The following is a 53,789-nucleotide window of genomic DNA, read 5'->3' as shown; positions in this document are numbered from 1 at the left end:
ACACAGCCCAGGACATCCGCTCAGAGATGCTTCTGCTGATGGGGCAACTGGGTATCCCCACCGAGAAGCACCACCACGAAGTTGCCGGCGCAGGCCAGCACGAGCTCGGCATGAAATTCGCTGAGCTAATCCAGGCAGCCGACAACGTCATGACGTACAAGTACGTCGTGCGCAACGTGGCCAAGAAGTACGGCAAGACAGCCACCTTCATGCCCAAGCCGGTGTTCAACGACAACGGCACAGGTATGCATGTGCACCAGAGCCTCTGGAAAGGTGGTCAGCCACTGTTTTTCGGCGAAGGCACCTACGCGAACCTGTCGCAGACCGCCCGCTGGTACATCGGCGGCATCCTCAAGCACGCTCCGGCCTTCCTGGCCTTCACCAACCCCACCACCAACAGCTACAAGCGTCTGGTGCCCGGCTTCGAAGCTCCAGTGAACCTGGTGTACTCGGAGGGCAACCGTTCCGCCGCTGTGCGAATTCCTCTCACCGGCCCAAGCCCCAAGGCCAAGCGCCTCGAATTCCGTTCCGGTGATGCCCTGGCCAATCCATATCTGGCCTTCAGCGCCATGATGATGGCTGGCCTGGATGGCATCAAGAACCAGATCGATCCCGGCGACGGCGAAGACCGCGATTTGTTCGAGCTTCCGGCTGAAGAGCTTTCGAAGATCGCAACGGTCCCGGCTTCCCTCAATGGTGCCTTGGAAGCTCTGAATGCCGATCGTGGCTTCCTCACCGCTGGCGGAGTGTTCAGCGACGACTTCATCGACAACTGGATTGACCTCAAATACGAAGAGGTTCAGCAGCTGCGTCAGCGTCCTCACCCCCACGAATTCACCATGTACTACGACGCCTGATCAACACTCGTTGAGACCCACGACCCGCCTCGCAGGAGGCGGGTTTTTTTGTGGACTGCTTGGCACGCGGTTGCGCGTCACATCCGCTGGAATAGAGCTGTTGTCTGAATCCGCGATGGCGTCAACGCCCCTGAGCAAGCTTGCGTACCAAACGCTTCAGCAAGGCAAAAGCATCGCGGGCCTGGCTCACAAAGAGCTGAGCACCAAGCTGATGGAATGGGTGGCTCCCGATGCCGTTCCCAAAACGGAAGCAGTATCCACCGAGGTGCTCGGGGAACTGCGCCTGGATATGAACAAACTCCAGGAACAGGATTGGCAGGAGGCTCAATGGGGGATCTATCCGGAGCAACTGCTCTTTGATGCGCCCTGGCTCGACTGGGTCAGCCGTTATCCACAGGTGTGGATGGATCTCCCCTCCACCTGGGATCGACGCCGTGAGCGCAACGTTCGCGATCTGCCACGGGACACCGAAACAGCGCTTTACCCCGACTACTACCTTCAAAATTTTCACCATCAAACCGATGGATATCTGAGTGATCACTCCGCTGGTCTCTACGACTTACAGGTTGAGATCCTTTTCAACGGCACAGCCGATGCCATGCGTCGACGGGTCCTGGCTCCGCTCAAACGCGGCTTGAAGCATTTCGCTGACCGGGCTCCGGGCTCCCTGAAGATCCTTGATGTGGCCACCGGCACCGGTCGGACGCTGCACCAAATCCGAGCTGCTGTTCCTCACGCGCAACTCATCGGGACCGATCTCTCCGAGTCGTACCTCCGTCAGGCCAATCGCTGGTTGAATGCCGGGGACGCCTCGCTGGTTCAGCTGATCCGTGCCAATGGGGAATCACTCCCCTTGGCGAATGACTCGGTTCAAGCCGTGACCTGTGTGTTCCTGCTGCATGAACTGCCAGCAGAAGCTCGCCAAAACGTTCTCAACGAGGCTTGGAGGGTGCTCGAGCCAGGCGGCGTTTTGGTTCTTGCCGACTCTGTACAGATGGCAGATTCAGCCAAATTTGCCGCAGTGATGGAGAACTTCCGGCGTGTCTTCCATGAGCCTTACTACCGGGATTACATCGGTGATGACATCGACAAACGCTTAACAGCTGCAGGCTTCGAGGGAATCACAGCTGAATCCCATTTCATGACGCGGGTCTGGTCAGCACGCAAACCCACCAATGAAGAAACCTGATAAGCGGATTCCCTGACAGCGTCCCTTGCACGAACGCTTGCGAGCCATAGGGTAAAGGCGATTACGAAGGGAACTTCATGACCAATCCCTTCCGGCTGCGTTGGCTTCAGGGCTGGACGTTTCAAGTCGTGCTGATGGAAGGTCACGTGCAAGTCGAAGCCCTTGGTTTCGGCATATGCCTGCGCACAGCCTTGCTGCCTGGGGAGAGCCCCCAAGCAGCGGCAGATCGTCTTGTTCTCTCTGAGGATCGCCGGCGGCGGGCCCTGCACAATGCATGGCTTCGAGGTCAGCACATGCCAAAACCTTCGGGGGTTCCTTCCACCGAGGATGAAGCTCCCGCATCCAATTCTCTGGTTGTGGTTGCATAGGCCCATCGCCAACGGGTGGGCTGATCGGTTTAGAGCTGGGCCAGCAGCCAGGCCAGAGTGAAGCCCGCTCCAGCAAAGCGAAGTGCCTTCCAGAAACGCTGACCCGATTCCGTTGGTACATCCCACCCCGCAAGCGGCTGGCTAATCAGGTTTGTCGCAAGTTTGCGGCGCTGGATCCAGCGTCGAGCGGCAACACCCGACCCAACATGGGACTGCCTTTGCCCTTGCAGCAGCAAGCGTGAACCATGGTGCAACCACCGCAGTTCACTGCGAAGTCGTTTGCCTTTGCGCTCTTCCAAGGCATTGAACCCACGTGCTCCGAAACTAGAGCGATCTGCTGATCAAGGGATGACACCGCCCACCGCCCCATGGCCCGACTCCGCCAAAGGAAAGGCAGAGGAGCTCCATCAGCTGCTCCGCATTAGCGATCGCGATTGGCATCAACTGAAAAGCAATCGCAAGCGCCGTGGTGCCGAGTTATTGGCTGCAGCGTTGGTGCAATTGCTCCGCCAGGGAGACCACACGGATGTCGAGCAACTTACCCAGCAAGCGCTTGGCTGGATTAAGGGAGAACTGAAGGATCCGGGCTGTCCCCGTCACTGACCGGGCGCCGGCAGGCCAGTTGCAGTCGGTTTCCCCTCCGACTCCAGCGGACATCGTCAAAACATTGATGAATGAGGAACAGTCCGCGGCCACTGGCAGCATCAAGCGCCGTCGGGAGGGTCGCTGTGCGGGACTGCTGCGGCAAGCCGCAGCCTTCATCCTGAACCTGCCAGACCAACCAGTTGGGCGTCAGGATCCGACGAACGCGAAGCTTCTTGGCTGGATTTTCATCATTGCCGTGGCGGACGGCATTCACCAGAGCCTCATGTAAACCCAACTCGATGCGCTGACTGGTGAACACACAGCCCACCGGCTCGGTGAGCAGCTCCAGCAGAGGGGCCAGCTGCAACGTGGACGGCAGTGTGAACTCAGCCCAGCGAAACCTCTTGGACGGCACAGTGGAGCACGTTGACGTCGGTCTTTTGAACTTACCGTTGTTAGATCTCCCCGTCAGGGTCTGCGGGCCACAAGCGCTGGATGATTCAGAACTGAATCCATCAACCGAACGCCCCTCAGCTGATTGATCAACGGCATGTGGCCCTCGGGAGCCTCGATCGACCAAGTGAATGCACCTGGATACCGGGTCCAGACCCCATCGCGTTTCCAGCCAATTCGGGGCCACAGGCGTTCGTAACGACCATCGAGGGCGTCCAGTAGCTGGGACTGGACCGTAAAGCCAAAGCGGCCTTGGGAATAAACCGTCCAGAGCCGATCGAGACTGACCAGATCAATGCCCGACATCGGAGCCACTTCAGTGAAGTAGACGTAGCCCCGCTTCACAGCAGCATCCCCGGCCAAATCGCGCAGACACTGGCTTGTGATTCGATCCGCTTCCTCAAAGTTTTGGTTGAGCAGCTCCTGCTGCAGCGGGCCGTAATTCAGGCCAACTGCGGATTCCGCTGCCAGCCAGCCGGCATCTGGGGATTTGATCAGGGCGGCAATGGACTCAGGCTGGTGGCGCTGCAGCACCTGCAGAATCCAGCCTGCAGCCCAGTCATCACCGGCAGGATCGAAGCCAGAAAGAAGATCTGGCCCGACAGCAGCCAGGCCCTCAGATCGTGCTTCGACCTGCTTGATCAGAGGGCGTCGTTGGCGAGGTGTTCCCTTCGCGAAACGATCCAGCAGCTGGTCAACGCTGAGTTTGGTGACGGGTGTGGAACCGGAGAGCATGAGTCGCAACCGGCCCCAACTGGCTCGGTGTTGGCCACTATGTCAGGCATGGGCGAGACAAGTTCAATCGAGATCCAGCAGCTTCGCGAGCTGAAAGGTCCGCTGGTGGATGTGCGCAGCCCCAGCGAATTTGCGAAGGGGCACTGGCCCGGGGCCATCAACCTGCCCTTGTTCAACGATGAGGAGCGGGCCGAAGTCGGCATCGCGTACAAGCAGCAAGGACGAAGACCAGCGATTCATCTGGGTCTTGAACTCACCGGACCCAAGCTCAGCAGCTTGGCCCGTGATCTGGAGACCCTTCGCGAGCTGGGCAATCCACGGATCTACTGCTGGCGGGGAGGAATGCGCTCGGCCAGCATGGCCTGGCTCGCGCAGCAGATCGAACTCAGGCCAACACTTCTGCAAGGGGGGTACAAGAGCTACCGGCGCTGGGCCCAGAGCCGATTTGAACAGAGATGGCCCTTGCGCGTCATGGGGGGGCGAACGGGAACTGGAAAAACTGATTTGCTGTTGGCCATGGCGGCCTGCGGAGTAGCCGTTGTTGATCTGGAAGGGCTGGCCCACCACCGCGGCAGCAGTTTCGGCGGCCTGGGCCTGCCGGATCAACCCAGTACAGAGCACTACGAGAACAAATTGGCTGAAGCGTTGGATCAGCACCAACGCCAGCAGGCAACGGTGATTTGGTTGGAAGCCGAAAGCATCCAAGTAGGGAGCTGCCGCATTCCCAAACCTCTCTTCGATCAGATGCAGCAGGCCCCTGTGCTGGAGATTCAGCGCGACCTGAACGAACGGGTCGAACAGCTGGTGCAGGTGTACGGCCATCAAAGGGCGTCGGCTCTCGCTGAGGCGACCCAGCGAATCAGTCGACGACTCGGCCCGCAGCGCACCAAGGAAGCCCTCGAGGCGATTGCAAGGGAAGACTGGGCCAGCGCCTGCCGCGCCACACTCGACTATTACGACCGTTGTTACGACCACGAACTGGCGCGATCCCCCAAACGGGACAACATCGACCTATCGGGCCTGAGTGCTGATCAAGCCGCGCAGACGCTGATTAAGCACGGGTTTGTTGAAATCCCCGATTAAGATCGCTTCTACCGATAGTTCCAGAACGACGTGAGCGAAGCAGCGATTCAGTTCTTTCGGGGAATCAACGAGCCGGTGGTTCCCGATATTCGTCTGACGCGCAGCCGCGACGGTCGTACTGGTCAAGCAACCTTCCGTTTCGAGAAGCCTGCTGCGATTGCTCCAGAAACGATGGGCGACATCACTGGGATGTGGATGGTCGATGAAGAAGGTGAGATGGTCACCCGAGAAGTGAACGGCAAGTTTGTGAACGGCACAGCGAGTGCTCTTGAAGCCGTTTACTCCTGGAAATCCGAAGAGGATTTCGAGCGGTTCATGCGCTTTGCCCAGCGATATGCCGAGGCCAACGGCTTGGGTTATTCACAAAATCAGGATTCCGATCAGACTGACTCTGCCGACGATCAACAAGCTTGAGACTGCCCCACTGGCTGTCGTTAACAGCCTTGATCGCAGCGATGACCTTGCTGTGGTCCCTGCGTGAGCTTGTTCTGCTGCTCTTTGCTGCAGTCGTTCTGGCCATGGCTCTTTGCACACTTGTGGGCATCCTTCGAGAGCGCAGGCCGATGCAACGGCCTCTGGCCTTGATTCTCTGCATCGCCGGGTTGCTCTTGCTCGTGGCAGGGGCTGCAGGTGTTGTAGTGCCGCCATTCCTCGAGGAATTTTCTCTGCTGTTGCAGAAGCTGCCCGAAGCGGGTCAGACCCTCATTCGGATGGGTGTCGACTGGATCGACTCCATCAGCGAAGCCATCTATGGCGCGGATGCATTCCCCGACATCGATGAACTGGAATTGAATGGTCCGCGACAGCTTGTGCCCGATGGTTCATCACTGGCAGCAGGCGTGGGCAGCGGATTGCTAGGCCTGCTCGGTGTTGCGGGAAACCTCGGCAACGGGTTGCTGCGTCTGTTGTTCGTGCTGGCAGTCGCTTTGATGGTCAGCATTCAACCCCAGGCCTATCGGAGTGTGGGGCTTCAGCTGATTCCCTCCTTTTATCGACGCCGTGGACGGCGAATCCTTGATCAGTGCGGAGCCGCTTTGAGTAGCTGGATGGTCGGCGTGCTGATCAGCTCACTGGCGGTGTTTGTGCTGTGCAGCATCGCTCTCACATTGTTGGGCGTGAAACTCGTTCTGGCCAATGCACTGCTGGCAGGACTGTTGAACGTGATCCCCAATGTGGGACCAACGATGAGCACCATCTTCCCGATGGCAGTCGCCCTGCTGGATGCCCCCTGGAAAGCAGCGGCGGTATTAGGGGTCTATGTGGTGATCCAAAACATCGAGAGTTACGTGATCACGCCTTCGGTGATGCACCACCAAGTGAAGCTGCTGCCCGGGTTGACTCTGGCCGCGCAGTTTTTGTTCACGCTGCTGTTCGGACCTCTTGGCCTGCTGATGGCTCTGCCTCTAGCGGTGGTGCTGCAGGTGATCATCCGTGAGGTCCTGATCCACGATGTTTTGGATCGCTGGAAACGTCTGGAGCCCGCACGATGACAGCCGGCACGTTTCTTGTTGCTCTCACCCTGGTGGTGCTGGTGCTGCTGCTCTGGCACCTGCGCTGGGTGCTCCTGGTGCTGTTCGGCGCCGTGGTGGTTGCGGTGGCACTGGATGTGCTGATTGTTCAGGTTCAGAAGCGAACACGGCTGAAACGACCACAAGCCCTGGCTGCCGTGCTTGGGATTTTGCTGTTCGCAGGGGGGCTATTGGGACAACTGCTGGTACCGGAACTCATCAGCCAGTTCCAGCAATTGGGTCGTGATCTGCCGCAGTTATTCAGCAAGGTGTCTGATCTGCTGAGCAGCGAGCCACGCCTGGGACAGCTGAATGAAGCGCTGGGTGAGGGTCTCAACTTGAAAGGGCTTCAACCATTGCTGGGCTTTGCAGGCGGTGCGGCGAATTCGCTGATTCAGCTGTTCCTGATGTCCCTGCTCGCGATCTTGTTGGCCCTGGATCCAAGTTCCCATCGGCGCATGGTCGTCGCCGTGACGCCCCGCCCCGCCCGCCAGCAGATGGAACTGTTGCTGGATGAATGCCGTCAGGCGCTGGGGGGTTGGCTCAGCGGCATGACGCTTTCCGCCACCAGCGTTTTTTTGCTCACCTGGGGTGGACTGTTGCTGCTCAAGGCACCCCTTGCTCTGTTGAGCGCTCTGGTCTGCGGCCTGCTCACCTTCGTACCCACCATCGGCCCCACGGCGGCAACCCTTCTACCGACGGGCTTAGCACTGCTGCAATCGCCGCAATTGATGGTCTCGGTGCTCGTTTTCCGGCTGGTGCTGCAGAACCTCGAGGCATTTCTCCTCACGCCATTGCTGCTGCGCAAAACCGTGAATCTGCTTCCCACCGTGGCCCTGACAGCCCAGCTCAGCCTTGGCGCACTGCTGGGGCTTCCAGGCGTGCTACTCGCCCTTCCTCTGGTGGTGGTGATTCAGGTGCTGATGCAGCGCGTGGTGGTACAGCAGATCATGGATCGCTGGGCCTAAGACCAGAGGCCAGCCATGTATCGGGATGAACACCTTGTAGCAAGGGTCACACCTGAGACCAGTGCTGACTAAGTACTTTTACCGTGTCGTGAGAACGACGCGTCGAGCATTGGGGCTCTTGGGAGAGGGTCCCAATTTTTTTGAACATGCACCAAGGGCAAGCGCTTCAGGTCGAGCTTTCAATCCCCTAGAGCAGCTGACGTTTCTTCTTCTCACTTGAATCACGTTCCCGTTCTACCGCTTGCCAATAGGCCGCAGACACCGCAACCTCTTGGCCGCGTTCAATTTTGTTCAGCCGTGATTTCAGAGCCTCAACCTCGGCGCGCAACCCGAACACCTCTTCATTGAGACCAGGATTCAATTCCATGAGACCTGAGCAACCATTTGAGTCGTAGCTCAGGCGCAACACGCAATGACGTTCAGATTGATACCAACACCACCCCTTCAAGGCCAACGATCCAATAGCGTGTCCAACAGGTCTTGAGACGAATGGGATTGGACGTCATCTTCAATTTCTCTCGTTATGAGGAACTGAGGCAGGCCGTGAAGCAGCTGGTTCGAGAGAACCTCGATCCGGAATTACTGCACGAAGAAGCTCACGACCTGTTCGAATCGTGGTGGTCCTCGACCCACAGCCAGGGGCGTTGGAACACTGATGTGAAGCAACGCACCTGGGACTCAATCTGGCGAGAATTCGGCAGTGGCTCCAGCTAGCCGAAACGACGCCACAGGGACGGTGAACCCAACAGCACCACCACAGCCAACTGGTGATGTCGAATCGCGTAGCCCAAGCCTGTGAGTGTGAACTGATCACTCAGGAGCTGCACTTCGGTGCGCAGATCGCACAAGGCCAAGAGGATCAGAAGAATCGGAAACCACCGAGCAGGATGGCGTCGCCGTTGAGATTCGCCACTGCGATCAGTCACGGGAACGGTCCCAGAGCGTGAGCAGCGAGGGCGCCAGGGCGATGCTCGACCAGGAGCCCACCACAACCCCCAAAGCCAGAGCGATCGCAAACCAATAGAGCGTTGCTCCACCAAAGAACACCAGGGCCAACAGAGGAAGCAGGGTGGTTCCGCTTGTGTAGAGGGTGCGGGTCAATGTGGCCGACACCGCTTGATCCACCTGTAAAGAGAGAGGCAGATCAGCTGCATCCTTGCTTCGTTCACGGATGCGATCAAACACAACCACCGTGTCGTTCACCGAATATCCAGCAATCGTGAGCAGCGAGACAGCGAAGAGGCTGTCGACCTCCAGTTGCAGCACAACGCCAAGCCAAGCGAACACACCACAAACGATGGCGACGTCATGGGCAAGGGCCACCAGGGCCAGGAAGGCGTAGCGGCGGTCGTAGCGGAAGCTGATGTAGGCCGCGATGCCACTGAAGGCGACCAGCAGTGAAATCAGGCTGCTGCGCAACAGTTGCCGACCCAAGCTGGGACCAATGGTGTCGACCGATTGACCACCGGAGAGGAACGGACCCGCGACCGGTTCAACCGCCTGGATCACCGCTTGGCCCTGGGCAGCCGACAGGGTTGGCAGCCGCAACAACAATGACTGACCGCCATCCAACAGCTGAACCCGGGGCGCCCCCAGGTTGGGGAGAGGCTGCCCCTCCTCCACTGGCAGGTCCAGGCTGCGAATCACATCGGAGACCGCAATCGCCTTGAGCTCACCGCAGGAGTCATCACAACGGCGCTCCAACTGAATCTGCGTGCCGCCAGTGAAGTCCAGGCCCGGACGCAGGGGGGCCCGAATGGCGGGATCCAGCCAGCTGAGCAGCAACCCCAGCAGGCTCACAAACACCACAAGGCTAGAGATCAGCCAAACCCTGCGCCGCATGCTGCTGAGAGACCAGCGCAGATTGCGGAGCTCCCCCGCTGTTGCCGATGACGAAGGTTCAGTCATGGTTCAGGCGGTAGGAAAAGGAAGCTGCCGGGCGGGCAGGAAATTACTGGCACGACGAAGACCGGCGTAACCCATCAGGAAACGCAACAAGGTGCGGGTGCAGGTGAGGGCTGTGAACAGGCTCAGCAACACGCCGATGCCCAAAGTCGCCGCGAAGCCCTTGACCAGTCCCGTGCCAAGGAAAAAGAGAGCTGCACAGCTGATCAACGTGGTCAGGTGACCATCAACGATTGATGAAAAGGCCTCCGAGAAACCGGTATCAATCGAGCGAATCAGGGTGTTGCCCCGCCGCAGTTCATCTTTGATGCGCTCAAAGATCAGAACATTGGCGTCCACAGCCATACCAATCGAAAGGATGAATCCAGCGATTCCCGGCAGGGTGAGCGTGACTGGAATCAAGGCATACACCGCCAAGTTGAACAGGGCATACAGGCTGAGAGCCATCACAGCCACAGCCCCAGGCAGGCGATAAGCCACCACCATGAACACTGCCACCAGAGCAAGGCCCGAGAGGGCGGCCACCAGGCTGCGGCGGATGTTCTCAGCCCCCAAAGTGGGGCCGATGGTGCGGACCTCGATCACCTCAACGGGAAGGGGCAAAGAGCCGCCCCGCAGCTTCACCTCGAGTTCGCGCGCCGTTTCCGCACTGAAATTGCCACTGATGGTGGCTGCACCACCTGAGATTCCAGCGCTCTTGAACTGGGGACCAACACTGGCGGCACTGATCAGCTGATCATCCAAGATGATCGCCAGCAATCGGTCGGTGCCCGCAATCGACTTGGTGAGATCAGCGAAAGCCTCAGCGCCCTCCCCATCGAAGTTGAGGGTCACTTCCCAGCTGTTTGGGTTGTTCTGTAGCGGTTGACGACCGGCCGTCACAAGCTGCTTACCCGTCAGTGCGGCCGGCTCAAGCATTGTGAGCAAATCGGCGTCGACCTTCTCGAGCAAGTCCCGAAGCTGCTCTTCCTCCGAGGTGGCCTCGCCGTCGAGCCCCAGAGTCTTCTGGGTTGTCTTGAGCTGATCCAGATCCAGCGGGGCCGGCGTTTCACCGCGGCGGATCTGATCCTCACGGAGCTTAAGAATGGCTTCCACCTGGGAGCGGAGCTGCCTCAGGCCACGGAATTCAGCTTCGGTATCGGGCTTCTGAGCACGAAACTCGAGCAGAGCCGTGTCGCCGAGAACCCTCGCAGCAGCAGTGGGGTCCTGTTCGCCAGGGAGCTGCAACACCAGCTGCGACTCACCCACCGTCTGGAGAGTCGACTCGGCCACACCGAGACCGTTGACCCGGCGATCGAGCACGGCTTTCACCGCTTCCATTTCCTCGGAGCCCACACGGGTGATCTCTCCGGCCGGCTTCACCTCAACAGTGAGCTGACTGCCGCCCCGCAGATCGAGGCCCAGTTCCAGCGGAGTACGAACTAAAAACATCCCGGCTGCGATCGCCAGGGCAAGAACAAGGGCAAACCAACCCTGAAAACGCGCCATCAACGTCAGATGTCCTTGTTGACCAACGCCTGAGCCGCCTCAACAATCTGATGCGGCTGAATGATCGTGAGATTTTCCAAGGATCCGTTGTAGGGGGTTGGAATGTCCTGACTGGACAGACGCATCGGACGGGCATCCAGATCGTCGAAGCACTGCTCGGTGATCAAAGCGATCAGCTCGGCACCGATGCCGCCGGTCTTCATGCATTCCTCCACCACAATCACCTTGTGGGTCTTGCGAATGGAGCGGCTAATCGTCTCCATATCAAAGGGCTTGAGACTGATCAGATCGATCAGCTCAACGCTGACGCCGTCCGCTTCCAATTGCTCCACCGCTTTGAGGCAGTGGTGACGCATCCGGGAATAGGTCAGGATCGTGACGTCCTTACCTTCTTGCACCAGATCAGCCTGATCAAGGGCACAGGTGTAGTCGCCTTCGGGGAGCTCCTCGGTGAGGTTGTAGAGCAGAACATGCTCGAAGAAGAGCACGGGATTGTTGTCCCGAATCGCGGCCTTCATCAGGCCTTTGGCATTGGTGGGCGTGCTACAGGCAACGATCTTGATGCCGGGCACGGCATGGAAATAGGCCTCAAGCCGTTGGCTGTGCTCAGCCCCAAGCTGACGACCCACGCCACCAGGCCCGCGCACCACCGTGGGGATGGTGAAGTTGCCGCCACTGGTGTAGCGGAGCATCCCCATGTTGTTGGAAATCTGGTTGAAAGCCAGGAGCAGGAAGCCCATGTTCATCCCTTCAACGATCGGGCGAAGACCGGTCATCGCCGCACCCACCGCCATACCGGTGAATCCGTTCTCGGCAATCGGCGTGTCCAGCACCCTGAGATCGCCGTATTTCTCCGCCAGATCCTTGGTGACCTTGTAACTGCCGCCGTAATGGCCGACGTCTTCACCCATCACACAGACGTGGGGGTCTCTGCCCATCTCCTCGTCGATGGCTTCCCGGAGGGCGTTGAAGAGAAGTGTTCCTGCCACGGCGTCCCTGTGATCCCGGCCAATCCGGGTGGTGACGCCAAGCTATCTCAGTCAGCGCAGGGTCAACCGCCGGCAGCAAAGGTGAACAGCAACAAAACCGAGAGAAGCATGGCTGGAGACAGCAGCAGCACCAGCTGACCGAGGTCGTGGGGCGTCATCCAAACCCTGGCAATGCGCGGACGCTAGGCAGGGTTCTGATCGCGAGCCGTAAAGAGACTGCGAAGAAACACAAGGGTCAGACCGAGAGCCACAAACCCGGTGCTGAACGTGGCCAGAAAGGACAAGCCCACCAGCAAGGTCTTCAGGGTGACGGCAATGTTTTGGGCAATCGGCGAGCTGTAGTGAGGTGGGTGAACAGCGAAATACACCACCATCCGCCGGCTCCAGCCCAGGGCAAGCCAAGCCAAGAATCCAGCTGTGAGCGCCCCAGAAAGAAAACTCAGCGGACCTTTGCGGGGATCCCGTGGCTCGGGGCTCTCTGTGGTCTTGGCATCAGTCATGACTCGATCCTCACGCCATCGCGGCGAAAGGCGCAAGACCACGCCCTTAATCCGGCACGTTCCAGCTGGGGAGCGAGATCGCCCTGGACCTGTTGACATGACTCCAGATCACGGAACAGCGCAAAGCAACTGGGACCTGATCCGCTCATCGCCACCGCCAGGCTGTGGGGAACGCTCTTCAACAGTTGAAGCGCCGAGCGCACAGCAGCTGTTTCGGGCGCCACCACCTCCTGCAGATCGTTGCGCAAAGACGGTGGACGATCGCTGCGCAAGGGGTTCAGCCAATCGTCCTGACGGAGGGCCTGCCGGCGTCGTTCAAACGCAGCCTCATCAGCGAGGTAGCGGGATTGGTTCAGCTCGCGGCAGCGTTTGTAGGCCCATGGCGTTGAAACACTCGCCATGGGGTCTTTGACCAACAACACTGCAAGGGGTTCGTTGGTCGGCGGCACCGCCTCCAGCTGCTCCCCTCGGCCGAAACAGAGCTGACACCCTCCGGCGACACAGAAGGGCATATCAGAGCCGAGCTCAGCCGCCATCCGCTCCAAATCAGCGGGGCTATGGCCCAATCCCCAAAGGGCATTCAGACCCACCAGCGCCGCAGCGCCGTCGCTGGAACCTCCAGCTAGGCCAGCACCAATGGGGATGCGTTTCTGCAGATGAATCGACGCCCCCAATTCACTGAAGCCGGAACGATCCCGCAGCAGGTGAGCCGCACGGAGGATCAGGTTGTCGTCGCCAACACTGAGGCTGGCGTCATCGCAACTGAGGCTGACCCGCGCATCGGCGGTGTTCTCAAAGCTGAGACGATCCGCCAATTCGATGCTCTGCATCACCATGGCCAGCTCATGGAAACCGTCCGACCGCAGCCCCAGGACCTCCAGGTGCAGATTGACTTTGGCCGGGGCCGTCACCGTAATCATGGTGGTCGTTCAGTCGCCCCGATTCAAACCCCTGGCCAGGGCAACCCAGATGTCCGGAGCTAGTTCCTGGGGGCGCTGCTGAAGGCTGAAGCCAGCGGAGGCAGCCAAAGCCTGCAAGCGGTCGGGATCGGCCACGCCCGCCAGGGTGTTGCGCAGCATCTTGCGCCGCGCCAGAAATGCCTGCTTTAGCAGGGATTCCACCTGAGCAGCCAAGGCCGGCTCCACCCGCTCGGACGGCGGCAAAGGCTCCAGGCAGATCACTTCCGACTGCACCTTCGGAGGGGGCTGAAAACAGCGCGGCGGCACTGGACACACCGAACCACAGCGGGCAAGCAACTGCATTCGCACACTTAGGGCGCTAAAACTGCTGTGGCCTGGACGGGCACGGATCCGCTCCGCCACTTCCTTCTGCACCAGCAACACAAGCCGTTGGTACGGCGGATCCACAGGGCGATCCAACCGCCCCACCAACCGCTCAAGCAGAGGCCCTGTGATGTTGTAAGGGATGTTGGCCACCACTTTGTCGGCGATGTGACCGTCACTCAATTCGAGGGGCGCTTCGAGAACATCCCCCTGATGGAGGCTGAACCCAGGGTGATCAGCGAAACGATCCTGCAGACCGGCCACCAGATCGCGATCAAGCTCGATCGCATGCACTGCCCCCACATCCGCAGCCAGCAGACGCTCGGTTAAAGCCCCCCGACCAGGCCCCACCTCCAGCACACGATCGTTCGGCTGAAGATCGGCAGCCTCAACAATCCGCTGCAGAACGGAGTCGTCTCGCAACCAGTGCTGGCCGAAGCGCTTGCGGGCGTGATGTCCGGAGAAACCCATGGATCAACTGTGCATCAGCACAGCCGCTCCACATCCATCCAGCAAATCGTTTCTTGGGAGGGCATCAACGGCACAAGGGCCAGCTTGATCCTGAGCAGCTTCTCGGCGCAGGTTGGATGCGCAGCTCTCCAGCAACTGATCGCACGCGCCATGCGGCGCCTTTTGGAGGAATGAAACGCATCCAGGCCGCGGCGGTCCCAATGGCCGATGCGACGCCCTTTTACCTCCACCACCAACAGCTGTTGCTGCTTCTCCAGCACCAGATCCAGTTCACCCCAGCGGCAGCGCCAGTTGCGATCGAGCAACCGCCATCCCTTCGCTTCAAGCTGTTGCAAGGCCTGCTGTTCCGCCCAGCGACCGCTGCATTGAGACTCCACCGGCATGAACCATCACTTTCTTGTTCAAACCATTCCCCCCAGGAACGGTTCTAGGGTTCAGCGGTGATTGTTCCGCTCATGCGCAGACGCTTCGCGGCCCTTCTGGTCTCTTTTTTGGTCTTAACCGCTCAGTGGCTGGTGGTCGCTCCAGCCCATGCGGCCATGGATGTCGCCAAACAGGTCTTGATCGGTGCCGATTACTCCGACAAAGATCTGCGTGGGGCCACCTTCAACCTCAGCAACCTGCGCGAAGCCAATCTCTCTGGATCGGATCTACGCGGGGCAAGCCTGTACGGCGCGAAGCTGCAGGACGCCGACCTCAGCGGCACCGATCTGCGCGAAGCCACGCTGGATTCCGCCGTGATGACGGGAACCAACCTCTCGGATGCCGTACTGGAAGGTTCCTTCGCCTTCAACACTCGCTTCAAGGATGTGGTGATCACAGGAGCTGACTTCACCGATGTCCCCATGCGCGGTGACCAACTCAAAAGCCTTTGTGCAGTGGCCGACGGCGTTAATTCAGTCACTGGCCGAAGCACCCGCGAAAGTCTCGGTTGCGCTTAAACCATGAGCTTTGATCCCCGCAGTCTGGAGCGCCTGCGTGAGTTGGGGCGCCAGCTCCCCGAACGTTTACCAGAACCCAAGCCCCCGGCGGCAGCCAAAGCACGCCAGGCGCGCCACCGCGTCGAAACGGAAAAGGATCCCGAGGAACTTTTCCGGGAACTGATGAAGGCCAGCCAGGACGGCACGGTTCCTGAGCACCTCATGGCCCGCCTCAAACAGTTGGAAGCCCAACGCAAGCCGTCGGGGCAGTCTTCGTCCTTGAACAGCAGCAACGAGGTTCCAGGCCTGGCCGCCCCGACGCGCAGCCAGGCTGGACCGGGAAAAAACACCAAACCAAAACGGCCGAAGGTTGACCCGGGAAGCGAAGAGGAGAGCCTCTATGTGGCCTTCGGTCAGCTGCTTCTCGAGGACGAAGGAGATGACGTTTGAACCCGGCTCGTTGCCGGATTCTTGCGGTGGGCAAAGTGCGTCGCGGTTGGATTCAGGAGGGCATTGAGCTTTACCTCAAACGCCTGCCGGGATTGACCATCAACGAGCTTCGGGACAGCACCCCGGACAAAGAGGCCGATGCGATCCGAGCGGCCCTAAGGCCAGACGAAACCCTGATCGCTCTCATGGAGCAGGGCGAGACCCTGGCGTCAGTTCCCTTTGCGCGACGACTCGAACAGTTCGGTTACGAGCGGCTCGTCTTTGTGATTGGTGGAGCCGATGGTCTGACCCCTGAGCTCAAGGCACAGGCCCACTGGCGCTTGAGCCTCTCTCCGATGACGTTCCCCCACGAACTAGCGCGGCTGATGCTTGTGGAACAACTGTTCCGGGCCCAGACGATTGTTCAAGGCAGCCCCTATCACCGCGCCTAAGATTTTGCTGTCGCTGCAGCTCTTTCTCTCTCCACCATGCGTCTGGCTCTGCTCTCCCCGATCCATGGCCAGTCAATTGATCACATTGCCCAACAACTGGAGAACTACAGGGTGTTTCTTGCACCCTTTGAGTTGCGTCATTACTTCCACGTTTCTTTGGAGAGTCATCCAGACCTCCAATCCGACCTCACCGCCCTCGCCGAACGGGAGGGTCACAGCATCCACTTCACAAAACAAAGGCAGCCCACCTGGCGGCCGTGCACCGTTTATGCCCTGTGTGAACTAATCAAGACCGTCCTCTCCGACCACCACAGTCACGACAAGGTCCTCATTCACACCGATACGGACCTGCTCGTGTCAAGCCAGGCGAAGAATCAACTTTCCAACCACCGTATCGGCTGCGGTAACAAGCCATTCCGGATTGACAGAAAGACCAAGTGGAGATGGAGATTAAAAGCTAAATCTGATCCTCACCTCAAAAAATTCGTCAGGGAAATGTTGGACGACGACCCATCAATGCTTCGGATTGGCCGGGTTTGTGGTACCTACATGCCCTGGTCGACCTTCAAAACTTTCGGGGTGCTCTTTAACAACTATTTCAACAACAACTACTTCAAGAGACGGCCCAAACGCCACTGGCCCGTGACTGAAATCGCTATACCCACCATTCTTCATCTTTTAGAGGGCCCAAAAGTCAACTTTCAACCTCCTTTGATCCAAGTACCAAAGGGCAAAAAAGTGTCCTGCAAAAATATCGATCAGTTGCTCCAAAGCGATCACAGTTTTGGACTCAAAAAAATTGCCAGGGATACAGACAGCAAAGCGTTCCAGTACCTGATGCGCCTGCAAAAGCAAGCCTCGCAACACGCCTAACCATGCTGCACGTGGTCGACAACCTGCTGCAGCCCGAGGAGCTGCAACACCTGCGGGATCTTTGCGACATTCATGGCCGGCTCAGGGAGCAGCATTCCGGCGATGCTCAGTTCAGCTGGCGACCCAAGAGCGGTCCCCCCCGCACCATCCACGCGCCCGCCCAGCAAGCCATCGTCGATCGCTATCTCGACGAGGTTCTTCTCCCCCTAGCAACACCGTTCGCACCCCAGCGGGCCGGGATCGAGTGGTGGTGCAATACCAACAACGACCTCGATTGGCACATCGACAAGGACGAACTGGAAGGCCAATACAGCGGCCGCTATGTACTGCCGTTGCTGTCCACAGTGTTCTATCCCCACGTGAGCTGTGCCGGAGGTGAACTTCTGGTCGCCGACAACCCCCCGATCAGCAACGGCTATCAGGGTGCCCTGCCAACGTTCCGGTCTGTGATCTCGATCCCGCCTGTGGTGAACCGTTTGGTGCTCTTCTCACCCGGAATCCTGCATCGCATCAACCCATTCGAAGGCGAGCGCTACTCCGTGGCCGTGAACATCTGGGCTCAACCGCCCCTCACCACAACGGCTGCAGAGCCACCGGCTTGAATTTCTCGATCGATACGGTCCAGGCCCGGGGCGAAAAGGTCTGTAGCGCCGCTTTGAATGCAGCCGTATCACCCGTGTTCAGCCAGGCCGCCTTAAGCCTGGGCACATCCTCCGGCAGCCGCTCCATCGGCAGCTCCACCAGCAGCAGACTGTCTGCTCCAGCAGCACGCTGCAGAGAACCCTGATCGCTGCGCTGGAAGACCCGCAGCAGCAGCTCCAGCACCAAGACATGGCCCAACGCTTCCGGAGCCTCACCCTGCGGAGCCACCTCTTTCTGAGACCGTCCCCCCAGAGGCAACGCCCGCTGCCCCTGCTGATCGATCAACGCCATGGCCACGAGATAAGGAGAGTCAGCCAATACCAGAACCCGAAGACCACCATCCTCACCGGACCCTCCCCATAGCAATCAGTACATATGTACCATTTAGCCAACTGTTGCTGTTGCCGTGGAGCTCCAACACAGTCCGCTGCCCCTGCAACCAAGGCGAACCCCGCTCACCCTGCCCCTAGCCAATGAATGCGTTGCCGCTGGGTTCCCATCCCCCGCCGATGACTACGTCGATGTGGGGATCGACCTCAATGAACAACTCATCCGGCATCCCACCAGCACCTTTTTCCTGCATGTCAGCGGCAACTCCATGACCGACGCCGGCATCCACGACGGTGATCTCCTGGTGGTCGATCGCAGCCTCGAACCGCGACCGGGGAAGGTGGTCGTGGCTGTGCTTGACGGTGCCTTCACCCTCAAGCGCCTGGTGCGCCATCGCGGCAGGTTGCGCCTGGAAGCCGCCCATCCGGACTACCCCCCGCTGGAGCTTCACCGCTGCGGCGAGGTTCAGATCTGGGGCGTCGCCATTCATGTAATCCATCCGCTCTGAGGCGACATCGCCATGTCTCAGGCCACGGCCCTGATCGATGGAAACAATTTCTATGCCTCCTGCGAGCAGAGCCTGGACCCGGCCCTGATCGGCCAGCCCGTGGTGGTGCTGTCCAACAACGACGGCTGCATCGTGGCGCGCAGCGCCGAAGCCCGTGCCCTGGGGATCCGCATGGGGACGCCGTACTTCAAGGCGCGTCGAGAGCTTGAACGGCACAACGTGGTGGTGCGCAGTTCGAACTACGCCCTTTATGCCGATATGAGCCAGCGGATGATGAGCCTGCTGGAGGCCCACTGTGAAGAGCTGGAGGTGTATTCGATCGACGAAGCCTTCGGTCGGATTCGTCGTCCCAGCAATGGTGATCTACAAGGTTGGGCCCGGCAGCTGCGGGCACGGGCCCGACAGAACCTCGGCATCCCAATCGCCATCGGCCTGGGGGCCAGCAAAGGACAGGCCAAGCTGGCCAATCGCCTGGCCAAACAGACCCCGAACCGTGCCGGGACGTTCGACCTCGGCCAGTGCGATAACCCTGATCACTGGCTGGAAACGATTGCGATCGAGGATGTCTGGGGGATCGGTCGTCAATTGGCCCATTGGTGTCGACTGCGGGGCATCAGCAACGCACGACGCCTGCGGGACATGCCGAGCGGTGAGCTACGCGCCAAATGCGGCGTGGTGGGTCTGCGTCTGCAACGCGAACTGCGCGGCCATGCCTGCCTACCGCTGGAGCTTGCACCGGCACCGAAGCAGGAAACCTGCGTGAGCCGCAGTTTCAGCCGACCCATCACCAGCGAGGTTGAGCTGCACCAGGCGATCACGACCTATGTGGTGCGCGCCGCCGAGAAATTGCGCAAGCAACGGCAGCGGGCGGCAGCCCTCACCATCTACACCCGCACAAGCCCGTTCGCTCCCGGCTTTTACAGCCAAGCGGCCAGCACGCAACTGGATCTACCGAGCAATGACACGGCCGTGCTGCTGCAAGCAGCACGGCCCTTGGTGGCACGAATCTTTCGCCCCCACCGTCAACTGGCCAAGGCCGGCGTGCTGATGCAGCACCTGCAGAGCCATGAGATCCTCCAGACCCATCTGATGGTCCCGATGAGTGAAGAGCAGCAGCAGAAACGGGAATGCCTGATGCAGACCATCGACCAGATCAATCGGCGTTACGGGCGTGGAACCCTGCAATGGGCAGGCTGCGGACTGCAGCCGAGCTGGTTGATGCGACGGGAGCAACTCAGCCGCGCCGCCACCACCCGTCTGGAGGATCTACCCGTGGTGAGGGCCTGAGCCCATCGATCACGGCTCACCCAGAAAACGGCAGGCAGGGAGGCTGATCGCCACCTGATCCACACCGTCGAGGAAAGCTTCAGCGTCGACCGCCCGCGTGCGCACAAAACTGGTTCGAATCTCTTCCAGCTGGGCCATGGCGTCGTCATGACTCAGGCCTGTGGAGGTGTGAGCAAGACTGCAAAGGGATGTCGCGACACCACGACCGAAGCCGCGTGAACTGGCCTGGCGCCGCACCGCCGACAGCAGCATGGGCACCACGAGACCACCCAGCACGAGAACAAACACAATCACGCCCCAGAGGCGACCGCCACGCACCCAGTAAGGAACCAGATAAAGACCGCTATCGGCAGGAGATGGGGGGGCAGAGGGTGGCTCAGAGGGAGGAGGGTTCATCACTCAGGCCTCCTGCAGCAACTGAATGACCTGTTCACGTGTGCTGAGCAGCAACACCATCCGCTCACCATGGGCATTAAGGCCAGTCTGCTCCCGCACCAGATCGGTGCTAGCCAGCGCCAATCCTCCGGTTTCGGTGAACAACACCGGCAACGTGCCGTGGTGTCCCCGCATGCCCTGTAGATCCAACGCCTGACGCACGGCCCGCTGCGCTTTGTCAGAGCCCAAGCGCTCCACGAAGGCCGGCCAGAGGTGGTTCACCGGAGCGAGAGCCGCGAAATCAAGCTGCGTATCAGACATCAAGACGGCAACAACGCGAGGGCTTCACTGATCATCTGCGGGGTGACAGCGATGCGCTCAAGCGGATCGGCATTGTCGAGGTAGGCGTCAAACGAAGCGAACCGCTCGATCACCGGATCAGCTCCCTCGGCGGCGCAAGCTTCGACCCAATCGCCCTCCTCCGGCTTCACCGCGATGTAGGCCTGCAGCGCTTCCTCGAGATCACCGCCGTCGCCGACGCCATCGCCATGCCAGATCGCTTCGAAGAATTCAGACATCTCAACGCGAAGGACAGGTCTTGATGCAGTTTGCCGAGAACATGGGCAACCTCAACACACATCGAATCCAAGAACCATGGCCCATGGCTCAGGCGGCGGGAGGAACCGCATCCCCTGAGGTCTCCGCAGCAGGGGAATCGACCGCAACGGTGTAGCTCGCGCAACGCTGCTGATCCAGATGGCCGATGTGCTTTCTCTCGGTGTAATAAAGCTCCTGGTAACGCAGCGCATCACGGTTGAGGTCATCGAACAAGGCCTGAATCCGTAGCTCCATGTCCACGTTGCTCTGGTCTGACGAGAAGTCCTGATCAATCAGTACGGCGATACAGGCCTCCAGGGTCTGCAGGCGCTGACCACCCCAGGCCTCCAGCAGATGCCGGCAGCGCTTCAGGCTTTTCTGGCGCTCCAGCAAAGCAGCGATGCCCCGCAACTGCTCCAACGGCTCCGCCAAAGCAACAAGCTGCAATTCGCCGGGCTCAAGGAGAGGCGTCAGGCGGGAGACCAGCGCACTGCTCTCCAGTAACAGCTGATCGGTGAGCAGGCGTGGCAGATCCATGACATCAAGACCCTCGCCGTCGTCGTCGCATCGGCTGATCGCCTCCAACCGCCCCTCACCCAGGTTGGTCTCCTCTAGATCCGTAATGGCCGCCCAGAGATGGCGGTGATGGGGGATGGCGAAATCCTCCAGTTCCCGCGTGCGCAGTTCCTGGCGAATCGTGGCCCGATGCCGAGGGCAATGCAGATACAAACGCAGTAGGTCTGCCTCGCAACGCTCCCGCTGACCGGATTCACCCGGCTGCTCATGGCGGCTGGAGCGCCCATGCCAACGCTGGCCCTTCACCTGCTGGCGCAGATCGTCCTCGAGCTGAAGCGCCAGCCGTCCCTGCCCACCACTGAGCCGCTCCGCTACCCGTTGGAGGTAATGGGTGCGGACAGCGGACTGGGGCAGTTTGCCCAGCAGCCCCACCAGGGCCGTCACCGCCTGCTGAAACTGGTCAGCCCGGCTGAGGTCTCTCGCCTCAAGAACCTGCTCGATCTGCCAGTCGAGCCAGAGGGGGGCCTGATCCAGCAGAGCGCGGTAATCGCCGGCCCCGTTCTGTTTGAGGTATTCATCAGGGTCCTTGCCGGACGGGAGGTGCAGAACCCGAAGCTCCAGCTGGCCCTGCATGGCCAGCTGCTCCACCTCGCCAATAGCCCGATTGGCCGCACGGACACCGGCGCCATCGGCATCAAAATTCAGAACGATCCGCTTGCTGTCGCTGACGCGGCACAACTGGGTGATCTGCTGACTGCTCAGAGCCGTGCCAAGGGAAGCCACTGCGTTGGTAATGCCAGCGGCATGCAGTGCAATCACATCGAAGTAGCCCTCCACCACCACAGCCCTGTCGTCCTTGCGGATGGCATTGGAGGCTTTGTCGAGGCCAAACAGATGCTTTCCCTTCTCAAACACCTCGGTCTCGGGAGAGTTGAGGTACTTCGGTTCGCTGCCATCAAGACTGCGCCCCCCGAAGCCGATCACCCGACCCTGACGGTCATGGATCGGAACCATGACCCGATGGCGGAAGCGGTCATAAAAGCCATTGCCGCCCTTGCGGGGCACCACCAGACCAGCGGCTTCCAGGAGCTCGGGAGCCAGCCCCTCCACCTGTTGAAGATGCTTCAGAAGGCCATCCCACTCATCCGGCGCATAGCCGAGCTGAAATGACTCCTGGGTGGCGGGGCTGAGACCTCTGGCGTCGCTGAGGTATTTGAGGGCCTCTGCGCCCGTGGGAGCCAGCAACTGGCTGCGAAACCAGCCGGCGGCCAGAGCCAAGGCCCGTTGCAGCTTGTCCCTACGGGAAAGCTGCTGCCGCAGCCGCTCCTGCTGCGGACCATCCACCGTCTCGATCGGGAGCTGGTAACGCCGCGCCAGATCCAGCACAACATCACTGAAGCTCTGGCGTTGAAACTCCATCAGGAACTTGATGGAGTTGCCCCCGGCACCGCATGAGAAGCAGTAGTAGAACTGCTTTGCGGGAGACACCGTCATCGACGGTTTGCTGTCGTCATGGAACGGACAGATCCCGACGAATTCCCGTCCCTTCTTCTTGAGCACCACGTACTCGCCCACCACATCAACGATGTCGGCCCGTTCCTTGACGGCCTCGATCGTTCTTGGGTGCAGGCGGGCATTCACCATCAGTTCATTCTGCGAAGTCGCAGGGTTCCGTGCACCCCGTCATCAGAACACCCATGGCCGAAACGCAGAACGAACAAGCCTGGTGGAACCGGGAATCGGTGCGGGGCAGTCGGGCTCTGATGGAAGGCATCGAAAAGGTGATCATCTGCCCCCGAAGCCACCATTGGCCCTCACCAGAACCACCTACCGCAACGAGTCAAGCAACAGCAATGAAGAGCGACGAACACAAAATTTCATCAAATCAATTAATCAAGTCACCTAATCCACAAAGCAGGACTAAAGATAATTATATCCCTGCCATAGCTTTTCCATTTTATCACCAAATTTATTCAAAATAAAACTATAAGTATCTGAATGCCGGACAACCATACGCCTAACCAGCTCAACAGGCAAATCGATATTCTTTGGCGAGGCATTAATAACACTATCGCATTGAAAATCTTTCAAAGGAATGCCCATAAAATTTAATATGCCACAATAACTTTCCTTGCTAAAAAGACTTTCATAGAAGCCAAAGTAGATTTCGGAAGCATCAAAAACTTTCTCAAGGTTGCCAACAGTGGAAGAATAGCTGGATTTTTTATGCTTAATTCCTGACGAATCCTTTTCAAGAAGATTTTGGAAGTATCGAATTTCGTCAAGCTCTTTCTGCCTTTGAGCCCACAAAGCCCTTTTTTTCATTCGAACCGAAGACCATATCCTCTCCACAGGATCTCGCATAAGAAAAAAGACCCTGATGTCAAACCCCCTTTTCCCAACCCCTTCCCTTATTAGATTGAAAGTTTCTGGCTTGAGAATTGCGTAATTTGGCGTAATATCACCAACCGCTTCAACACATTCATCCTTGAGATAAAGATAGTCGAAGTAGTCAAAATACGTGTCAACATTGTCAATAAATGATAGCTTTAGTGCAGCAAATTTCCTCTTTTTACGACTAGGTCCTTGATTAATGCCAAGCTTTCCATTAGCGTGAAGCCTGGCTAAAGAACGAAATCTCTTTTCTCTCAATCCATTCCTCAAAGAGCCATCTTCCATTTTTTTTCCTCGACTGGGCTCTATAGCATCAAAAATGTGATATTCTTTCGTAAATCCCATATCAATATTATCATTCATCGATAATTGATCGTGGAGCCAAGTAGTTCCGCATTTCTGAGCACCTACACCTAATATGAATATTTTATTGGCCATTTCAATTTTGCATATATGAAATTATAGCTGATGATATCAATTAAATTTGTGCATGTTAGCATGAGAAATGAATTTACAAACGATTACACGGATATTTCCTCCGAGTGAACTCAGCAGAGGCGGTCCAGCAAGCATCAAGAATTCACAAACAAAATGCACCTGGACCAACTCGCACTCGCGTGCGAGTAAATACAAATACTAGGTGAAAACATCACAAAAAACGAAAACAATTTCCCCCACAATAGAATTAGCTGGAAAGCAACGAGAATGAGAGGGCAGTGTCCTGAAGTCCGACCAACAAAAGTTGAAGGAGTTTGTACAGCTCAGAGCATCAATAGAGAGTTGGTGGGCGAGTTTCCTCGTTTGCAAGCCACTCATTCTCAGCTCTCTGGCCTTCAGTCTGATGACGGTCTGCGTCAAGCAGCTGAACAGTCGTCTGCCAGTGGTGGAAATCGTGCTGAGCCGAGCGCTGATCAGCATCGTTCTGACCGGAGTTGGGCTACGCCTCGCCGGGGTTTCTCCCTGGGGCCATCGACGCGTGCTGTTGGTGGCCCGTGGGCTCCTGGGCAGCCTGGCCCTGCTGTGTTTCTTCGAGGCGATTGATCAGCTGCCACTCGCCTCGGCAACGGTGCTGCAGTACACCTACCCCACATTCACGGCCCTAGCGGCGCTGCTGCTGCTTGGCGAACCGCTCCGACGACGCATCAGTGGAGCGGTTCTGCTGGGCTGGATCGGCGTCACACTGGTAGTGCAACCGCAGTGGCTGACGGGAACAGCACAGCCGGCTCAGCTCATCCCTGCCCTGATCGGCATTGCTGGCGCTCTGATGACCGCCCTGGCCTATGTCAGTGTGCGGCGGCTGTCGGAAACCGAACACCCGCTGGTGATCATCCTGTACTTCCCGATGATCTCGGTTCCCTTAACCCTGCCCTGGGTGCTGCATCAGGGGGTGTGGCCCAACGGCATCGAGTGGTTCTGGCTCCTGGGAGTCGGCGTGATGACTCAGCTTGGCCAGATCTGGGTCACCGAAGGCCTGCGCTGTCTGCCCGCCGCCCAAGCGACGTCGATCAACTACGTGCAAGTGGTCTTCGCCGCTGGCTGGGGCTGGCTCTGGTTTGCTGAATCGGTGAATACATGGCAGGTGGGTGGGGGAATGCTTGTGCTGTCCGCCACCCTGATCAGCCTGTCGGCCCGGAGTTAGCTCGACTCGAAGTAGACCTCAGGCCTTGTCCAATCCCAAGGGATAGGTGAGCCAGGCCTGACGGTCATCCGTTCCACCCTTGGGACGGACCAGGCGCCAGCTTTGCCCGTGGGAGCCCCGTTGCAGAAACAGCTCAAACGGGCTGTCCACCTGAACGCGGTCACCGGGCAGCTGCCAATCGAACCGGCCCGAAACCCTCAAGCCCTGCTCATCGCCCAGGGCGAAGCTTTCCTGGTCTTCGACCCGCACACGACTAACGCTGGGGGCGATGGGCATCGGGGTGAGGTCCAGGGAGCTGGCGATAGCCGTCTGGGTGAGCTGAATCTGCAGGGCCAGCGCTTCATTCAATAGAGAGCGTGGCGGTTGGGATCCACTGCAGGCCGTGAGGGAAACCACGATCGACAAAACGCACAGCGCCTGAAGAAACCTTTGCAAGACACGCTTCAAACAAGACACAGGCAATGACAGCTGCGGCAACATGACGCGGTTGGAACCTCTCCCCATGATCGGCTGGCTGCAAGGACGACCGATGGAGTGCTGGACTCAAGGCAACCGTAGCGGCGTTCTGTTGCTTTGCGGTGGTGTCGGGTATGAAGTGCATCTGACGGAGCGACATCAGCAGAGCCTTTCTGCTGACTGCGATCTGAACCTGTGGATTCATCAGGTGCAGCGGGAGGACGGCAGCAGCCTCTATGGCTTTCCTCTCCGTCAGGAGCGGGATCTGTTCAGGCTGCTGATCAGCGTCAGCGGTGTTGGTCCCCAGGCCGGTCTGGCCCTCATGCAGGAGTGCAGGCCACAAGAACTCGTGGAAGCGATCAGCAGCGGAGATCTGCGCCGACTTTGCAAGGCGCAGGGCATCGGCAAACGCACAGCAGAGCGCCTTGCAGTGGAACTCAGGGCCTCCATCGCGGCATTCGCGGGCGTTGATCCAGCTCCCTCCCTGGCTGAAGGAATCAGCTCAGAGCAGATGCCAGAGAGTGGGGCCGACGTCGAAGCAACCCTGGCAATGCTGGGTTACGACGATCTCGAAATCCGTCGCGCCATCCGTGCCATCGCCGAGGGTGCAGATGGCCCCCCGCCTGCCGGAGGCGACCAGGACGCTTGGCTGCGGGTCTGCCTCCAATGGCTAAGTCGCGAATCGGCCTGATCCGTCCCTCGCAAAGGTAAGCTAGTTGTTTGCACTGACAGGGCCGCCCCCCGCGCATGTCGCTTGATACCACCGAGAAGCAGCAGCTGATCAACACCCACCAGACCCACGGCACCGACACCGGTTCGGCCGAGGTCCAGGTGGCCATGCTGAGTGAGCGGATCAACCGTCTCAGCAGCCACCTGCAGAACAACATCCACGACTTCTCCTCGCGTCAGGGGCTGCTCAAGATGATTGGCCGTCGCAAGCGTCTGCTGAGCTACATGCGCAGCAAGAGCGAGCAACGCTACGCCGATACGATCGCCAAACTGGGCATCCGCGGCTAATCGAACTGCCCCATGGCTGAGCAACGCAATGCCCTTCCCTTCGAGCCCAAAGGGTCTGGGAAGGGAAGCAAGCCTGCCTCTGGGGCTCCCAGACAGGAAGCCATCCCTCGGTATGTGGCCGATCGAATGGCGCGTCGTGTCGCTGTGTTCACAGGACTCCCGTCTCTGGCTGGGATGGGAGTTTTTGTTGGCAGCTACGTCGTCGTCACCCGTGGCATCGCCGATATCGCTCCGGGGCTCACACTCGCGGGCTCCGGTTTGTTTTTCCTCCTTGGGCTGGTGGGTCTCAGCGTTGGTGTGTTGACAGCCAGCTGGGATCCCGAACCCGGTTCCCTTTTGGGCTTTGAGAACTTCAAGCCCAATCTTCAGCGGATGCGTGAGTCGATCCGGGCCCAGAAGCAACAGCAGAGGGAATCAGAGCCCTGAACAGTGCTGTTCTGATGAGCTACAGCATCAAGTGAGAACCAGACGCTCGCTGCTACGGGCTTCAAAGGCTTGGTTGCGCAACGATTCGATCGCTGCATCGACGTTTTTAACGCAGAACTGAGGGCCAAGTCGCACGTAGCGAACGGTCTCGCCATGACGCACCTCGGCTACCACAGGCACTTTGACGCCCAACTCATCGCGTTCGGGACGATGTTGGTTCAGGCATTCCCGCAACTTGTGCTGAATGGCGATATCACTGGCCTGATCAGAAGGGAGCTGAACCAGAAGCAGATTGAGCTCATCAACGGCGCGGCAGTCGTCAATGATCAGCTGCACGCGCTCGTCACGCCGATCCACCCCAGCCCATACCAGCAAGCGGGCTTCGGCCATCAGATGATCCGCGAGGCGGGCGTAACTCTTAGGGAAAACAACGGCTTCGCAGCTTCCGGTGAGATCCTCGAGCTGAAGAATTGCCATGCGGTCGCCCTTACGGGTGGTGACCTGGCGCATCTCCGCCACCATCGCAATGGCACTCACCTTTGTTTTATCCGGCTGCTCCTCAAGGGATCCCAGGCCGATGGGCGCCAGCAGTTTCGAGGAGGGCGTGAGCTGTTTAAGGGGGTGATCTGACAAGTAGAAGCCCACCAAATCTTTTTCAAGGCGCAGCTTTTCTGTCGGGGGGTAATCCGGCACCGGAGCAGCTTTGGGGGCATGGCTGAGATCAGCCGGGCCAGCGTCATCGGATGCAGGGGCCATCAAATCGAAGAGATTGCCCTGACCGCTGTCACGGTCCTTGGCCCGTGAGGAGGCCCAGTCGAGCAGCAGATCCAGATCGGCCATCAGCTGGGCACGATTGGCCTGCGGATCCATGGCATCCAGGGCGCCGCAGTGAATCAACGATTCCAGGCCACGACGATTGAGCACCGAAGACGGGATCCGATCACACAGATCGGCCAGGGAGTGAAAGGGCCCATCGCTATCGCGGGCGGCTATCAACTGCCGAATCGCTCCGTCACCAAGGTTGCGAACAGCGGAGAGTCCGAACAGGATTCGATCTCCGTTGGGGGTGAAATCGGTCAGGGAGGCATTCACATCCGGAGGCATCACCTCAATCCCCATTGCATTGCAATTGGAGATGTAGCGCTGCACCTTGTCTGCAGCTCCGGCATTCACCGTGAGCAGGGCCGCCATATAGGCCACCGGATAGTGCGCCTTCAGATAGGCCGTCTGATAAGTGACGGCGCCGTAGGCCGTGGAATGGCTCTTGTTGAAGCAATATTCAGCGAAGAGAACCATCTGATCGAACAGTTCGTCGGCGACCTTTTCATCAACGCCACGCTCTCCAGCTCCTTTGACGAAGATGCCGCGATGTTTCTGCATCTCTGAAACTTTTTTCTTGCCCATCGCTCGTCTCAGCAGATCGGCCTGACCCAGGGAATAACCAGCCAGATCCTGAGCGATACGCATGATCTGCTCCTGATACACCATGATCCCGTAGGTCTCCGACAGGATCGGCTCCAAGATCGCGTGGGCGAAATCAATCGCCTCCCGCCCGTGCTTGCGGTTGATGAATTTGGGAATCAATCCAGCATCGAGGGGGCCCGGTCTGTAGAGAGCGAGGATTGAGGAAATGTCTTCGAGAGAAGACGGCTTGAGATCGCGCACGATCTGCCGCATGCCACTGGATTCCAGCTGGAAGATCCCCTCAAGGTCACCGCGAGCGAGAAGAGCGAAGGTCTCTTCATCCTCCGGAGGGAGCTTGTCGGGATCGACGCGGGTTCCACTGCTGACCTCCACCAGCTCAAGCGTCTTTTCAATCATCGTGAGGTTCTTCAACCCCAGGAAATCCATCTTCAACAGACCCATGGATTCCACGTCTTCCATGAAGTACTGCGTGATGACCTGACCATCGTTGTTGCGCTGCAACGGCACAAGCTCATCCAGAGGGTCAGCGGCAATGACCACCCCGGCTGCATGCACACCAAAGGTTTTATTGGTGCCCTCAATCCGCATCGCCATGTCCACCCAACGCTTGACCGTTGGATCCGACTCGTACTTCTCGCGGAACTCGGGATTGGGTGATTCCTCACCGATCATCGCCTTGAGCTTGGCGGGCTTGCCGCGAACCACCGGGATCAGTTTCGCCAGACGGTCGGCATCGCCATAGGGAATATCAAGCACCCGGGCCACATCCTTCAGAACCGCCTTGGAGGTCATCCGGTTGAAGGTGATGATCTGGGCCACCTTGTCTTCGCCGTAGCGCTCGGTGACGTAGTCGATCACCTCACCACGGCGTTCAATGCAGAAGTCGGTGTCGATATCAGGCATCGACTTGCGTTCCGGGTTGAGGAAACGCTCGAACAGGAGGCAGTTGGTGATCGGATCGATGTTGGTGATCCCAAGGCAGTAGGCGACAAGCGAGCCTGCAGCAGAGCCCCGGCCAGGGCCTACAGGAATGCTCTGTTCCCGGGCAAAGCGGATGTAATCCCAGACCACCAGGAAGTAGGTGGGGAATCCCATCTGCTCCATGATCTTGAGCTCGTGGCTCATGCGCTCGGCGTAGTCGTCGGGCAGAGGAGCATCGACACCGAGCTCGAGGCGATCCCGCAGACCTTGCTCCGTCACCTCCCTCAGGTAGCTGACAGGGGTATGCCCTTCGGGAATCGGGAAGCGGGGCATTTGGTAGCGCCCGAGGATGTCGTAGGGCTCCACCTTGTCGGCCACTTTGACGGTGTTGGCAATCGCCTCCTGGACCACCTCAGGCTCCAGATGGTCACCGAAGAGACACCCCATCTCCTCTTCGGTCTTGATGTATTCGGTTCCCGTGTAGCGCAGTCGCTTCTCATCGGTGATCAACTTGCCGGTGAGCACACAGAGAAGAGCGTCGTGGGCTTCGACGTCCTGCTTGCTCAGGTAATGGGCATCGTTGGTGGCAACAATCTGGATGCCGAGTTCCTTGGCGATTTTGACGATCTCGACGTTGACGATCCGATCTTCCGGAGATCCATGGTCCTGGATCTCGAGGTAGTAGTCATCGCCAAAAACCTCCTGGTACCAGGCCGCCACCTTGCGTGCCACATCAGGACGACCACGCAAAATCGCCTGGGCAATCTCGCCACCAAGGCAGGCCGTGGCAATGATCAGCCCCTCGCTGTGTTGCTTCAGCAGCTCCTTGTCGATGCAGGCACGGGAAAAAATGCCGCGTCCCCGCATCCCCCGCAGATGGCTGATGCTGGTGAGCTTGACCAGGTTGCGGTAGCCCGTGGCGTTTTTGGCAAGCACCACCAGGTGGTACCGCTTCTCTTTCTTGGGTTGCGGATCATCAATGGACCCGTTGATCACGTACATCTCATTGCCGATGATCGGCTTGAGATCGGTGCCCTGACAAAGCTTCAGAAGCTCGATGGCGCCGTACATCACGCCGTGATCGGTCAGGGCGATCGCTGGCATGCCTAGTTGCTTCGCCCGCTCCACCATGGCCGGCAACTGCGACGCCCCGTCGAGAAGGCTGTAATCGCTGTGGTTGTGGAGAGGGACGAATGCCATAGGGTCAGATTAGGACCCAACGCAAGATCCAGCGTTCACTGGGAACGAAACACCCCACATGTGGCGGAGCTCAGGGAACCAGAGCGGCTTCAGGGCGTGAAGCGAACACCTGCGCAGCCTGCTCGTACTGGTGCGCCACCTGGAGCAGACGCGGTTCGTCCAAGACATTGCCGATCAGCTGCATCCCAATCGGCAAACCCGCCGCACTGAATCCGCAGGGAACACTGATGGCAGGCAACCCGGCCAGGTTCACCGGGATCGTCAGCAGGTCAGCGAGGTACATCGCCAGAGGGTCATCGGCATGGGCGCCAGCCTTGAACGCGGTGGACGGTGCGGTTGGAGTGAGCAGCACATCAACACTCTGGAACGCAGCATCAAAGTCACGCCGGATCAGGGTGCGCACCTGCTGGGCCTTTTTGTAATAAGCGTCGACGTATCCGGCGGAAAGGGCATAGGTGCCAATCAAGATCCGCCGCTGAACCTCCGCACCAAACCCCTCAGCACGGCTTCGTGCTGTCATCGCGGCAAGGCTCTCGGCGTCGTCCGCACGAAAGCCGTATTTGACCCCGTCGTAACGGGCCAAATTGGCAGAGGCCTCCGACGGCGCAATCACGTAATAGGTGGCGATGCCGTCGTTGAAACGGGGGCAGCTCACCTCCACCAGCTCAGCGCCAAGAGCCTCCAGCTGAGCAGCAGAGGCCTGCACCGAAGCCTTGACCTCAGCATCGAGGCCTTCGGCATCGAAGCACTCCTTGATCACACCAACCTTGAGACCCTTGATGGGCTTGTTTAGGCCGGCACTGAAGTCCGGCACAGCCGCATCAAGGCAAGTGGAATCACGAGGGTCGGGCCCTGCGATCACCTGAAGCAGTTCGGCCACATCAGCCACACTTCCTGCAAAGGGACCCACCTGATCCAAGGAACTGGCAAAAGCCACCAGACCCCAACGACTGACGCGGCCGTAGGTGGGTTTAAGACCCACAACGCCACAAAACGACGCAGGCTGACGGATGGAGCCTCCGGTATCGGACCCCAGAGAAGCAACGCAACTCCCTGAAGCGACGGCCGCAGCACTGCCACCGGAGCTTCCGCCCGGTACATGGGCTGTGTTCCAAGGGTTTTGAGTCGCACCAAAGGCCGAGGTTTCCGTGGAGCCGCCCATAGCGAACTCATCCAGATTCGTCTTACCCACCAGCACACCTCCGGCTTGCCAAAGCCTTTCGGTCACTGTTGATTCGTAGGGAGGCACAAACTGTTCCAGCATGCGGCTGGAGCAGGTGGTGCGAACACCTTTGGTGCAGAGGTTGTCTTTAACGGCCAGTGGCAATCCAGCCAGAGGGCCGAGGGTCTCTCCAGCGGCCCGTGCTTCATCGATGCTGGATGCATCAGCACGGGCTTTTTCGCTCGTCACCTCAACAAAAGCATTGAGAGACGGCTCAGAGTTTTCGAGCCGCTTGAGGTGTTGATCAACGAGCTCACGGGAGGAAATCTCACCGCTCTGCAGTTGCTGACGCCACGCGCTGATCGTCATGTCCCTGCGATCCATTGCAGGAAGGACGCTATCAGCCGCTTGATCAGCCCTCAGCGGTGATGGTGAGGGGCTCGGAGCGACGGGTCCGCAGCAGGGAGTGGCTGATCGACTGGGGTTGCTCAGACTTGACGTCGTCAAGGAAGGAACTCAGCTCGTTTTCCAAACCTTTGCGGGTGACAAACGGACCAAACCAGTAGGTCACATCGGGACCAGATGTCTGAATCCGAGCCCACCAGGCGACCCCAAGGCCATTGGCAAGGCTGCGCAGCGGCCGGATCAGGGGACTCATGGGGGGGTAGAAAGACCTAAAAGCATTGTGCCTCGCGAACCGGCAAAACCGAGCTGTTTTCAGGGAGATAGCTGGATATTCTGATCGAACTCCGGCGCAGCAACTTGTTGAGACGGATGGAGATCCAGATCAATCCGTTGGTCAGGAACCTTCTCCACGGGTTGTTCAGGCGGTTCAGACGCCTCAGTGGACGTCTCAACCCCAGCGAGTTGGGGGCGTCGAATCGGGGGTGACGGCGCCTGGCCGTGAATGTCCTTCATCCAGTTGCGTCGCGCCACCTCATAAACGCAAAGTGCCGTAGCAACGGATGCATTCAGGCTTGGGGTAATGCCCCGCAGCGGAATGCGGACCAACTGATCGCAGTGACGCCGGGTCAAAAGCGACAAGCCCTGGTCCTCTGACCCGGTGACCAGCACCAATGGGCCACTGAGATCAACATCCGTGAGGGTCACGTCCCCTTCTGCCGCAAGGCCCACCACCCTGTATCCCGCATCCTTGAGCTTTTCCAAAGACCGGTTGAGGTTGACCACACGCGCGACCGGAAGGTGTTCAAGAGCGCCGGCTGCCACTTTGGCGGCCGAACCGGTTAAACCAGCACTCCGTCGCTGAGGAATCACCACACCATGGGCTCCCATCGCCTCGGCGGAACGCACGACAGCACCGAGATTGTGGGGGTCCGTGACACTATCCAAAGCCACCAATAAAGGGGGTTCCCCGAGATCCGAACAGCCATCGATGAGGCTTTCGAGATCGAGGGTTTCAGCCGCTGCCGTCTGAAGGGCAATGCCCTGGTGAACGGAACCACCTGTGATCTGTCCAAGCCGAGCCCAGGTCACCTCTTCCACCAAGACTCCAGACGCCTTGGCATCGCGCAAGAGCTGGAGAAATTTGGCCGCACTGCGCATCTCCGGGGTGCACCAAATGCGATGAATGGGTCGTCCTGCCTCCAACGCGGCTTGGGTGGCATGGCGCCCCCAAATCAGATCATCTGCCGGAGGTGTGGCTGCTGCGGCCTCCGGTGCTGCATCCAGTCGCTGGGAACGGCCATTGTCGTAGCGCGATCGGGGGCGCTGGGACGGCTGGCGCCGTTCATCCCCGGAGCGACGACGGTCACCGTAACGATCATTCCGATCCCGAAATCGTCCGGGCCCTGAACGGTCGTTCTGAGATTCCGTACGAAAAGCATTCTGATCCCGGTCGAAGGAACGGGATCGATCCCCGAATCGCTCTCTGGGGCGATCATCAGATCGATTGCCGGGTCGATCTCCGAATCGCTCTCTGGGGCGATCACCGGATCGATTACCGGGTCGATCTCCGAATCGTTCTCCAGAACGATTGCCGGGTCGGTCTCCACCCCGAGGACGCTCCCAGCCCTCATCCCTCGGCGCTCGTCGGTCGCGAAAACTGCTGCCATCTCGACCAGGTTTGGCGTAAGGCGAACGACCGCCGTCGGAACGACGATTGCTTGGCATGGGACGACCGTTGCCAGAGCGCCCCACCGAGGAGCGACCAGCGGATGGACGTCCACTGGGAGGCCTGCCTCCTGGTGGTCGTCCACTGCCACTCCCTCCTGGCCCCGAACGACCATCGCGGGATGGGCCGCTGGAGCGGCGTTCAAAGCGAGGGCTCATGGTGTGCGAGGCAACGTTATGGGTTGGATCCGGCTTGCTCCAGGTGATCGAAGAGCTCAGCAAGCCGGGCTGGATTGTTCAGAAACAGCCAGCCAACCATTGTCTCAAACCCCGTGGCCCGTCCATACACAGCGGCATCGGCTCGACGCGGACCACGGCCTGCACTGTTGCGACCCCGACGAACCAGATCGAGTTCCTGGGAGTCCAGGAGTTGACGGTCTTCCAGCCAAGTCAACAAACGGGATTGGGCATCGGCTCGAACATCGGCCACAACAGCACGATGCAAATGGTCGGAACGGCCGGGTCTGGCTCCATGGCGGAGCCGTTGATGAAGCTCCCAGACGGCATCTCCGATCCAAGCCAGCTGCAATGGGCCCAACTGATCGTTCAGACCACTGGGTGACTGATTACGAATCCAGTCGCTCAAGCGGCCAATTGGTTCAGAGCTGTCGGAAGATCCTCCACCAGATGGAGAAACTCTTCGAGCCGCACCAACTTGATCGTCTGCGTCACACGGGTGTTCCCCACAAGGAGAAACGAACGTTTGGCATCCGTGCATTGTTTGGCCAACTGCACCAGGGCGCCAAGACCTGATGAGTCGAGAAAATCGATCTTGCTTAGATCGAGAACAGCTGGAAGCTTGTTGGCTTTCAAAACATCGGCCACGTACTCCATGAACTGCTTCTCGGAGTACGCATCCAGTTGGCCGGTGAAGTGAAACACCAAACAGCAATCCTTCTGTTCAAATCCGCCCCGTAGAGAGACGGTCAGTCGCTGCAGTTCGCTGATGGGATCAAGCCCCCCAGGCATCATCGGCACGAAGTGTAGTGATGCTGAGCCTGGGCAACCACCTCATCAACGGCGATCGGCCATGAGCGTCACAAAGCGGGCGAAATGATGATCCGCGTCATGCGGTCCAGGACTGGCTTCCGGGTGGTATTGCACACCAAAAACGGGCTTGTGACGGTGAGCAATGGCCGCCACGGTTCGGTCGTTCAGATTGAAATGGGTGACATCAATGGCGTCGGCATCCAGAGATTCGGCAGAGAGGGCAAACCCGTGGTTCTGACTGGTGATTTCAACCTGCCCCGTGGTGCCACAGGGATGATTCAAACCACGATGGCCATAGGACAGCTTGAAGGTCTTGCCGCCGAGTGCCAGGCCGAGAATCTGATGGCCCAAACAGATCCCAAACAGCGGTAGATCGGCCTCCTCCAAGAGAGTCTTGGCCAGGGCAATCCCATGGCTCACCGCCGCAGGGTCTCCAGGACCGTTGGAGAGAAAGACACCATCCGGACGATGGGAACGAACCGTGGCCAGATCGGTGTCTGCAGGGAGAACAGTGACGTCACAGCCATGGGCGACCAGGCGATCGAGAATGGCGCGCTTGATGCCGAAATCGATGGCGACAACGCGGAAGGGGGCGTCACTGCGGCGCTGCAGGCGCTGATCGAAGCCAACACTGCAGGCTTGATTCCACTGGTAGGGCTCACGGGTGGTGACGCGATCCGCCAGGTTCAGTCCTTCCATCGAAGGCGCCTGCTTCAAGAGCTCAAACAACTGCGCAGGTGTCTTGCCGTCACTGCTGATCACACCATTCATGGCACCGACCTCGCGCAGATGACGCACCAGCGCACGGGTGTCTACACCGCTGATACCCACCAGTTGATGGCTCTGCATCCAGGTGTCGAGAGTCTGTTCGCAACGCCAGTTGCTGGGCGACGGCGCCAGCTGGCGTGCGATCACACCAAGGGCGTGGGGACGATCGGCTTCCTGATCGTCGGCATTAACCCCGGTATTGCCGAGTTCGGGATAGGTGAAGATCACCAGTTGTCCGGCATAGGAGGGATCCGTCAGCACCTCCTGATATCCGGTCATCCCGGTGTTGAACACCACTTCACCGATGGTTGTACCGCGATGGCCAAAGCCGACACCGGTCAGAACCGTGCCATCGGCAAGGACGAGATAGGCCTTGTCTGATGGGGAGTCGGGCATCGGAGGGCCGCCGAAGGGCATCAGTCACTCATTCTCCATCTCCATCGGACAGGGCATCCCGCAGAGCGACAAGCTTCTCCCAGGCCTTGCCCTCTCGCAGAACCGTCATGGCCTGTGCAGCCGCCGCCGTCAGATCGGTTTGCAATCCAGCGGCCCAAAGCACCAATGCCGTGTTGAAGGCAACCACCTCCGTTTGAGCGAGCGATCCATGCCCTTGCAGAACATCTCGCAGGATCTGCTGATTCACCGAGCAATCACCACCACGCAGCAAATCGAGGCCGGCACCTGTCAGGCCCAGATCTTCAGGGCAGACCTCCTGGCTGCTGATGCCCCCCGATTCGATCAAACGCAAGGCGTTGGGGCCAGCCAAGGAAGCCTCATCGAGACCGCCAGCGCCGTGAACCACAACGGCACGGGTCAATCCCAACTGCTGGAGGGCACCTGCCATGGGATCGAGAAGCTCCGGACGGGCCACACCAAGAACCTGGGCCTGGGGCTGCAGTGGGTTGACCAGTGGACCCAGCAGGTTGAACACAGTGCGAACGCCCAGACGGCGTCGTAATGGAGCCAGATTCACCAAGGCGGGGTGCCAGGCCGGAGCAAACAAAAAGGTGACACCGGTTCCAGGCAGAGCCTCCACCACCTTGTTTAAGGGTGCCTTGAGGTTGAGACCGAGCCCTTCAAGAACATCGGCTGAGCCCACCTTGCCACTGGCGCTGCGGTTGCCGTGCTTCGCCACATTCACTCCACAGGCGGCGGCGGCAAAGGCGACAGCAGTTGAGATATTGAACGTGTCTGCACCGTCACCACCGGTGCCACAGGTGTCGACCATCGCCAAATTGGGCCGGGCGCAGGGAAGTGGGCACGCTTCCCTCAAAACAGCTGCCATGGCTGCAAGCTCATCGGCCACCATTCCCTTGGCTCTCAGACCAGCGAGGAACGCCCCTGTTTGAACGGGCTCGAGCTCCTCGGCCAGCCAGGCATGCATCAGGGCGGTGGCCTCATCGGAGCTGAGGTGGTTGCCCTGCAGCAGGTGGTCCAAGCGAACCGACCAAGAGCGCGTGTCTGAGGACATGGAAGAGAAGCTGGCAGTAAAAAACCCGGGTGCGAGGCACGCCGGGCCAGGTGATGGGGACGTCTCCACTATCCCTCAGATGAGTGGCGGACGACCAGCGGTTCAAGACGGATGCCTAGGTTGGCGGCCCAACGGGACCCACGAGCTCGCATGGCTGCCCTACGTCTCGACTTGATCGGCCGCTACTTGCGCCCCCATCGACGCACCGTCCTGCTGGGAGCCATTGCACTGGTTGTGGTCAACATCCTGCGGGTGACGATCCCGATGGAAGTCCGCAGCGTCGTGGATGAGCTGCAAGAGGGATTCAGTTACGCCGGGGTCCTGCGCCAAGCGGGATGGGTCGTGCTTCTCGCGAGCACCATGGGGGTCATTCGACTGGTCTCGCGCCAACTCGTCTTCGGCGTGGGCCGGCAGGTGGAAGTGGAGCTGCGTCAGCGCTTGTTCGAGCACATGCTTCGCCAGGAACCCGATTGGATTCAGAGCAAGGGCAGTGGAGAGGTGATCAGTCGCGCCACCAGCGATGTGGAAAACATCCGGCGCCTGCTCGGATTCGCGATTCTCAGCCTGACCAACACGCTGCTGGCCTACGCGCTCACGCTGCCAGCCATGTTGGCGATCGATCCATGGCTAACCCTGGCCGCCGTCGGTCTGTACCCCGTAATGCTCAGCACGGTGAGGCTGTTCGGCGGGCGCATGATGCGTCAACAACGTGCGCAGCAGGAAGAACTATCGGCGCTCAGCAATCTGATTCAGGAGGATCTGTCGGGCATCGGAGCCATCAAGATCTACGGCCAAGAGGCTTCGGAACAGGATGCCTTCGCGACGCGAAACCGCCGTTATCGCGATAGCGCCATTCGTCTGGCGAGAACACGGAGCACCTTGTTCCCTCTGCTTGAGGGGATTTCGTCCATCTCTCTCCTGTTGCTGCTGGCCATCGGCAGCGGTCAGCTCGAATCCGGTCGATTGAGCATTGGTGGCCTGGTCGCCCTCATTCTTTATGTGGAGCAACTTGTATTCCCGACCGCACTGCTGGGATTCACCCTCAACACCTTTCAGACCGGACAGGTCAGCCTCGAGCGGGTGGAAGAGTTGCTCCGACGCGAACCGAAGATCAAAGATCCAGAGCAACCCACCGATCGACCTCATCCGACGAACCAACGCAGGGGTCGCTTTGAAGCCCGTGACCTGACCGTTCAATACGAGTGTGCTGAGCACAACACGCTCAACGGCCTGAGTTTCTGCATCGAGCCGGGAGAGTTGGTCGCCGTTGTTGGTCCGGTGGGATGCGGCAAGACCACCCTGGCTCGCTCCTTCGGGCGCATGGTTCCTCTCGAGCCCGGGAAGCTGTTCCTGGATGGGGTGGATGTAACCCAGATGCCCCTGCAGGAGTTACGCCGTGATGTGGCGATTGTTCCCCAAGAGGGCTTTCTTTTCACCAGCACCCTGGCGGACAACATTAGGTATGGCGACCCTGCAGCCACAGATCAACGGGTTGAGCGGGCAGCAGGCCAGGCCCGTCTCGCTGATGACATCAAGGGATTTCCAGATGGCTTCGAAACGATCGTTGGGGAACGCGGCATCACGCTGAGTGGTGGTCAGCGTCAACGCACAGCGCTCGGACGTGCCTTGCTGATGTCGGCCCCGGTGTTGGTTCTCGATGACGCCTTGGCGAGTGTCGATAACAACACCGCAGCAGCCATTCTCGATTCGATCCGGGCGCAGGACGATCGGACCATCGTGATGATCAGCCATCAACTTTCTGCAGCCGCTGCCTGTGATCGCATCCTCGTAATGGAGAGCGGGCGCATCGTGCAGCAGGGACACCACAGCGCGTTGATTCAGCAACCTGGGGTCTACAAGCGACTGTGGGAGCGTCAGCAGGCGGCGCAACAGCTGGATGCGATGGCTTCCTGAAGAATCTCCGAGCTGTTTCTGACAATCGCCGTGTCCATGGCTTAGCTGTGGTGACGGCAACTTCTTCCATGAACAGCGGATCCCCCTTCGCGGTGCGCTGCACGCTCACCTTTGGTGACATCTACGGGCAGGTGCTGGCTTGGATGGCAGTGATTTTTGTGAGCTTGGCCTCTGGTCTCGCGCTGATGGGGTCATCGCGCCCGGTGTTTGCGCTTGTAGGTGTGGGACTCATCCTGGTTCTCAGCCTGCCTTTTCTCCTTTTTGCATTTGTCACAACGCTGCTGAACCATATTCAACTGGAACCACAAACACCCAAAGCTTCAGAGAGCTGAAAGCGAAAGCCTCAATTAAATCCACAAACATCGACACTGCTTCGCTACTGAACAAGCAATGAGAAGACGATAAACCACGATTTTCAGACTATTTTGATGCCTTCAACAACAGACCCCTGAAGACATTTTTAAGCGAGCAATCCCGAACGGCCTTCCGTTGATCTGCCGCCAAGCTAATAACAAATTCATCCATTCGTCAAAGACGCAACGGTCAGCCGACATTCTCCACATCAAATTTTGAGCACATCAAAAAACGTGTGATCAATGACATCAATCTGATAACCAGTTCTAAGCAGACACAAATCTGATTTCAAACGGATTCAAATTCACCGCCCGCTCGTTTCTCTCAAACCAAGCTGGTTCTTGCCGGAGGGATTTCATCTCTATAAGGGCATCCAGCCACGACGAATCTTTGATGTGCCGAAGCATCACGCCGTTGAATCAGCTGCCTAAGATTGGCTGATCGACGGAATCAACATGCTGCCCTCTTGGTTGTCTCCCCGCGGCGGCGCTGAATCATCTGCACCGACAACGCACGCTGTTTTGGGGACACCGCTCACTGCCCCATTGATGGCGGACCAAGAGGAGGCGATCTTTGCTTGCGGATGCTTTTGGGGAGCTGAAAAAGGGTTTTGGCGGCTGCCGGGAGTCGTGACCACTGCCGTGGGCTACGCGGGCGGTCAAACGGAGCAACCGACTTACAACCAGGTCTGCTCCGGCAGAACAGGGCACACAGAAGTGGTCCGCGTGGTTTGGAGTCGCCCCGCTCTGGACTTCAGCGACCTGCTGAAGCTGTTCTGGGAATGCCACGACCCCACCCAGGGCAATCGGCAAGGCAACGACACCGGCACCCAATACCGATCAGCCATTTACACCTTCAACCCGCTGCATCTTCAACAGGCCCAGGCCAGCCGAGACGCGTATCAAGTCGCCCTTTCCGCCAAGGGCTATGGCGCCATCACCACCGAAATCCTGGCGGATCAAACCTTTTACTTCGCCGAGGAGTATCACCAGCAATACCTCGCCAAACCGGGAAGCCGCCCCTACTGCTCCGCAATGCCAACCCAGACGCTGCTCGGCGACTTCGAAGGCTCCAACTACAAACTCCCGAAGCAGGTTTGGGACAAGTACGACTGGTCCATCAGTCACTGCGTACTCCGATCCGACAACAGTCCGATCGCGCTGACCTAAGGAGATCCAGCTCCTGCACGGCCGCAAACACGCTGCAAAAAAACAGTCGTTTCGGCCAGGATGTTCAAGAGCCCAATCAATGGCATGCCCGAGCCCTTGTCTGATCGGCAGGTGATCCTGGCCATCGCCCTCACGCTGATTTTGGTTCTCGGCCTGATCCTCGGCAGTGTCTCCCTCAACCGAGAGCAGCAAGCTCCATTTCTCTGGCGGGAGACGCCTCAACCCAAAGTGACACCATTGGCAATCTGACCACCTGCCCAGAAGCAGATTGCCCTCTAGTGCGATCGTGGATGCAGAGGGACCCCTCCGATCTGCAGTGAGTGCGCGGCCTGATCCATCCGAGCAGCGACAACTGCATCCTCTGCCCAGAGGGCTGGTTGAGCTCTACGGCTTGATTGCCGTTCTTGTTGTGCTGATCCCTGAGTGGTTGGCGGATGGAACTCTGAATCTTGGCCAAGCCAAAGGCCCTGCGGCACTCCCCATGCGGTCCAGGGCTTGGCGCACCCTTCCGGAACTCCGTTTGGCCGCGATGAGCTTGGCCGAGCTCCGTAAGGCCGCCTCAGAACTGCGTCTGTATCACTACGGATCAGCAAGTCGAGACAAGCTCACCACTCGGTTGCTTCGACGACTCAGACGCCGGGATGCACTGTGATAACTTAAATCTGACGGGGCGTGGCGCAGCTTGGTAGCGCACCACTTTGGGGTAGTGGGGGTCGTGGGTTCAAATCCCGCCGCTCCGATTTCAACCGTTTTTTTCCCCCACCTGAAACCCAATGTTTCAGGCTCTGAGCCGGCAAAAATGCCGGCTCTTTTTTTGTGATCAGCGATGGCCCGTGCCGATCACCACGAGATGCCTGGAAGCATCGATCTGGAGCCATCTTTCATCACGCAATTGGCCCAACACACGGGTGACAGTCACCCGTGTCGTGCTGAGTGCACTGGCGATCTCCTGATGGGTGAGCCGGAGATTCAAGCGCAGACCATCCTCACAGGGCTCACCAAAGTCTTTGGCAAGCAACTCCACAAAACCCCGGACCCGTTCTTCAACGCGGCGCAAGCCCAGCAAAGCCAACATCGATTCCGCCTGGCGGTAACGGGCCGTCATGGCCTTCGCCAAGGCGAGAGCCAACTGCGGTGACTGCTCCACTTCAGCCAGATTGCAGCAGAGCAGGTCGCAATCCGTCAGCGCGACAGCGTCATAGGCCTCCACATTGGTGAAGGCAGCACCAAAGGGTTCATTGGGCCCTACAAGGCCAAGCACCAGTTCATCCCCATGAACTGAAACGGCACCCAGTTTCACCATGCCGCGCACCACAAACCAAACGCTGTTTTTCAGGAGTGGAATCAAACTCCCTGATGTGAGATGAACGACATTGTTTTTCTGATAGCTGCCTTCAAGAAAGGTCTTGAAGCCAAGAGCTGTTGAACACAGATCAGAGGAAGGAGTAGCAAGCATTTGCAATTCCATAAATCCACGAAAACTGTATTGAGGACAACATCGATCCCCAACAAAGAGGAGGGAGAGGTTTGGTTAAGAGGGCTCTAACATTTATTCAAAGTGCAGATCATCAAAAAAGGGCCCCGAAAGGCCCTTATAAATTTGGTTTTAAAAAAACCGACTCAAGCCAAGATCACTGACCAATCTTTTTGACTGCGGCCTTTGATTTGGCCAGGATGTCGCCCTTCAGAGGAACAAAGCCAAGCGAAGAAGCTTTGCTCTGAGCCTGGCTGCTCAACATGTAGTTGAAGGCATCCTGCACCACTTTGGCATTCTTGCCGTTTCCGGTTTTGTAGGCCAACACCCAGGTGAGGGTTGCGATGGGGTAAGCGCCTTTGGCGGTGGGGTTGGGGTTCTTGCCAGCCAGGTTCTTGTCGAGGCTGATGCCGTTGAGGGCCTTGGCACCTGCAGCAACAGAGGGCTTGAGGTACTCACCAGCCTTGTTCTGGAGAGCGGCGGCAACCACCTTGCCTTTGATGTACGACTGGTTCACATAACCAATCGCGCCTTCACGGCTCTTGATCAGACCGGCCACACCCGAGTTGCCCTTAGCGCCCACACCAGCAGGCCACTTGACGGATTTACCTGTGCCGAGGGTCCAGGTCTTGGAGAAGGCCTGCATGGAATTGGTGAAGGCCTTGGTGGTGCCGGAGCCATCAGAACGATGCACCCAGGTGAGAGTGCCGGCTTTGCAGCCCAGCTCTTTCCAGTTTTTAACCATGCCCATGGCGACCTTGACGGCCTGCTCCTGCGTGAGCTTCAGGTTGCAGCCAGGCTTGTTGTAACCGAAGGCAATCGTTCCACCCACCATCGGGATCTGAACGACACCACGGCCGACCTTGGCCATGTCTTTCTTCTTCATCGGATCATCCGATGCGCCGAAGTTCACGGTCTGGTCGATGAAGGCTTTACGGCCGGAACCGGAACCAACGGCCTGGTAGTTGACCTGAGGGCCACCCGACTTGGCCAAATCGGCAAACCAACGCTGATAGATCTTGGCCGGGAACGAAGCACCAGCTCCGTTCAACTTGGGTGCAGCGGAAGCGGACATACCTGCTCCCAGAACAAGCAGGGAGGAGGCGAGAAGGGCCTGTTGTGCGATGCGCATCACAACCGAAAGAGAAAGGAGGCTGTAGTAACCAAGACTTAATCGGAACCCCGACCAACTGTCGTTATGCGCCCATTAACGCTGGTTAAGGTTCCCCTAAAAACTCTTTAAACCATCAAAAAAACCCCGATTTGGATGATCCAAACCGGGGCAAAAATCCACCAAACCAATGGTTTGAGTTCAGGGCTGAATGCCCTCCACCGCGCTGCGGGATTTTTCGAGGATGGTTCCCCGGAGAGGAACAAAGCCCAAGGCCGCTGCCCGCTCCTGGGTGGAGTCTTCCAGCATGTAGTTGAAGACCTCACGCACAGCGTCGGCCTTCGTGCCATTGCCCGTGGCGTAGGCCAGCACCCAGGTGAGCGTGGCGATGGGGTAGGCACCAGTGGCCTCGGGGTTGGGATTGCTGCCAGCCAAATGCTCATCGAGCTCAATGCCGTTGAGGGCTTTGGCACCCGCTTCTACAGAAGGCTTGAGGAATTCACCGGACTTGTTCTGCACCGCAGCAGCCTGCACATTCCCTTTGATGTACGACTGGTTCACGTAGCCGATCGCGCCGACCCGGTTCTCAATCACCCCGGCCACCCCGGAATTGCCCTTGGCACCTACGCCCACAGGCCAGTTCACCGATTTGCCGCTGCCCAGGGTCCAATCGGGTGAGAAAGCCTGCATGGAATCAGCGAAGGCTTTTGTGGTGCCTGATCCATCCGAGCGATGCACCCAGGTGAGCGTGCCCGGTTCACAACCAAGCTCCTTCCAATCGCTAATGCTGCCGATGGCCACCCCAACAGCCTGTTGCTGGGTGAGCTGAAGCTCGCACCCCGGCTTGTTGTATCCGAAGGCGATGGTTCCCCCCACCATGGGGATCTGGACCACTCCCTTGCTCACCTGATTGCGGTCGGCCTCTTTGATCGGATCGTCTGAAGCAGCGAAATCGACGGTTTCATCCATAAAGGCCTTGCGACCCGAACCAGAACCCACCGCCTGGTAATTGACCTTGATCCCGCCCGAGCTCGCTAGCTCAGCAAACCAGCTCTGGTACACCTTGGCGGGGAAGGAGGCTCCGGCTGCATTGAGGCTGGACACACTGGAGCTGCCACCACAGGCGGCAAGACCGACAGCAAGGACGCTCAGGCTTGAGACAGCCAGGGAACGATGTGCCAAAACCTTCGTTGTGATTTTGACCATCCTCCCGCGTCGTGGATCCAACCTCAGAGCGTCGGAACAACGGTGATCGGAACAACAGTGAGACGGGTTGCCACCGCGTAGCAACGCAGCCAGCGGTTCACACGTCTGCGATGGATCGCGGGAACTTCGCCGATCAATTGACTGAGTTCATCAGCGCCCATGCGTCGCAGGGCCCGCACGTCCACATGCCACAGCGCTTCGGCTTCACGAATCAAGCGCGCCCAGGTGCGCACCTGCTGCCATTGGCGCAAGCGAGAGCGAATGGGGCGTTGATGGGGATGCAGAAATGCCGTCATGTCTTCAGAGTGCTGCCTCAGGAAGCACTCTCTGCAAAATCACCCAGACCCTTTCGGAGTGATGAAGCAAATGCGCAGTCTCAGGCGCTAAGGCGATCAGCCTCCAGCTCCACGGGGGCGACAGGAAACTCCAGCTCTGCAACCTCGCGATCACTCAACCGACGGGTCCAAGCACCCTTGATCGGATCGTTCCAGCGGAAGCCGGCCGCTTTGGCCAGATGGCGTTCATCGAACGACACCCGAGCGCGCATCAATTGGCGGGGTTCCAAGCCCCGCTCCAACAGCTGCTCCAGGTCATCGCAACGCGCGAAGACCTCTGCGATGTAGATGCAATCGCTTAGGGCACGATGAGCTGCCCAGACCGGAACGCCATAGGCCAAGGCAAGGTCACGCACCGATGGCCGTGAGCGCAGCTGACGCTCAGCCGGCCAGCGGATGTCCTCCATGGTGCAGAGCCAAGGCGTGGTGGTGGCCGGCACAGAACCAAGACCGAACCACTGGCGATCGAAGGCTGTGTTGTGAGCGACCAGCAGATCAGCCGCGCTGAGCAGATGCTCGAACCACACCAGCGCCTGTTGCCAGGGTTGTGGGCGGCGGGTGACGGCGGCGGGAATCCGGTTAATCGCCTCCGCAGCATTGGATTCAACCGGCAGGAGGAAGGATTGCTGGGCCAGCACCGAGCGACTCGGCACATCGAACAGAATGCAGCCCACCTCAAGACATTTGTCTTGAAGCGGATCCAAGCCTGAGGTTTCGGTGTCAATGATCAGAAGGGTGGAGGGGGAGCCCTCGACCGAATCCTCAGTCCGATCGCCATTGACGGCGGGCACACCGTCTGGCGGAACCACAGCAGGTGAAGCCGGCTCTGAGACCTGAGAATCGGTCGGTGTTGGAGCGGCTTGAGGCTGTGAAAAGCCTGCAAGAAAGTCGAGCTGCTCAGGCATGGCGCGATGTCTCCTCCCGCCCCTGATTCTCACGCCCCGGGCAAGGAGCCTGCTGCCTAGGGTTCACACTCTTCACTTTGCTCGGATGGCCCTCGGGATCGGCGACCGTCTTCCCTCCTTCAGCCTGGAGGATCAGAACGGTGACCTTCGCACTCCCGCCTCGGTGCAGGGCCGTTGGCTGGTGCTGTTCTTCTATCCCAAGGACGACACACCGGGATGCACCGCCGAGGCCTGCAGCTTCCGCGACAACACGGACAGCTTTGCTGCACTCGATGCGGAGGTCTGGGGCATCAGCGGTGATGACGCCGTCAGCCATCGCCGTTTCGCCACCCGCCACAACCTGACGTTCCCGTTGCTGTGCGACCGCAACAACGCCCTGCGACGCGAAATGGGAGTTCCTAAAGCCCTGGGTCTTTTGCCCGGTCGTGTCACCTACATCGTTGATGGCGAGGGGGTGATCCGACACACCTTCAGCAACCTGCTTGATGGCCCGGCCCATGTACGGGAAGCACAGCAGGTGCTTAATCAGCTGCGCGGCTGAGCATGGTCAACTGGCGTCAGCTGGGTCCGATCTGGCAGCTGCGGCCTGCCGAACCAACTGGGCTGATCGAATTCATCGGCGGCAGCTATCTGGCAGCAACACCGCAGCTCAGCTACCGGAGGTTGCTTGAGAACCTTGTTGCCGATGGCCTCGCTGTGCATGCCTGGGCCTACGTGCCTGGATTTGATCATCAGCGGCAGGCCCGCGATGCCTGGAGCGCCTTCCGCTCGGCGCGACGCCAACTAGAGGAGCGATGCGGAGCCCTGGCAAGTCCGCTTCGCCTCGGCCACAGCCTGGGTTGCAAGCTTCATCTGCTGGCCCCCGATGGGGGACGCGGCAGCAGGGCACTGATCGCCCTGAGCTTCAACAACTTCAACGCCGACCGTTCGATTCCGCTGCTCGGCGAACTCGCGCCACGGCTAGGGGTGGACACTGAATTCAGTCCCAGTCCAGCCGAAACGCTTCGCTTGATCGGCCGCCACTATCAGCAGGAGCGGAATCTGGTGGTGCGATTCGGGCGTGATGAGCTGGATCAAAGTGGCGACCTGATTCAGGCGCTGAAACAACGACCCTCGGATTCCAGCTCAAACCTGGAGCTGCCCGGGGATCACCTCACCCCAGCCAGTGCCGGGCTGCGACGCAGCTTTCTCGGGGACTGGGCGGATGACCCCAAACGGGTGGCGGTCATCCGACAGTTGAGCAGAACCATCTGCAGCTGGAGCAGCTGATCCTCTGCGGCCCCGAGCCAATCAGGCCCTGAGTCGATCCAGAACGGAGCGGTCTTCCAGGGTGCTGGTGTCGCCACTGACCTCCTGCCCCGCCGCCAGGGCACGCAAGATCCGGCGCATGATCTTTCCACTGCGGGTCTTGGGCAGGGCATCACTGCAACGGATCTCATCCGGCCGCGCGATCGGACCAATTTCCGTTCCGACATGGGCCCGCAACTCCTTCACCAGGGCGTCATCGCCGTCACGGCCAGCCTCGAGGGTGACAAACGCGACGATTCCTTCGCCCTTGAGGTCATCAGGTCGTCCCACCACTGCCGCCTCTGCCACAGCGGGGTGACTGACCAGAGCCGATTCGATCTCCATCGTGCCGAGGCGGTGGCCCGAGACGTTGATCACGTCATCGACGCGACCCATGACCCAGAAGTAACCATCTGCATCCCGGCGAGCGCCATCCCCAGCGAAATAGAGATAAGAGCCATCGGCAGGACGGATGTGTTCCCAGTAACTCTCGCGGAAGCGTTGGGGGTTGCCGTGCACGGTGCGCATCATCCCGGGCCATGGGGCACGCACCGCCAGATAGCCGCCTTCATCGGCACCACAACTGTTGCCTTCCGCGTCGATGATGTCGGCCTGAATACCCGGCAGAGGCAGGGTGGCGGAGCCTGGCTTGGTGGGGGTTGCTCCCGGCAGAGGGCTGATCATCACTCCACCGGTTTCGGTCTGCCACCAGGTGTCGACGATTGGACAGCGATTGCCTCCAATCACATCGCGATACCACATCCATGCCTCCGGATTGATTGGTTCGCCGACCGTGCCCAAGAGGCGGAGGCTGCTCATGTCGAACTGATCAGGAACGGATCGACCGTTCTTCATGAAAGCCCGGATCGCTGTAGGGGCCGTATAGAAGATCGTGATCCCATGCTTTTGAATCAACTCCCAGAAGGCGCCGGGCTTGGAGGGGCGCGGTGCGCCTTCATACATCACCGTCGTTGCACCGTTCGATAAGGGGCCGTAAACGATGTAGCTGTGGCCGGTGATCCAGCCCACATCGGCGGTACACCAGAAGACATCCTCATCACGAATGTCGAAAATCCACTGGAAGGTGAGGTGGGCCCAAAGGTTGTAGCCGGCGGTGGTGTGAACAACACCCTTGGGTTTGCCCGTGGAGCCGGAGGTATAGAGAACAAAGAGGCGATCCTCGCTGGCCATGGGCTCAGCGGCGCACTCGGCACTCTGGCCCTCCACCAGGTCATGCCACCACTGATCGCGACCGGCGACCATCTGCACGTCCTGCTTGGTGCGCTGCACAACGAGCACTCCGGTAACAGAGGGGCAGGCACCATCGGCAAGAGCCGCATCCACCGCGGGTTTAAGCGACACCGATTTGTCCTTGCGGAAGCCGCCATCGGCGGTGATCACCGCTTTCACCTCACCATCGTTGATACGGTCCCTGAGGGCTTCAGCCGAAAAGCCACCAAACACCACTGAATGGGGTGCGCCAATGCGAGCGCAGGCCAGCATTGCGATCGCCGCCTCAGGCACCATCGGCATGTACAGCGCCACGAGATCGCCTTTGCCGATCCCCATGGCCTTCAGACCGTTCGCGGCTTTACAGACCTCAGCGTGCAATTCCCGATAGGTGAACCGGCGTACATCGCCCGGCTCCCCTTCCCAAATCAGCGCTGTTTTCTGTGCCGTTGGCCCGTCGAGGTGTCGATCCAGGCAGTTGTAGGAGAGGTTGGTGGTTCCTCCCTCAAACCAGCGGGCGAAGGGGGGATTTGACCAATCGAGCACAGTTTCGAAGGGCTCGAACCAGTGGAGTTCACGGCGGGCGGCATCGCCCCAGAACGCATCAGGATCGTCTTGGGCCGCATCGGCCATCGCCCGATAGGCATCCAAACTGCCGATGCGGGCTTTGGCGGAGGTGTCTGCTGGCGGCTCAAACACCCGCTGCTCCTGCAGGACGCTTTCGATGGTGGTGTTGAAGTCGGTCACAGCAGACTGCGCGGTGCATCTCCTCGAAGGGTAAGGAGCAAGACCCCGCTTGATCCATGTCCCGTATCAATCCGTCGGACGATGCATCCGTCGATGGAGCAGACGATTGAGCAGACGATGCGAAAAGATTGAGCTGGGCATCGCCGTTCCGGGATGAAATTGCCACCTGCCGCTTGCCTGTTCGATCTGGACGGGCTTCTACTCGACACCGAACCGCTGCATGGCCGGGGCTGGTCGAAAGCCGCGGCCCATTTCGGCACACGGCTGAGTGAGGCTCAATTAATGCAGTTGAAGGGCCGTCGCCGACTCGACTGCGCAGCCCAGGTGAATGCATGGCTGGCCACACCGGTGAGCGTGGAGGCCCTCTTGGCTGTGCAGCAGCCGATCGTTCGTGCCCTGCTGCCCCATGCCTCCGCGTTGCCCTCAGCTCAGGAGCTGGTAGCGCACTGCCACAGCCGAGGAATTCCCATGGCTCTGGTCACAAGCAGCAGCCGCGTCGCCGTTGAATTCAAAGCACGCCCTCACCCCTGGCTCGAGCAAATCCGGGAACGGGTTTACGGCGATGACCCTGACCTTGCAGCGGGCAAACCCGACCCCGCACCCTTCCTGCTTGCAGCACAGCGGCTGGGGCTCAACCCACAGAACTGCTGGGCCCTTGAGGATTCACAGGCCGGAAGCCAATCGGCTCAACGTGCAGGATGTCAGGTCTGGCTGGTGAATGCATCCGCTTCAAGTGATCCTGACTTCACCACCAATCCCTGTGAGATCAACAGTCTTGCCGTTGTTCTAAGGCTGTTGATCAGTACAGACGGCTGAGAACAAAGTCCGGCAATTCCATCAAGGCTCTCTGGGAGGGAGACTCCGGCAGCCAAGCGATCGATTCACGGGATTCGCGAGCAAACGTTTCGGCAAGTTCTCGGGTGCGTTTAATCGCTTTGGAGGCCCGCACCATCTCCAGCGCTTGGTCAAGATCACCGGGCTCTGAAAACTGACGATCGATCAACGGTTGCAGCGATGGATGCTCCTCAAGGGCGTAAAAGGTGGGAGCGGTGAGATAGCCACTGGCGAGATCACTTGCCGCTGGCTTTCCGAGCTGCTGGTCGCTTCCAGTGAAATCAAGGATGTCGTCAACAACCTGGAACGCCAGACCAAGCTGGCGACCAAATTGATAAAGGTTGTCGAGCTGTAACGGAGAGCAGCCGCTAAGAACGCCTGCAGCGCGGCAACTATTGGCAATCAACGATGCCGTCTTGCAGTAACTCTTTTCGAGGTAGGTCTCAAAGGTCTGAGCTGTGTCGAAGCGGTACAGGCCCTGTTTGATCTCACCATCCGCAAGATCCATGATCACGCGGCTGAGCAGCTTGACCACTTCGAGGTCATCGAGGTTGGCCAGGTGCCAGCTGGCCTGCGCGAAGAGAAAGTCTCCGGCGAGAACAGCGACGCGGGCGTCAAAGCGGCTGTGGACCGTGTCCACGCCACGCCGGGTCGATGCTTCGTCAACCACATCGTCGTGAACAAGCGAAGCGGTATGGATCATCTCTGTGATCTCAGCCAACCGGCGGTGGCGGGGTGAAAGCTCACCCTTGTCGGACAAAGCCCTGGACAGCAGCAGGACAATCCCCGGTCGCAAACGCTTACCGCCGGCGCTGAACAGGTGCTCCGCTGCAGCCTGAAGAATGGGATGACCTGCCCCGATCAGGCTGCGCAGGTCTCCGAGCAGGGTTTCAAGGTCGTTCTCCACCGGTTGGAGTAGCTCGGTGACGGTGCTCATGACTCCCCTCGGCGCCGCGATCCTAGTGGCCCCATGCTCAGTCCTGCAGCAGCTGGAGGCTGACGGCAGGCCGCTGCCCCAGCCAGGGGGTGGCGCGCATCGCGAAGCCATCGGGGTCAGCAGTGACACAGAACCGGCAGCTCTCCAATGAAAACGGGGTTTGGATCTGCGAGATCCGGTCTGGTGGCCCTAGGAGCGCGTCCAATTGACGGGCCACTCCGATAGCCGGATCAATGATCTGGACAGACTCCGGAAGCATCTGCCGCAACAGAGGCACCAGCAACGGGTAATGGGTGCACCCCAGCACGATCGTCTCCACTGAGGCCGCCAGCAAAGGTTCGAGATAAGCCTGCGCCGCTCGGCGCAGGTCTTCAGAGTTCATATCGCCAGCTTCAATCAGTGGAACAAACGCAGGACAGGCCTGCTCAATCACGACCGACCCGGGGTGAAGCGCTTCGATACTGGCCCGATAGGCCGAGGAGGCAACGGTGGCCGGCGTGGCCAGCACACCAACCCGGCGGGTCTCCACCATCGCAGCGGCTGCACCAATCAAACCAATGACCGGAGCCCCGGCCTGGCCCTCAGCCACATCCCTCGCCAAGGCGTTGGTGGTGTTGCAGGCCATCACCACCGTGGTCACCTGCTGGTCACTCAGCCAACCCACCACTTCAGCAGCGATGCGACGGATGTCATCCGGTTGACGATTGCCGTAAGGCACCCGCGCCGTGTCACCGAGGTAGACGCAGGGAACCGCCCCATGGCGTTCAAGCACGCGCCGGAGAACCGTCAGGCCACCGAGTCCACTGTCGAAGAATCCCAGCAGTTGAGGCGTCATCGCACCTCCTGCTTCAGGTAATTGAGAATGCCGGCCGCCAGTGCCAAGGCCAACCGGCGGCGATGGTCAGCGTTCGCAAGACGCGGCGCATCAATCGCTCCAGTGACAAATCCCATCTCCACGAGGGCAGAGGGCATCGTGGTGCGACGGATCACGAAGAAACGACCTCGCCTGACACCACGATTCGGTGTGCCGGGAGACACATCCATCATCTGCTGCTGCAGATAGGACGCCAGGCGTCCAGATCGGGGGTCCGAGAAGAAAAAGGTCTCGATCCCGTTCACATCCGGACGGTTCATGCTCAGCGCATTGGCGTGGATGCTCACAAAGGCGGTTGCCCCTGTTCGATTCGCCAGGGACACCCGCGGCGGAAGATCCACATCCACTTCACTCGTACGGGTCATCCGAACATCCACGCCGCGCGCCCGAAGCAGGTCTGCAACCTGCAGCGACACATCAAGAACCACATTGGTCTCGCGCAAGCCACCAATGCCGATCGCCCCAGGATCTGGACCACCGTGACCAGGGTCGATCACGATGCGATAGCGATTACGGGCGACCGTCGGCAGACCAGAAGGATCGACCGGCGTCCGGGTGGGACGGAATCCACTCGGCGGGAGCCAGGCCGTAGCGCGACCCGTCAAATCGCCTTCGCCAAAGTCATCGAGCCCACGGGTGGGAAGACCGGTGAAGACCAGTTCCCAGCGATCCGGAGCGGTTCCACGCAAACGCAAATCGTTGGGGTTGAGATCCACATCTGGACGGAATTCCACGACCAGACGGGTGGCACCGACGCGGGGCTTACCCAGCCGAATTTCTCGGACGGCGCCCCGACCAGCCAACCGCCGCGGGAACTTCAACTCCCCAGGAATATCAATCCAGACCCGGGTTCCACGACCATCGCTGGCAGCCTGAAAAAAGGCTTCCAACCGAGCGTTCCGGCTCGTGCGCAGCTTGAGCACCCCCTCTTCGGTGAAGGCCCAGGCCGCCAGGGCACTGGCAGCTCTGGCGGGCAAGCCCTGCGTGAAAGCAGTGCACTGCAAGGCCGCGGCCAGAAGCCAGGCCAGTCGTCGGGACGACGCTGGAGGCATGGTGCTCAGAACAGGGCGGGCTGACGATGCCGAAGGCTCGGCATCTGACCCCGAACATGACCGAGGTGATTGGTGTTGACCGGAGCGATGGCTGCTCCAGCCTGAACACCCGCATCGGCAAGGACCGTGCCCCAGGGATCAATCACCAGAGCGTGTCCGTGGCTCTGTCGGCGACCGTGGTGGACCCCCGTCTGCGCTGGGGCAAGCACGTAAGCCGTGTTCTCGATGGCCCTGGCCTGAAGAAGAACCTGCCAGTGGTCTTTTCCGGTGAACGCGGTGAATGCTGCAGGAATCATCAACAGGTCTGCGCCGGCGCCGACGAGATGGCGATAGAGCTCAGGAAACCGCACGTCGTAGCAAATGGACAGCCCCACCTTGCACAGACCGGGAATGTCGACAACAGGAGGTAAATCACGCCCCGGGTTCACCGTTGCCGACTCGCGGTAGGTGTTGCCGTCCGGCAGGTCGACATCAAACAAATGAATCTTGTCGTAACGGCCCAGGAGCATGCCGTCACGGTCGACGAGCTCTGAGCGGTTCAGCGTGCGTGATCCATCACCCACAGGAACAGGAAACCCCCCACCAAGAAGCGCCACCTGATACCGGCGCGCCATGGTCACCAGAAAGCGACTGCACTGTTCAGCCAGCGTTGGGGCCAGTGCCAGGCGCCGGCTGTCCTCCCCCATAAAGGCGAAATTCTCGGGAAGACCAATCAGTTCCGCACCACGTCGTGCGGCCAGATCGATCTGCTCCTCAGCAGCATTGAAATTGAGCTCCGGATCCTGACTGCTCGTCAGCTGAACAGCAGCCGCCAGGAAGTCGCTCACATGAACTGATCAGATCAGCGGATTTTACTGAGGGTCAGGCCGCCCGAAGCACCCCGGGTTCGACCTGTGTCGGAACGACACTGAGCTGATCAAGACCAGCACAGCAGCGGAAATCGCCATCGTGATCCCCCAGGCCAATCAAACGCTGGCCATGGGTCGCCGTGCGAAGGCACGCTTCTGGATCGGATTGCCACTGACGCCAGAGGGAAACGGCAGAGGTGAG

General features: G+C 59.3%; 67 protein-coding genes and 1 tRNA gene (2 of these 68 running past the window's edge). 29 read left to right on the top strand and 39 right to left on the bottom strand.

Features of this window, described 5'->3' with window-relative positions:
• The 3 genes from glnA to DXY30_RS05905 form a co-directional block, all read left to right on the top strand.
• On the top strand, positions 1-857 hold the 3' portion of the coding sequence (gene glnA / locus DXY30_RS05915) for a type I glutamate--ammonia ligase (RefSeq protein ID WP_006849711.1). The gene continues 565 nt to the left of window position 1, outside the view; 857 of the gene's 1,422 nt are visible here — the last part of the coding sequence; its start codon lies beyond the left edge, outside the window; it ends in the stop codon at positions 855-857.
• 115 nt (positions 858-972) lie between these two features.
• Positions 973-2,046, top strand: coding sequence for a class I SAM-dependent methyltransferase (locus tag DXY30_RS05910; RefSeq protein WP_115093772.1), 1,074 nt, complete (start codon positions 973-975; stop codon positions 2,044-2,046).
• A gap of 77 nt (positions 2,047-2,123) precedes the next feature.
• On the top strand, positions 2,124-2,414 hold the full coding sequence (locus DXY30_RS05905) for a copper-binding protein (RefSeq protein ID WP_115093771.1): 291 nt from the start codon (positions 2,124-2,126) through the stop codon (positions 2,412-2,414).
• A 29-nt stretch (positions 2,415-2,443) separates the two neighbouring features.
• Here the strand turns inward: DXY30_RS05905 and DXY30_RS05900 are convergent, their stop codons facing one another.
• Positions 2,444-2,713, bottom strand: coding sequence for a hypothetical protein (locus tag DXY30_RS05900; protein WP_115093770.1), 270 nt, complete (start codon positions 2,711-2,713; stop codon positions 2,444-2,446).
• 49 nt (positions 2,714-2,762) lie between these two features.
• On the opposite strand from DXY30_RS05900, the gene DXY30_RS05895 reads away from it, so the two are divergent.
• A complete protein-coding gene (locus DXY30_RS05895) occupies positions 2,763-3,017 on the top strand; it encodes a DUF6439 family protein (protein ID WP_115093769.1) in 255 nt (84 codons plus the stop codon).
• Here the strand turns inward: DXY30_RS05895 and DXY30_RS05890 are convergent.
• Both DXY30_RS05890 and DXY30_RS05885 read right to left on the bottom strand, forming a co-directional pair.
• On the bottom strand, positions 2,977-3,414 hold the full coding sequence (locus DXY30_RS05890; RefSeq protein ID WP_115093768.1) for an ATP-binding protein: 438 nt from the start codon (positions 3,412-3,414) through the stop codon (positions 2,977-2,979). The genes DXY30_RS05895 and DXY30_RS05890 overlap by 41 nt on opposite strands.
• 53 nt (positions 3,415-3,467) lie before the next feature.
• Positions 3,468-4,187, bottom strand: a complete 720-nt coding sequence (locus DXY30_RS05885) for a GUN4 domain-containing protein (RefSeq protein ID WP_115093767.1) — start codon at positions 4,185-4,187, stop codon at positions 3,468-3,470.
• Between the two features lie 39 nt (positions 4,188-4,226).
• Here DXY30_RS05885 and mnmH point away from each other — a divergent pair, with 39 nt between their 5' ends.
• The 4 genes from mnmH to DXY30_RS05865 are packed head-to-tail and all read left to right on the top strand — an operon-like array spanning position 4,227 to position 7,746.
• Positions 4,227-5,270 carry a tRNA 2-selenouridine(34) synthase MnmH gene (mnmH, locus tag DXY30_RS05880; RefSeq protein WP_115093766.1) on the top strand — a complete coding sequence of 348 codons (1,044 nt, stop codon included), beginning with the start codon at positions 4,227-4,229 and terminating at the stop codon, positions 5,268-5,270.
• Positions 5,271-5,300: 30 nt separating this feature from the next.
• Positions 5,301-5,684, top strand: coding sequence for a photosystem II reaction center protein Psb28 (gene psb28 / locus DXY30_RS05875; protein ID WP_115093765.1), 384 nt, complete (start codon positions 5,301-5,303; stop codon positions 5,682-5,684).
• Positions 5,681-6,760, top strand: coding sequence for an AI-2E family transporter (locus tag DXY30_RS05870; RefSeq protein WP_115093764.1), 1,080 nt, complete (start codon positions 5,681-5,683; stop codon positions 6,758-6,760). Before psb28 ends, DXY30_RS05870 begins: the two co-directional genes overlap by 4 nt.
• Positions 6,757-7,746 carry an AI-2E family transporter gene (locus tag DXY30_RS05865; RefSeq protein WP_115093763.1) on the top strand — a complete coding sequence of 330 codons (990 nt, stop codon included), beginning with the start codon at positions 6,757-6,759 and terminating at the stop codon, positions 7,744-7,746. Before DXY30_RS05870 ends, DXY30_RS05865 begins: the two co-directional genes overlap by 4 nt.
• 187 nt (positions 7,747-7,933) lie before the next feature.
• Here DXY30_RS05865 and DXY30_RS05860 read toward each other — a convergent pair whose 3' ends face one another.
• A complete protein-coding gene (locus DXY30_RS05860) occupies positions 7,934-8,152 on the bottom strand; it encodes a hypothetical protein (RefSeq protein WP_137006803.1) in 219 nt (72 codons plus the stop codon).
• A gap of 83 nt (positions 8,153-8,235) precedes the next feature.
• Here DXY30_RS05860 and DXY30_RS05855 point away from each other — a divergent pair, with 83 nt between their 5' ends.
• Positions 8,236-8,460 (top strand): hypothetical protein, encoded by a 225-nt coding sequence (locus tag DXY30_RS05855; RefSeq protein ID WP_115093762.1) that lies wholly within the window; start codon positions 8,236-8,238, stop codon positions 8,458-8,460.
• On the opposite strand, the gene DXY30_RS05850 is transcribed toward DXY30_RS05855, so the two are convergent.
• The 8 genes from DXY30_RS05850 to DXY30_RS05815 form a co-directional block, all read right to left on the bottom strand.
• A complete protein-coding gene (locus tag DXY30_RS05850; RefSeq protein WP_115093761.1) occupies positions 8,457-8,672 on the bottom strand; it encodes a hypothetical protein in 216 nt (71 codons plus the stop codon). The two genes, DXY30_RS05855 and DXY30_RS05850, sit on opposite strands and share 4 nt — an antisense overlap.
• Complete coding sequence (gene secF / locus DXY30_RS05845; RefSeq protein WP_115093760.1) at positions 8,665-9,654, bottom strand: protein translocase subunit SecF; 990 nt, start codon at positions 9,652-9,654, stop codon at positions 8,665-8,667. The genes DXY30_RS05850 and secF overlap by 8 nt, the downstream gene beginning before the upstream one ends.
• 3 nt (positions 9,655-9,657) lie before the next feature.
• Positions 9,658-11,139, bottom strand: coding sequence for a protein translocase subunit SecD (gene secD, locus DXY30_RS05840; RefSeq protein WP_115094217.1), 1,482 nt, complete (start codon positions 11,137-11,139; stop codon positions 9,658-9,660).
• Positions 11,140-11,144: 5 nt separating this feature from the next.
• Entirely contained in the window at positions 11,145-12,128 is a 984-nt protein-coding gene (locus DXY30_RS05835; RefSeq protein WP_115093759.1) for a pyruvate dehydrogenase complex E1 component subunit beta, read from the bottom strand.
• Between the two features lie 182 nt (positions 12,129-12,310).
• Entirely contained in the window at positions 12,311-12,628 is a 318-nt protein-coding gene (locus DXY30_RS05830) for a DUF3082 domain-containing protein (protein WP_115023336.1), read from the bottom strand.
• A complete protein-coding gene (ispE, locus tag DXY30_RS05825; protein ID WP_115093758.1) occupies positions 12,625-13,548 on the bottom strand; it encodes a 4-(cytidine 5'-diphospho)-2-C-methyl-D-erythritol kinase in 924 nt (307 codons plus the stop codon). The genes DXY30_RS05830 and ispE overlap by 4 nt, the downstream gene beginning before the upstream one ends.
• Before the next feature lie 9 nt (positions 13,549-13,557).
• Positions 13,558-14,382: a 16S rRNA (adenine(1518)-N(6)/adenine(1519)-N(6))-dimethyltransferase RsmA gene (rsmA, locus tag DXY30_RS05820; protein ID WP_115093757.1), complete on the bottom strand. Its 825-nt coding sequence runs from the start codon at positions 14,380-14,382 to the stop codon at positions 13,558-13,560.
• A gap of 14 nt (positions 14,383-14,396) precedes the next feature.
• Positions 14,397-14,765: a YraN family protein gene (locus tag DXY30_RS05815; protein WP_115093756.1), complete on the bottom strand. Its 369-nt coding sequence runs from the start codon at positions 14,763-14,765 to the stop codon at positions 14,397-14,399.
• Between the two features lie 72 nt (positions 14,766-14,837).
• Here DXY30_RS05815 and DXY30_RS05810 point away from each other — a divergent pair, with 72 nt between their 5' ends.
• The 5 genes from DXY30_RS05810 to DXY30_RS05790 are packed head-to-tail and all read left to right on the top strand — an operon-like array spanning position 14,838 to position 17,658.
• Positions 14,838-15,323 carry a pentapeptide repeat-containing protein gene (locus tag DXY30_RS05810; RefSeq protein WP_115024199.1) on the top strand — a complete coding sequence of 162 codons (486 nt, stop codon included), beginning with the start codon at positions 14,838-14,840 and terminating at the stop codon, positions 15,321-15,323.
• Between the two features lie 3 nt (positions 15,324-15,326).
• A complete protein-coding gene (locus DXY30_RS05805) occupies positions 15,327-15,752 on the top strand; it encodes a hypothetical protein (RefSeq protein ID WP_115093755.1) in 426 nt (141 codons plus the stop codon).
• Complete coding sequence (locus DXY30_RS05800) at positions 15,749-16,183, top strand: 23S rRNA (pseudouridine(1915)-N(3))-methyltransferase RlmH (protein ID WP_115093754.1); 435 nt, start codon at positions 15,749-15,751, stop codon at positions 16,181-16,183. Before DXY30_RS05805 ends, DXY30_RS05800 begins: the two co-directional genes overlap by 4 nt.
• A gap of 36 nt (positions 16,184-16,219) precedes the next feature.
• Complete coding sequence (locus DXY30_RS05795) at positions 16,220-17,056, top strand: hypothetical protein (RefSeq protein WP_115093753.1); 837 nt, start codon at positions 16,220-16,222, stop codon at positions 17,054-17,056.
• A 2-nt stretch (positions 17,057-17,058) separates the two neighbouring features.
• On the top strand, positions 17,059-17,658 hold the full coding sequence (locus DXY30_RS05790) for a 2OG-Fe(II) oxygenase (RefSeq protein WP_115093752.1): 600 nt from the start codon (positions 17,059-17,061) through the stop codon (positions 17,656-17,658).
• Here the strand turns inward: DXY30_RS05790 and DXY30_RS05785 are convergent.
• A complete protein-coding gene (locus DXY30_RS05785; protein ID WP_115093751.1) occupies positions 17,627-18,016 on the bottom strand; it encodes a hypothetical protein in 390 nt (129 codons plus the stop codon). The genes DXY30_RS05790 and DXY30_RS05785 overlap by 32 nt on opposite strands.
• Positions 18,017-18,104: 88 nt before the next feature.
• Between DXY30_RS05785 and DXY30_RS05780 the strand changes: the two genes are divergently transcribed.
• A complete protein-coding gene (locus DXY30_RS05780; protein ID WP_115093750.1) occupies positions 18,105-18,536 on the top strand; it encodes a LexA family transcriptional regulator in 432 nt (143 codons plus the stop codon).
• A 12-nt stretch (positions 18,537-18,548) separates the two neighbouring features.
• Positions 18,549-19,823, top strand: coding sequence for a Y-family DNA polymerase (locus tag DXY30_RS05775; RefSeq protein WP_115093749.1), 1,275 nt, complete (start codon positions 18,549-18,551; stop codon positions 19,821-19,823).
• A gap of 9 nt (positions 19,824-19,832) precedes the next feature.
• Here DXY30_RS05775 and DXY30_RS05770 read toward each other — a convergent pair whose 3' ends face one another.
• From DXY30_RS05770 to DXY30_RS13575, 6 genes are all read right to left on the bottom strand, one after another.
• Positions 19,833-20,219: a hypothetical protein gene (locus tag DXY30_RS05770; RefSeq protein WP_115094215.1), complete on the bottom strand. Its 387-nt coding sequence runs from the start codon at positions 20,217-20,219 to the stop codon at positions 19,833-19,835.
• Positions 20,220-20,222: 3 nt separating this feature from the next.
• On the bottom strand, positions 20,223-20,519 hold the full coding sequence (locus DXY30_RS05765; RefSeq protein WP_115023356.1) for a hypothetical protein: 297 nt from the start codon (positions 20,517-20,519) through the stop codon (positions 20,223-20,225).
• Positions 20,519-20,776 carry a hypothetical protein gene (locus DXY30_RS05760; protein WP_115023358.1) on the bottom strand — a complete coding sequence of 86 codons (258 nt, stop codon included), beginning with the start codon at positions 20,774-20,776 and terminating at the stop codon, positions 20,519-20,521. The genes DXY30_RS05765 and DXY30_RS05760 overlap by 1 nt, the downstream gene beginning before the upstream one ends.
• A gap of 88 nt (positions 20,777-20,864) precedes the next feature.
• Complete coding sequence (gene dnaG, locus DXY30_RS05755) at positions 20,865-22,955, bottom strand: DNA primase (protein ID WP_115093748.1); 2,091 nt, start codon at positions 22,953-22,955, stop codon at positions 20,865-20,867.
• A gap of 4 nt (positions 22,956-22,959) precedes the next feature.
• On the bottom strand, positions 22,960-23,085 hold the full coding sequence (locus tag DXY30_RS14550) for a hypothetical protein (protein WP_256359542.1): 126 nt from the start codon (positions 23,083-23,085) through the stop codon (positions 22,960-22,962).
• Between the two features lie 146 nt (positions 23,086-23,231).
• The gene (locus tag DXY30_RS13575; RefSeq protein WP_137006802.1) at positions 23,232-24,143 is read right to left on the bottom strand and encodes a hypothetical protein; all 912 of its coding nucleotides are present in this window, start codon (positions 24,141-24,143) and stop codon (positions 23,232-23,234) included.
• A gap of 334 nt (positions 24,144-24,477) precedes the next feature.
• On the opposite strand from DXY30_RS13575, the gene DXY30_RS05745 reads away from it, so the two are divergent.
• Positions 24,478-25,344 carry a DMT family transporter gene (locus DXY30_RS05745; protein WP_256359548.1) on the top strand — a complete coding sequence of 289 codons (867 nt, stop codon included), beginning with the start codon at positions 24,478-24,480 and terminating at the stop codon, positions 25,342-25,344.
• Positions 25,345-25,362: 18 nt separating this feature from the next.
• Here DXY30_RS05745 and DXY30_RS05740 read toward each other — a convergent pair whose 3' ends face one another.
• A complete protein-coding gene (locus tag DXY30_RS05740; protein WP_170951162.1) occupies positions 25,363-25,824 on the bottom strand; it encodes a hypothetical protein in 462 nt (153 codons plus the stop codon).
• A gap of 22 nt (positions 25,825-25,846) precedes the next feature.
• Between DXY30_RS05740 and ruvA the strand changes: the two genes are divergently transcribed.
• The 3 genes from ruvA to DXY30_RS05725 are packed head-to-tail and all read left to right on the top strand — an operon-like array spanning position 25,847 to position 27,243.
• Positions 25,847-26,491, top strand: coding sequence for a Holliday junction branch migration protein RuvA (gene ruvA, locus DXY30_RS05735; protein WP_115093745.1), 645 nt, complete (start codon positions 25,847-25,849; stop codon positions 26,489-26,491).
• A 56-nt stretch (positions 26,492-26,547) separates the two neighbouring features.
• A complete protein-coding gene (rpsO, locus tag DXY30_RS05730) occupies positions 26,548-26,817 on the top strand; it encodes a 30S ribosomal protein S15 (protein WP_006851408.1) in 270 nt (89 codons plus the stop codon).
• Positions 26,818-26,829: 12 nt separating this feature from the next.
• Positions 26,830-27,243, top strand: coding sequence for a PAM68 family protein (locus tag DXY30_RS05725; RefSeq protein ID WP_115093744.1), 414 nt, complete (start codon positions 26,830-26,832; stop codon positions 27,241-27,243).
• Positions 27,244-27,270: 27 nt separating this feature from the next.
• Here DXY30_RS05725 and DXY30_RS05720 read toward each other — a convergent pair whose 3' ends face one another.
• The 8 genes from DXY30_RS05720 to trpD all read right to left on the bottom strand — a co-directional run bounded on the left by DXY30_RS05720 (position 27,271) and on the right by trpD (position 37,310).
• On the bottom strand, positions 27,271-30,789 hold the full coding sequence (locus DXY30_RS05720) for a DNA polymerase III subunit alpha (RefSeq protein WP_115093743.1): 3,519 nt from the start codon (positions 30,787-30,789) through the stop codon (positions 27,271-27,273).
• A 70-nt stretch (positions 30,790-30,859) separates the two neighbouring features.
• Positions 30,860-32,335 carry an Asp-tRNA(Asn)/Glu-tRNA(Gln) amidotransferase subunit GatA gene (gene gatA / locus DXY30_RS05715; RefSeq protein ID WP_115023369.1) on the bottom strand — a complete coding sequence of 492 codons (1,476 nt, stop codon included), beginning with the start codon at positions 32,333-32,335 and terminating at the stop codon, positions 30,860-30,862.
• Between the two features lie 28 nt (positions 32,336-32,363).
• Positions 32,364-32,609, bottom strand: a complete 246-nt coding sequence (locus tag DXY30_RS05710) for a DUF1816 domain-containing protein (RefSeq protein WP_115093742.1) — start codon at positions 32,607-32,609, stop codon at positions 32,364-32,366.
• A gap of 59 nt (positions 32,610-32,668) precedes the next feature.
• The gene (rlmB, locus tag DXY30_RS05705) at positions 32,669-34,240 is read right to left on the bottom strand and encodes a 23S rRNA (guanosine(2251)-2'-O)-methyltransferase RlmB (protein WP_115093741.1); all 1,572 of its coding nucleotides are present in this window, start codon (positions 34,238-34,240) and stop codon (positions 32,669-32,671) included.
• A 16-nt stretch (positions 34,241-34,256) separates the two neighbouring features.
• Positions 34,257-34,667 (bottom strand): Mini-ribonuclease 3, encoded by a 411-nt coding sequence (locus tag DXY30_RS05700; protein WP_115093740.1) that lies wholly within the window; start codon positions 34,665-34,667, stop codon positions 34,257-34,259.
• Complete coding sequence (locus tag DXY30_RS05695; protein WP_115093739.1) at positions 34,664-35,053, bottom strand: STAS domain-containing protein; 390 nt, start codon at positions 35,051-35,053, stop codon at positions 34,664-34,666. Before DXY30_RS05695 ends, DXY30_RS05700 begins: the two co-directional genes overlap by 4 nt.
• Before the next feature lie 42 nt (positions 35,054-35,095).
• A complete protein-coding gene (gene carA / locus DXY30_RS05690; protein ID WP_170951161.1) occupies positions 35,096-36,256 on the bottom strand; it encodes a glutamine-hydrolyzing carbamoyl-phosphate synthase small subunit in 1,161 nt (386 codons plus the stop codon).
• Positions 36,257-36,263: 7 nt separating this feature from the next.
• Positions 36,264-37,310: an anthranilate phosphoribosyltransferase gene (gene trpD / locus DXY30_RS05685; protein ID WP_115093738.1), complete on the bottom strand. Its 1,047-nt coding sequence runs from the start codon at positions 37,308-37,310 to the stop codon at positions 36,264-36,266.
• A gap of 150 nt (positions 37,311-37,460) precedes the next feature.
• On the opposite strand from trpD, the gene DXY30_RS05680 reads away from it, so the two are divergent.
• From DXY30_RS05680 to DXY30_RS05655, 6 genes are all read left to right on the top strand, one after another.
• Entirely contained in the window at positions 37,461-39,224 is a 1,764-nt protein-coding gene (locus DXY30_RS05680; RefSeq protein WP_115093737.1) for an ABC transporter ATP-binding protein, read from the top strand.
• A gap of 68 nt (positions 39,225-39,292) precedes the next feature.
• Positions 39,293-39,556: a hypothetical protein gene (locus DXY30_RS05675; protein ID WP_115093736.1), complete on the top strand. Its 264-nt coding sequence runs from the start codon at positions 39,293-39,295 to the stop codon at positions 39,554-39,556.
• Positions 39,557-40,033: 477 nt separating this feature from the next.
• Positions 40,034-40,747, top strand: a complete 714-nt coding sequence (gene msrA, locus DXY30_RS05670; RefSeq protein WP_115093735.1) for a peptide-methionine (S)-S-oxide reductase MsrA — start codon at positions 40,034-40,036, stop codon at positions 40,745-40,747.
• Positions 40,748-40,831: 84 nt separating this feature from the next.
• The gene (locus DXY30_RS14030; RefSeq protein WP_170951160.1) at positions 40,832-40,996 is read left to right on the top strand and encodes a hypothetical protein; all 165 of its coding nucleotides are present in this window, start codon (positions 40,832-40,834) and stop codon (positions 40,994-40,996) included.
• Positions 40,997-41,063: 67 nt separating this feature from the next.
• Positions 41,064-41,399, top strand: coding sequence for a hypothetical protein (locus DXY30_RS05660; protein ID WP_115023381.1), 336 nt, complete (start codon positions 41,064-41,066; stop codon positions 41,397-41,399).
• Between the two features lie 14 nt (positions 41,400-41,413).
• A tRNA-Pro gene (locus DXY30_RS05655) sits at positions 41,414-41,487 on the top strand.
• An 80-nt stretch (positions 41,488-41,567) separates the two neighbouring features.
• Here DXY30_RS05655 and DXY30_RS05650 read toward each other — a convergent pair.
• From DXY30_RS05650 to DXY30_RS05630, 5 genes are all read right to left on the bottom strand, one after another.
• Complete coding sequence (locus tag DXY30_RS05650) at positions 41,568-42,203, bottom strand: Crp/Fnr family transcriptional regulator (protein ID WP_115094211.1); 636 nt, start codon at positions 42,201-42,203, stop codon at positions 41,568-41,570.
• 175 nt (positions 42,204-42,378) lie between these two features.
• Entirely contained in the window at positions 42,379-43,353 is a 975-nt protein-coding gene (gene pstS, locus DXY30_RS05645; protein ID WP_115093733.1) for a phosphate ABC transporter substrate-binding protein PstS, read from the bottom strand.
• A 180-nt stretch (positions 43,354-43,533) separates the two neighbouring features.
• Positions 43,534-44,538 (bottom strand): phosphate ABC transporter substrate-binding protein PstS, encoded by a 1,005-nt coding sequence (gene pstS, locus DXY30_RS05640; protein ID WP_115093732.1) that lies wholly within the window; start codon positions 44,536-44,538, stop codon positions 43,534-43,536.
• Positions 44,539-44,561: 23 nt separating this feature from the next.
• The gene (locus DXY30_RS05635; RefSeq protein ID WP_115093731.1) at positions 44,562-44,834 is read right to left on the bottom strand and encodes a hypothetical protein; all 273 of its coding nucleotides are present in this window, start codon (positions 44,832-44,834) and stop codon (positions 44,562-44,564) included.
• 80 nt (positions 44,835-44,914) lie between these two features.
• Positions 44,915-45,778, bottom strand: a complete 864-nt coding sequence (locus DXY30_RS05630) for a 3'-5' exonuclease (protein ID WP_115093730.1) — start codon at positions 45,776-45,778, stop codon at positions 44,915-44,917.
• 85 nt (positions 45,779-45,863) lie between these two features.
• On the opposite strand from DXY30_RS05630, the gene DXY30_RS05625 reads away from it, so the two are divergent.
• Both DXY30_RS05625 and DXY30_RS05620 read left to right on the top strand, forming a co-directional pair.
• Positions 45,864-46,319, top strand: a complete 456-nt coding sequence (locus tag DXY30_RS05625; RefSeq protein WP_115093729.1) for a peroxiredoxin — start codon at positions 45,864-45,866, stop codon at positions 46,317-46,319.
• A gap of 2 nt (positions 46,320-46,321) precedes the next feature.
• Entirely contained in the window at positions 46,322-47,047 is a 726-nt protein-coding gene (locus DXY30_RS05620; RefSeq protein WP_115093728.1) for a DUF1350 family protein, read from the top strand.
• Between the two features lie 21 nt (positions 47,048-47,068).
• Here DXY30_RS05620 and acs read toward each other — a convergent pair whose 3' ends face one another.
• Positions 47,069-49,042, bottom strand: coding sequence for an acetate--CoA ligase (gene acs / locus DXY30_RS05615; protein WP_115093727.1), 1,974 nt, complete (start codon positions 49,040-49,042; stop codon positions 47,069-47,071).
• A 153-nt stretch (positions 49,043-49,195) separates the two neighbouring features.
• Between acs and DXY30_RS05610 the strand changes: the two genes are divergently transcribed.
• Complete coding sequence (locus DXY30_RS05610; RefSeq protein WP_115093726.1) at positions 49,196-49,858, top strand: HAD family phosphatase; 663 nt, start codon at positions 49,196-49,198, stop codon at positions 49,856-49,858.
• Here DXY30_RS05610 and sds read toward each other — a convergent pair.
• The 5 genes in view from sds to DXY30_RS05585 are tightly spaced (at most 37 nt apart) and all read right to left on the bottom strand, a layout consistent with a single transcriptional unit that may run on beyond the window.
• Positions 49,842-50,813 carry a solanesyl diphosphate synthase gene (gene sds, locus DXY30_RS05605; protein ID WP_115093725.1) on the bottom strand — a complete coding sequence of 324 codons (972 nt, stop codon included), beginning with the start codon at positions 50,811-50,813 and terminating at the stop codon, positions 49,842-49,844. The two genes, DXY30_RS05610 and sds, sit on opposite strands and share 17 nt — an antisense overlap.
• Positions 50,814-50,850: 37 nt before the next feature.
• Positions 50,851-51,648, bottom strand: a complete 798-nt coding sequence (gene murI, locus DXY30_RS05600; RefSeq protein ID WP_115093724.1) for a glutamate racemase — start codon at positions 51,646-51,648, stop codon at positions 50,851-50,853.
• Positions 51,645-52,739, bottom strand: coding sequence for an N-acetylmuramoyl-L-alanine amidase (locus DXY30_RS05595; RefSeq protein ID WP_115093723.1), 1,095 nt, complete (start codon positions 52,737-52,739; stop codon positions 51,645-51,647). Before DXY30_RS05595 ends, murI begins: the two co-directional genes overlap by 4 nt.
• Positions 52,740-52,744: 5 nt before the next feature.
• Positions 52,745-53,566: a carbon-nitrogen hydrolase family protein gene (locus DXY30_RS05590; protein ID WP_115023402.1), complete on the bottom strand. Its 822-nt coding sequence runs from the start codon at positions 53,564-53,566 to the stop codon at positions 52,745-52,747.
• 34 nt (positions 53,567-53,600) lie between these two features.
• On the bottom strand, positions 53,601-53,789 hold the 3' end of the coding sequence (locus tag DXY30_RS05585) for a 2-phosphosulfolactate phosphatase family protein (RefSeq protein ID WP_115094209.1). It continues 543 nt past the right edge of the window; only the last 189 of its 732 coding nucleotides appear in the window; the start codon falls outside the window, past its right edge; it ends in the stop codon at positions 53,601-53,603.

Origin of the sequence: Synechococcus sp. UW106, assembly GCF_900474015.1 — a bacterium.
Taxonomy (GTDB): Bacteria; Cyanobacteriota; Cyanobacteriia; order PCC-6307; family Cyanobiaceae; genus Parasynechococcus.
The sequence above is the reverse complement of the archived record's forward strand: the minus strand, read 5'-3'. Positions and strand labels throughout refer to the sequence as shown.

Excerpts from the sequence above, each read along its gene's own strand:
- rsmA (WP_115093757.1), bottom strand. The coding sequence starts at position 14,382 with ATGGGTTTCTCCGGACATCACGCCCGCAAGCGCTTCGGCCAGCACTGG.
- DXY30_RS05650 (WP_115094211.1), bottom strand. The coding sequence starts at position 42,203 with ATGCTTGCTACTCCTTCCTCTGATCTGTGTTCAACAGCTCTTGGCTTC.
- sds (WP_115093725.1), bottom strand. The coding sequence starts at position 50,813 with ATGAGCACCGTCACCGAGCTACTCCAACCGGTGGAGAACGACCTTGAA.
- DXY30_RS05620 (WP_115093728.1), top strand. The coding sequence starts at position 46,322 with ATGGTCAACTGGCGTCAGCTGGGTCCGATCTGGCAGCTGCGGCCTGCC.
- murI (WP_115093724.1), bottom strand. The coding sequence starts at position 51,648 with ATGACGCCTCAACTGCTGGGATTCTTCGACAGTGGACTCGGTGGCCTG.
- secF (WP_115093760.1), bottom strand. The coding sequence starts at position 9,654 with ATGACTGAACCTTCGTCATCGGCAACAGCGGGGGAGCTCCGCAATCTG.
- DXY30_RS05770 (WP_115094215.1), bottom strand. The coding sequence starts at position 20,219 with ATGAACCCTCCTCCCTCTGAGCCACCCTCTGCCCCCCCATCTCCTGCC.
- carA (WP_170951161.1), bottom strand. The coding sequence starts at position 36,256 with ATGCCCTTCGGCGGCCCTCCGATGCCCGACTCCCCATCAGACAAGGCC.
- mnmH (WP_115093766.1), top strand. The coding sequence starts at position 4,227 with ATGTCAGGCATGGGCGAGACAAGTTCAATCGAGATCCAGCAGCTTCGC.
- DXY30_RS05595 (WP_115093723.1), bottom strand. The coding sequence starts at position 52,739 with ATGCCTCCAGCGTCGTCCCGACGACTGGCCTGGCTTCTGGCCGCGGCC.
- DXY30_RS05810 (WP_115024199.1), top strand. The coding sequence starts at position 14,838 with ATGCGCAGACGCTTCGCGGCCCTTCTGGTCTCTTTTTTGGTCTTAACC.
- DXY30_RS05795 (WP_115093753.1), top strand. The coding sequence starts at position 16,220 with ATGCGTCTGGCTCTGCTCTCCCCGATCCATGGCCAGTCAATTGATCAC.
- DXY30_RS05760 (WP_115023358.1), bottom strand. The coding sequence starts at position 20,776 with ATGTCTGAATTCTTCGAAGCGATCTGGCATGGCGATGGCGTCGGCGAC.
- DXY30_RS05910 (WP_115093772.1), top strand. The coding sequence starts at position 973 with ATGGCGTCAACGCCCCTGAGCAAGCTTGCGTACCAAACGCTTCAGCAA.
- DXY30_RS05775 (WP_115093749.1), top strand. The coding sequence starts at position 18,549 with ATGTCTCAGGCCACGGCCCTGATCGATGGAAACAATTTCTATGCCTCC.
- DXY30_RS05630 (WP_115093730.1), bottom strand. The coding sequence starts at position 45,778 with ATGCCTGAGCAGCTCGACTTTCTTGCAGGCTTTTCACAGCCTCAAGCC.
- DXY30_RS05740 (WP_170951162.1), bottom strand. The coding sequence starts at position 25,824 with ATGTTGCCGCAGCTGTCATTGCCTGTGTCTTGTTTGAAGCGTGTCTTG.
- pstS (WP_115093732.1), bottom strand. The coding sequence starts at position 44,538 with ATGGTCAAAATCACAACGAAGGTTTTGGCACATCGTTCCCTGGCTGTC.
- DXY30_RS14550 (WP_256359542.1), bottom strand. The coding sequence starts at position 23,085 with ATGCCTTCCATCAGAGCCCGACTGCCCCGCACCGATTCCCGGTTCCAC.
- DXY30_RS05710 (WP_115093742.1), bottom strand. The coding sequence starts at position 32,609 with ATGAGTCCCCTGATCCGGCCGCTGCGCAGCCTTGCCAATGGCCTTGGG.
- DXY30_RS05720 (WP_115093743.1), bottom strand. The coding sequence starts at position 30,789 with ATGGCATTCGTCCCTCTCCACAACCACAGCGATTACAGCCTTCTCGAC.
- ruvA (WP_115093745.1), top strand. The coding sequence starts at position 25,847 with ATGATCGGCTGGCTGCAAGGACGACCGATGGAGTGCTGGACTCAAGGC.
- DXY30_RS05805 (WP_115093755.1), top strand. The coding sequence starts at position 15,327 with ATGAGCTTTGATCCCCGCAGTCTGGAGCGCCTGCGTGAGTTGGGGCGC.
- DXY30_RS05695 (WP_115093739.1), bottom strand. The coding sequence starts at position 35,053 with ATGATGCCTGGGGGGCTTGATCCCATCAGCGAACTGCAGCGACTGACC.
- DXY30_RS14030 (WP_170951160.1), top strand. The coding sequence starts at position 40,832 with ATGCCCGAGCCCTTGTCTGATCGGCAGGTGATCCTGGCCATCGCCCTC.
- rpsO (WP_006851408.1), top strand. The coding sequence starts at position 26,548 with ATGTCGCTTGATACCACCGAGAAGCAGCAGCTGATCAACACCCACCAG.
- gatA (WP_115023369.1), bottom strand. The coding sequence starts at position 32,335 with ATGGATCGCAGGGACATGACGATCAGCGCGTGGCGTCAGCAACTGCAG.
- DXY30_RS05675 (WP_115093736.1), top strand. The coding sequence starts at position 39,293 with ATGAACAGCGGATCCCCCTTCGCGGTGCGCTGCACGCTCACCTTTGGT.
- DXY30_RS05725 (WP_115093744.1), top strand. The coding sequence starts at position 26,830 with ATGGCTGAGCAACGCAATGCCCTTCCCTTCGAGCCCAAAGGGTCTGGG.
- DXY30_RS05885 (WP_115093767.1), bottom strand. The coding sequence starts at position 4,187 with ATGCTCTCCGGTTCCACACCCGTCACCAAACTCAGCGTTGACCAGCTG.
- DXY30_RS05905 (WP_115093771.1), top strand. The coding sequence starts at position 2,124 with ATGACCAATCCCTTCCGGCTGCGTTGGCTTCAGGGCTGGACGTTTCAA.
- DXY30_RS05625 (WP_115093729.1), top strand. The coding sequence starts at position 45,864 with ATGGCCCTCGGGATCGGCGACCGTCTTCCCTCCTTCAGCCTGGAGGAT.
- DXY30_RS05765 (WP_115023356.1), bottom strand. The coding sequence starts at position 20,519 with ATGTCTGATACGCAGCTTGATTTCGCGGCTCTCGCTCCGGTGAACCAC.
- DXY30_RS13575 (WP_137006802.1), bottom strand. The coding sequence starts at position 24,143 with ATGGCCAATAAAATATTCATATTAGGTGTAGGTGCTCAGAAATGCGGA.
- trpD (WP_115093738.1), bottom strand. The coding sequence starts at position 37,310 with ATGTCCTCAGACACGCGCTCTTGGTCGGTTCGCTTGGACCACCTGCTG.
- ispE (WP_115093758.1), bottom strand. The coding sequence starts at position 13,548 with ATGATTACGGTGACGGCCCCGGCCAAAGTCAATCTGCACCTGGAGGTC.
- DXY30_RS05635 (WP_115093731.1), bottom strand. The coding sequence starts at position 44,834 with ATGACGGCATTTCTGCATCCCCATCAACGCCCCATTCGCTCTCGCTTG.
- DXY30_RS05895 (WP_115093769.1), top strand. The coding sequence starts at position 2,763 with ATGACACCGCCCACCGCCCCATGGCCCGACTCCGCCAAAGGAAAGGCA.
- msrA (WP_115093735.1), top strand. The coding sequence starts at position 40,034 with ATGCTGCCCTCTTGGTTGTCTCCCCGCGGCGGCGCTGAATCATCTGCA.
- secD (WP_115094217.1), bottom strand. The coding sequence starts at position 11,139 with ATGGCGCGTTTTCAGGGTTGGTTTGCCCTTGTTCTTGCCCTGGCGATC.
- DXY30_RS05855 (WP_115093762.1), top strand. The coding sequence starts at position 8,236 with ATGGGATTGGACGTCATCTTCAATTTCTCTCGTTATGAGGAACTGAGG.
- DXY30_RS05865 (WP_115093763.1), top strand. The coding sequence starts at position 6,757 with ATGACAGCCGGCACGTTTCTTGTTGCTCTCACCCTGGTGGTGCTGGTG.
- DXY30_RS05680 (WP_115093737.1), top strand. The coding sequence starts at position 37,461 with ATGGCTGCCCTACGTCTCGACTTGATCGGCCGCTACTTGCGCCCCCAT.
- DXY30_RS05790 (WP_115093752.1), top strand. The coding sequence starts at position 17,059 with ATGCTGCACGTGGTCGACAACCTGCTGCAGCCCGAGGAGCTGCAACAC.
- rlmB (WP_115093741.1), bottom strand. The coding sequence starts at position 34,240 with ATGAGCCCTCGCTTTGAACGCCGCTCCAGCGGCCCATCCCGCGATGGT.
- DXY30_RS05610 (WP_115093726.1), top strand. The coding sequence starts at position 49,196 with ATGAAATTGCCACCTGCCGCTTGCCTGTTCGATCTGGACGGGCTTCTA.
- DXY30_RS05830 (WP_115023336.1), bottom strand. The coding sequence starts at position 12,628 with ATGACTGATGCCAAGACCACAGAGAGCCCCGAGCCACGGGATCCCCGC.
- DXY30_RS05815 (WP_115093756.1), bottom strand. The coding sequence starts at position 14,765 with ATGCCGGTGGAGTCTCAATGCAGCGGTCGCTGGGCGGAACAGCAGGCC.
- dnaG (WP_115093748.1), bottom strand. The coding sequence starts at position 22,955 with ATGGTGAATGCCCGCCTGCACCCAAGAACGATCGAGGCCGTCAAGGAA.
- pstS (WP_115093733.1), bottom strand. The coding sequence starts at position 43,353 with ATGCGCATCGCACAACAGGCCCTTCTCGCCTCCTCCCTGCTTGTTCTG.